The sequence below is a fragment of the Comamonas sp. Z3 genome (assembly GCF_008121565.1).
Lineage (GTDB): Bacteria > Pseudomonadota > Gammaproteobacteria > Burkholderiales > Burkholderiaceae_C > Comamonas > Comamonas brasiliensis.
The window spans coordinates 416,421-472,192 of the sequence record NZ_VOQU01000004.1 but is presented as its reverse complement, the minus strand read 5'-3'; the positions used below and the strand labels follow the sequence as shown (position 1 = coordinate 472,192).

52 protein-coding genes (2 of these 52 cut by a window edge) are annotated in these 55,772 nt (G+C 63.0%); 24 read left to right on the top strand and 28 right to left on the bottom strand.

Going from position 1 to position 55,772, the window contains the following annotated elements; genetic code table 11:
• On the top strand, positions 1 to 576 hold the 3' end of the coding sequence (locus FSY59_RS14295) for a porin (RefSeq protein WP_148729179.1). The gene continues 630 nt to the left of window position 1, outside the view; 576 of the gene's 1,206 nt are visible here — the last part of the coding sequence; its start codon lies off the left edge, out of view; the stop codon is at positions 574 to 576.
• A 183-nt stretch (positions 577 to 759) separates the two neighbouring features.
• The gene (locus FSY59_RS14290) at positions 760 to 1,014 is read left to right on the top strand and encodes an acyl-CoA-binding protein (protein ID WP_003050754.1); all 255 of its coding nucleotides are present in this window, start codon (positions 760 to 762) and stop codon (positions 1,012 to 1,014) included.
• A 196-nt stretch (positions 1,015 to 1,210) separates the two neighbouring features.
• On the opposite strand, the gene FSY59_RS14285 is transcribed toward FSY59_RS14290, so the two are convergent.
• Positions 1,211 to 2,209 carry an isopenicillin N synthase family oxygenase gene (locus FSY59_RS14285; protein ID WP_050874031.1) on the bottom strand — a complete coding sequence of 333 codons (999 nt, stop codon included), beginning with the start codon at positions 2,207 to 2,209 and terminating at the stop codon, positions 1,211 to 1,213.
• 474 nt (positions 2,210 to 2,683) lie between these two features.
• On the opposite strand from FSY59_RS14285, the gene FSY59_RS14280 reads away from it, so the two are divergent.
• From FSY59_RS14280 to FSY59_RS14260, 5 genes are read left to right on the top strand one after another with little or no spacing between them, the layout of a single operon-like run.
• The gene (locus FSY59_RS14280) at positions 2,684 to 3,700 is read left to right on the top strand and encodes an ABC transporter substrate-binding protein (protein ID WP_003050759.1); all 1,017 of its coding nucleotides are present in this window, start codon (positions 2,684 to 2,686) and stop codon (positions 3,698 to 3,700) included.
• Positions 3,701 to 3,713: 13 nt separating this feature from the next.
• Entirely contained in the window at positions 3,714 to 4,214 is a 501-nt protein-coding gene (locus FSY59_RS14275) for a nucleoside deaminase (protein ID WP_148729178.1), read from the top strand.
• 53 nt (positions 4,215 to 4,267) lie between these two features.
• Positions 4,268 to 5,296 (top strand): ABC transporter substrate-binding protein, encoded by a 1,029-nt coding sequence (locus tag FSY59_RS14270; RefSeq protein WP_003050764.1) that lies wholly within the window; start codon positions 4,268 to 4,270, stop codon positions 5,294 to 5,296.
• A gap of 57 nt (positions 5,297 to 5,353) precedes the next feature.
• Entirely contained in the window at positions 5,354 to 6,202 is an 849-nt protein-coding gene (locus tag FSY59_RS14265) for an ABC transporter ATP-binding protein (RefSeq protein ID WP_003050765.1), read from the top strand.
• A gap of 8 nt (positions 6,203 to 6,210) precedes the next feature.
• Positions 6,211 to 6,981, top strand: coding sequence for an ABC transporter permease (locus FSY59_RS14260; RefSeq protein ID WP_003050766.1), 771 nt, complete (start codon positions 6,211 to 6,213; stop codon positions 6,979 to 6,981).
• A gap of 99 nt (positions 6,982 to 7,080) precedes the next feature.
• Here FSY59_RS14260 and FSY59_RS14255 read toward each other — a convergent pair whose 3' ends face one another.
• Together FSY59_RS14255 and FSY59_RS14250 are read right to left on the bottom strand one after the other, a co-directional pair.
• Positions 7,081 to 8,766 (bottom strand): phosphoethanolamine transferase, encoded by a 1,686-nt coding sequence (locus FSY59_RS14255; RefSeq protein WP_187427920.1) that lies wholly within the window; start codon positions 8,764 to 8,766, stop codon positions 7,081 to 7,083.
• A 116-nt stretch (positions 8,767 to 8,882) separates the two neighbouring features.
• On the bottom strand, positions 8,883 to 10,064 hold the full coding sequence (locus tag FSY59_RS14250) for an aminopeptidase (RefSeq protein WP_148729176.1): 1,182 nt from the start codon (positions 10,062 to 10,064) through the stop codon (positions 8,883 to 8,885).
• A 42-nt stretch (positions 10,065 to 10,106) separates the two neighbouring features.
• Here FSY59_RS14250 and FSY59_RS14245 point away from each other — a divergent pair, with 42 nt between their 5' ends.
• The 3 genes from FSY59_RS14245 (at position 10,107) to FSY59_RS14235 (ending at position 12,403) form a co-directional block, all read left to right on the top strand.
• Positions 10,107 to 10,724 carry a hypothetical protein gene (locus FSY59_RS14245; protein WP_148729175.1) on the top strand — a complete coding sequence of 206 codons (618 nt, stop codon included), beginning with the start codon at positions 10,107 to 10,109 and terminating at the stop codon, positions 10,722 to 10,724.
• Positions 10,725 to 10,799: 75 nt separating this feature from the next.
• Positions 10,800 to 12,071, top strand: a complete 1,272-nt coding sequence (locus tag FSY59_RS14240; RefSeq protein ID WP_148729174.1) for a cyclopropane-fatty-acyl-phospholipid synthase family protein — start codon at positions 10,800 to 10,802, stop codon at positions 12,069 to 12,071.
• A gap of 11 nt (positions 12,072 to 12,082) precedes the next feature.
• A complete protein-coding gene (locus FSY59_RS14235) occupies positions 12,083 to 12,403 on the top strand; it encodes a DUF1840 domain-containing protein (RefSeq protein ID WP_034373624.1) in 321 nt (106 codons plus the stop codon).
• A gap of 74 nt (positions 12,404 to 12,477) precedes the next feature.
• Here FSY59_RS14235 and FSY59_RS14230 read toward each other — a convergent pair whose 3' ends face one another.
• The 8 genes from FSY59_RS14230 to FSY59_RS14195 form a co-directional block, all read right to left on the bottom strand.
• Positions 12,478 to 13,467: a tripartite tricarboxylate transporter substrate-binding protein gene (locus FSY59_RS14230; RefSeq protein ID WP_003050777.1), complete on the bottom strand. Its 990-nt coding sequence runs from the start codon at positions 13,465 to 13,467 to the stop codon at positions 12,478 to 12,480.
• 271 nt (positions 13,468 to 13,738) lie between these two features.
• Complete coding sequence (locus tag FSY59_RS14225; protein WP_043375401.1) at positions 13,739 to 14,986, bottom strand: phenylacetate--CoA ligase family protein; 1,248 nt, start codon at positions 14,984 to 14,986, stop codon at positions 13,739 to 13,741.
• A gap of 139 nt (positions 14,987 to 15,125) precedes the next feature.
• Positions 15,126 to 15,965, bottom strand: coding sequence for an ABC transporter ATP-binding protein (locus FSY59_RS14220; protein WP_003050780.1), 840 nt, complete (start codon positions 15,963 to 15,965; stop codon positions 15,126 to 15,128).
• Between the two features lie 197 nt (positions 15,966 to 16,162).
• Positions 16,163 to 17,479 carry an ABC transporter substrate-binding protein gene (locus tag FSY59_RS14215; protein WP_003050782.1) on the bottom strand — a complete coding sequence of 439 codons (1,317 nt, stop codon included), beginning with the start codon at positions 17,477 to 17,479 and terminating at the stop codon, positions 16,163 to 16,165.
• 166 nt (positions 17,480 to 17,645) lie between these two features.
• Entirely contained in the window at positions 17,646 to 18,710 is a 1,065-nt protein-coding gene (locus tag FSY59_RS14210; protein WP_003050783.1) for a branched-chain amino acid ABC transporter permease, read from the bottom strand.
• Between the two features lie 17 nt (positions 18,711 to 18,727).
• The gene (locus FSY59_RS14205) at positions 18,728 to 19,657 is read right to left on the bottom strand and encodes a branched-chain amino acid ABC transporter permease (RefSeq protein WP_003050785.1); all 930 of its coding nucleotides are present in this window, start codon (positions 19,655 to 19,657) and stop codon (positions 18,728 to 18,730) included.
• Positions 19,658 to 19,667: 10 nt separating this feature from the next.
• The gene (locus tag FSY59_RS14200) at positions 19,668 to 20,453 is read right to left on the bottom strand and encodes an ABC transporter ATP-binding protein (RefSeq protein WP_003050788.1); all 786 of its coding nucleotides are present in this window, start codon (positions 20,451 to 20,453) and stop codon (positions 19,668 to 19,670) included.
• A gap of 11 nt (positions 20,454 to 20,464) precedes the next feature.
• Positions 20,465 to 22,402, bottom strand: coding sequence for a long-chain fatty acid--CoA ligase (locus FSY59_RS14195; protein WP_148729173.1), 1,938 nt, complete (start codon positions 22,400 to 22,402; stop codon positions 20,465 to 20,467).
• 226 nt (positions 22,403 to 22,628) lie between these two features.
• On the opposite strand from FSY59_RS14195, the gene FSY59_RS14190 reads away from it, so the two are divergent.
• Positions 22,629 to 23,360, top strand: coding sequence for a Crp/Fnr family transcriptional regulator (locus tag FSY59_RS14190; protein WP_029158367.1), 732 nt, complete (start codon positions 22,629 to 22,631; stop codon positions 23,358 to 23,360).
• 84 nt (positions 23,361 to 23,444) lie between these two features.
• The gene (locus FSY59_RS27685) at positions 23,445 to 25,412 is read left to right on the top strand and encodes a pseudouridine synthase (protein ID WP_255439448.1); all 1,968 of its coding nucleotides are present in this window, start codon (positions 23,445 to 23,447) and stop codon (positions 25,410 to 25,412) included.
• A 145-nt stretch (positions 25,413 to 25,557) separates the two neighbouring features.
• Here the strand turns inward: FSY59_RS27685 and FSY59_RS27680 are convergent, their stop codons facing one another.
• Entirely contained in the window at positions 25,558 to 25,689 is a 132-nt protein-coding gene (locus tag FSY59_RS27680) for a hypothetical protein (RefSeq protein ID WP_255265001.1), read from the bottom strand.
• 9 nt (positions 25,690 to 25,698) lie between these two features.
• Here FSY59_RS27680 and htpG point away from each other — a divergent pair, with 9 nt between their 5' ends.
• A complete protein-coding gene (gene htpG, locus FSY59_RS14175; protein ID WP_003050796.1) occupies positions 25,699 to 27,648 on the top strand; it encodes a molecular chaperone HtpG in 1,950 nt (649 codons plus the stop codon).
• A 115-nt stretch (positions 27,649 to 27,763) separates the two neighbouring features.
• Here the strand turns inward: htpG and FSY59_RS14170 are convergent, their stop codons facing one another.
• Both FSY59_RS14170 and FSY59_RS14165 read right to left on the bottom strand, forming a co-directional pair.
• Positions 27,764 to 28,972 carry an MFS transporter gene (locus tag FSY59_RS14170; RefSeq protein WP_148729171.1) on the bottom strand — a complete coding sequence of 403 codons (1,209 nt, stop codon included), beginning with the start codon at positions 28,970 to 28,972 and terminating at the stop codon, positions 27,764 to 27,766.
• Between the two features lie 19 nt (positions 28,973 to 28,991).
• On the bottom strand, positions 28,992 to 29,486 hold the full coding sequence (locus tag FSY59_RS14165) for a RidA family protein (protein WP_003050800.1): 495 nt from the start codon (positions 29,484 to 29,486) through the stop codon (positions 28,992 to 28,994).
• Between the two features lie 201 nt (positions 29,487 to 29,687).
• On the opposite strand from FSY59_RS14165, the gene soxR reads away from it, so the two are divergent.
• Positions 29,688 to 30,155 carry a redox-sensitive transcriptional activator SoxR gene (gene soxR, locus FSY59_RS14160; protein ID WP_034399339.1) on the top strand — a complete coding sequence of 156 codons (468 nt, stop codon included), beginning with the start codon at positions 29,688 to 29,690 and terminating at the stop codon, positions 30,153 to 30,155.
• A 6-nt stretch (positions 30,156 to 30,161) separates the two neighbouring features.
• Here the strand turns inward: soxR and FSY59_RS14155 are convergent, their stop codons facing one another.
• Positions 30,162 to 31,370 (bottom strand): MFS transporter, encoded by a 1,209-nt coding sequence (locus tag FSY59_RS14155; RefSeq protein ID WP_080731605.1) that lies wholly within the window; start codon positions 31,368 to 31,370, stop codon positions 30,162 to 30,164.
• A gap of 93 nt (positions 31,371 to 31,463) precedes the next feature.
• On the opposite strand from FSY59_RS14155, the gene FSY59_RS14150 reads away from it, so the two are divergent.
• Positions 31,464 to 32,198: a TetR/AcrR family transcriptional regulator gene (locus FSY59_RS14150; protein WP_232536062.1), complete on the top strand. Its 735-nt coding sequence runs from the start codon at positions 31,464 to 31,466 to the stop codon at positions 32,196 to 32,198.
• A 1-nt stretch (position 32,199) separates the two neighbouring features.
• Entirely contained in the window at positions 32,200 to 32,661 is a 462-nt protein-coding gene (locus tag FSY59_RS14145) for a hypothetical protein (protein ID WP_187427919.1), read from the top strand.
• A 22-nt stretch (positions 32,662 to 32,683) separates the two neighbouring features.
• Here FSY59_RS14145 and FSY59_RS14140 read toward each other — a convergent pair whose 3' ends face one another.
• Positions 32,684 to 33,718 (bottom strand): serine/threonine protein kinase, encoded by a 1,035-nt coding sequence (locus FSY59_RS14140; protein ID WP_003050810.1) that lies wholly within the window; start codon positions 33,716 to 33,718, stop codon positions 32,684 to 32,686.
• A 178-nt stretch (positions 33,719 to 33,896) separates the two neighbouring features.
• Between FSY59_RS14140 and FSY59_RS14135 the strand changes: the two genes are divergently transcribed.
• Positions 33,897 to 34,562, top strand: a complete 666-nt coding sequence (locus FSY59_RS14135) for a 2'-5' RNA ligase family protein (RefSeq protein WP_003050811.1) — start codon at positions 33,897 to 33,899, stop codon at positions 34,560 to 34,562.
• Here FSY59_RS14135 and FSY59_RS14130 read toward each other — a convergent pair.
• The 5 genes from FSY59_RS14130 to FSY59_RS14110 form a co-directional block, all read right to left on the bottom strand.
• Positions 34,559 to 34,975, bottom strand: coding sequence for an organic hydroperoxide resistance protein (locus tag FSY59_RS14130; protein ID WP_003050813.1), 417 nt, complete (start codon positions 34,973 to 34,975; stop codon positions 34,559 to 34,561). The two genes, FSY59_RS14135 and FSY59_RS14130, sit on opposite strands and share 4 nt — an antisense overlap.
• A 52-nt stretch (positions 34,976 to 35,027) precedes the next feature.
• Positions 35,028 to 35,501: a MarR family winged helix-turn-helix transcriptional regulator gene (locus tag FSY59_RS14125; protein ID WP_003050815.1), complete on the bottom strand. Its 474-nt coding sequence runs from the start codon at positions 35,499 to 35,501 to the stop codon at positions 35,028 to 35,030.
• Positions 35,502 to 35,640: 139 nt separating this feature from the next.
• Positions 35,641 to 36,966, bottom strand: coding sequence for a serine hydrolase (locus FSY59_RS14120; RefSeq protein ID WP_187427918.1), 1,326 nt, complete (start codon positions 36,964 to 36,966; stop codon positions 35,641 to 35,643).
• A 21-nt stretch (positions 36,967 to 36,987) separates the two neighbouring features.
• Positions 36,988 to 37,803, bottom strand: a complete 816-nt coding sequence (locus FSY59_RS14115; RefSeq protein ID WP_003050819.1) for a crotonase/enoyl-CoA hydratase family protein — start codon at positions 37,801 to 37,803, stop codon at positions 36,988 to 36,990.
• A 75-nt stretch (positions 37,804 to 37,878) separates the two neighbouring features.
• Positions 37,879 to 38,727 carry a 3-hydroxybutyryl-CoA dehydrogenase gene (locus FSY59_RS14110; RefSeq protein ID WP_003050821.1) on the bottom strand — a complete coding sequence of 283 codons (849 nt, stop codon included), beginning with the start codon at positions 38,725 to 38,727 and terminating at the stop codon, positions 37,879 to 37,881.
• A gap of 197 nt (positions 38,728 to 38,924) precedes the next feature.
• On the opposite strand from FSY59_RS14110, the gene FSY59_RS14105 reads away from it, so the two are divergent.
• Positions 38,925 to 40,517, top strand: coding sequence for a GMC family oxidoreductase (locus tag FSY59_RS14105; RefSeq protein ID WP_148729168.1), 1,593 nt, complete (start codon positions 38,925 to 38,927; stop codon positions 40,515 to 40,517).
• Between the two features lies 1 nt (position 40,518).
• On the opposite strand, the gene FSY59_RS14100 is transcribed toward FSY59_RS14105, so the two are convergent.
• The 3 genes from FSY59_RS14100 to FSY59_RS14090 are packed head-to-tail and all read right to left on the bottom strand — an operon-like array spanning position 40,519 to position 45,318.
• A complete protein-coding gene (locus tag FSY59_RS14100; protein ID WP_050874021.1) occupies positions 40,519 to 41,733 on the bottom strand; it encodes a diguanylate cyclase in 1,215 nt (404 codons plus the stop codon).
• A gap of 9 nt (positions 41,734 to 41,742) precedes the next feature.
• Positions 41,743 to 43,194, bottom strand: a complete 1,452-nt coding sequence (locus tag FSY59_RS14095) for an AMP nucleosidase (protein WP_034399332.1) — start codon at positions 43,192 to 43,194, stop codon at positions 41,743 to 41,745.
• 45 nt (positions 43,195 to 43,239) lie between these two features.
• Positions 43,240 to 45,318, bottom strand: a complete 2,079-nt coding sequence (locus tag FSY59_RS14090) for a bifunctional diguanylate cyclase/phosphodiesterase (RefSeq protein WP_050874019.1) — start codon at positions 45,316 to 45,318, stop codon at positions 43,240 to 43,242.
• A 160-nt stretch (positions 45,319 to 45,478) separates the two neighbouring features.
• Between FSY59_RS14090 and FSY59_RS14085 the strand changes: the two genes are divergently transcribed.
• The 3 genes from FSY59_RS14085 to FSY59_RS14075 are packed head-to-tail and all read left to right on the top strand — an operon-like array spanning position 45,479 to position 48,735.
• Positions 45,479 to 46,453: a cation diffusion facilitator family transporter gene (locus FSY59_RS14085; RefSeq protein WP_003050831.1), complete on the top strand. Its 975-nt coding sequence runs from the start codon at positions 45,479 to 45,481 to the stop codon at positions 46,451 to 46,453.
• Positions 46,450 to 46,899, top strand: coding sequence for a D-aminoacyl-tRNA deacylase (gene dtd, locus FSY59_RS14080; protein WP_003050833.1), 450 nt, complete (start codon positions 46,450 to 46,452; stop codon positions 46,897 to 46,899). Before FSY59_RS14085 ends, dtd begins: the two co-directional genes overlap by 4 nt.
• Before the next feature lie 54 nt (positions 46,900 to 46,953).
• Entirely contained in the window at positions 46,954 to 48,735 is a 1,782-nt protein-coding gene (locus FSY59_RS14075; RefSeq protein ID WP_148729167.1) for a dipeptidase, read from the top strand.
• 31 nt (positions 48,736 to 48,766) lie between these two features.
• Here the strand turns inward: FSY59_RS14075 and FSY59_RS14070 are convergent, their stop codons facing one another.
• The gene (locus FSY59_RS14070; RefSeq protein WP_148729166.1) at positions 48,767 to 50,092 is read right to left on the bottom strand and encodes an amidohydrolase; all 1,326 of its coding nucleotides are present in this window, start codon (positions 50,090 to 50,092) and stop codon (positions 48,767 to 48,769) included.
• Between the two features lie 163 nt (positions 50,093 to 50,255).
• Here FSY59_RS14070 and dbpA point away from each other — a divergent pair, with 163 nt between their 5' ends.
• Entirely contained in the window at positions 50,256 to 51,665 is a 1,410-nt protein-coding gene (gene dbpA / locus FSY59_RS14065) for an ATP-dependent RNA helicase DbpA (protein ID WP_148729165.1), read from the top strand.
• A gap of 101 nt (positions 51,666 to 51,766) precedes the next feature.
• Here the strand turns inward: dbpA and FSY59_RS14060 are convergent, their stop codons facing one another.
• A complete protein-coding gene (locus FSY59_RS14060) occupies positions 51,767 to 52,531 on the bottom strand; it encodes a sulfite exporter TauE/SafE family protein (RefSeq protein ID WP_148729164.1) in 765 nt (254 codons plus the stop codon).
• Positions 52,532 to 52,721: 190 nt separating this feature from the next.
• Between FSY59_RS14060 and FSY59_RS14055 the strand changes: the two genes are divergently transcribed.
• Positions 52,722 to 53,705 carry a tripartite tricarboxylate transporter substrate binding protein gene (locus tag FSY59_RS14055; RefSeq protein WP_043375357.1) on the top strand — a complete coding sequence of 328 codons (984 nt, stop codon included), beginning with the start codon at positions 52,722 to 52,724 and terminating at the stop codon, positions 53,703 to 53,705.
• 144 nt (positions 53,706 to 53,849) lie between these two features.
• On the opposite strand, the gene ybeY is transcribed toward FSY59_RS14055, so the two are convergent.
• Complete coding sequence (gene ybeY / locus FSY59_RS14050; protein ID WP_050874006.1) at positions 53,850 to 54,308, bottom strand: rRNA maturation RNase YbeY; 459 nt, start codon at positions 54,306 to 54,308, stop codon at positions 53,850 to 53,852.
• 49 nt (positions 54,309 to 54,357) lie between these two features.
• The gene (locus tag FSY59_RS14045; protein WP_050874004.1) at positions 54,358 to 55,368 is read right to left on the bottom strand and encodes a PhoH family protein; all 1,011 of its coding nucleotides are present in this window, start codon (positions 55,366 to 55,368) and stop codon (positions 54,358 to 54,360) included.
• A gap of 137 nt (positions 55,369 to 55,505) precedes the next feature.
• On the opposite strand from FSY59_RS14045, the gene ruvA reads away from it, so the two are divergent.
• Positions 55,506 to 55,772, top strand: the 5' end (the start) of a protein-coding gene (gene ruvA, locus FSY59_RS14040) for a Holliday junction branch migration protein RuvA (protein ID WP_003050853.1). It continues 309 nt past the right edge of the window; 267 of the gene's 576 nt are visible here — the first part of the coding sequence; the start codon lies at positions 55,506 to 55,508; its stop codon lies beyond the right edge, outside the window.

Sequence of the window (55,772 nt, the reverse complement as noted above, 5' to 3'; positions counted from 1 at the left end):
CCGGAAAATGATGCCAGGCGCGGCCGCTATGCCGGTGGACGCATTGGCTGGGCCAGTGGCCCCACCGATATTGCGCTGGGCTATGGCGAAAGCATGCTGGGCACTTTGAACGGCCGCAAGGAAACCATCAAGTCCCTGAACCTGGGAGGTTCGTACAACTTCGGTCCGGTCCGCGTGTTGGGCGAGTGGTCGCAGGTGCGCAATGCGCGCAGCGATGTGCGGGCCACAGACCGCTATGACGGGCTTCTGGCTGGTGTGCAAATCCCTGTCGGACTGCATCAGCTCAGGGCGTCTGTGGCCAGGGTGCAATTCAAAGATGGGGAGGGAGCCGGCGACGCATCGGTGAACAAGCTGGCCTTGGGTTATGTGCATAACCTCTCCAAACGCACGGCGCTCTACACCACGGTGTCACGTATCAGCGTGAGCAATGGACACAACAATCCTGCGGTGATAGGTGTGACACCGCTGGCCGTCAGCAGCCCGGTCATCATGCCGCAACCGGCTTACAGCAACAGCCCCGGCATGCAGCCGCGCAGCGCATTGGGCTTTGATGCGGGCCTGCGCATGATGTTCTGAAGGCAGTGCGTTGCTGCTACCGCGAGGAGAATCACGAAGAGGCGGATCTGAGGGAGCGCGTGCCGCAAAGGGCTGCTTGCTTGCCGGCGTTGCGATACTTTGTGAAATAAAAAGAACGGTCGTTCTAATTTGGCTGATTTTTGGCTACACTGGCCTCGATTATCAAAGCCCAGGAGACCTTTCATGTCCGATCTGAACGCCCGGTTTGAAGAGACCGTCAAGAATTCCACCTCGCTTGGCGAGCGTCCCGATAACGCCACCTTGCTCAAGATCTATGCCTTGTACAAGCAGGCGACCGAGGGTGACAACGAAGCCAAGAAGCCCAGCTTCACCGACATGGTGGCCCGCGCCAAGTGGGATGCCTGGGCCAAGCTGGAAGGCACGACACCCGATGAGGCCAAGCAACAGTACATCGATCTCATCGAGTCGCTGCGCTGATCCGCTCCGGCGCTGATTGCCGACAAGGCCCCGGGTTCCGGGGCCTTGTCGTTTCAATTCAGGCCACATCACACTGTGCCAAAGACGGAGGCCGGAAACCGGCGCACCAGCCAAGCTGGGGGCACCAAGGAAGGGCCGCCTCATCCCGAAGGTGCCGTCCTCCTTGGGGGGACGCGGCAGGGCTGCTCAGGGAGGGTCAGTACTTGTTCGAGAAATTGGCGCTGATGCGCTGACGCAAATATTCCGCCCCTGTGATGGGCGGATATTTTTTGGCCGGCCCTTCGATCACCGCATCTTCATTGGCCTGGCAGAAGAAGGCCAGGCTGTAGCGGGCTCCCTGGTACTCATGGGGCTGCGGGTTGCGCACGCGGTGGAAGTTGCTGGGCAACTGGTCGTCGCTCCAGCGCATCAGCATGTCGCCGATATTGCAGGTGATGACGCCATCCACGGGCTTCACGGGCGTCCATTGCTGGGCATCGGCCTCTTTGCCGGGCAGCACCTGCAGCCCACCCTGGCCGGCGCGCTGGAACAACAGCGTCAGGCAGTCGAAGTCCGTATGTGCGCCTGCACGCCACAGGCCGATTTCGTCCTTGAGTGCAGGGTCCACGGCAAAGTAATGCAGCATGCGCAGCGTGCTCTGGTAGCTGGGCACGGCGGGGTCATGCGCGCGGGTAAAGAACTCCTCGTCAAAGCCCAGCTTGTAGGCAAAGCAGGACAGCAGCTGCATACCCACCTGCCAGCATTGGTGCTCAAAGGCCAGCGTGGCCTGTTGGAAGCCGGGCAGTTCTTGCTCACTGGGCCACAGGCCCTGCATGCGTGGGCGTGTGACCTGATAGGACTCTTTCTGGTCGGGGGTGCGCGTGGAGGGGCGGATCTGCGCCTTGTGCTCCCAGCCTGCGTTGCGCGATAGCGGCCATTGCGCCTTGGTTTCGGGCGGCAGTGCAAATAGCTGTTCGGCCCTGCCGAATGCGGCGTCGATATCGGGCTGGGCTATGCCGTGGCCGGAAACCTGGAAGAAGCCGATTTCTACCGAAGCGCTCCAGATCTGCTCGGCAATCTCCTGCTTGCGCTGCTCGAAGTCGCTGATGTCTATGACGCGCACTTCGCGCGCCGAGGTTTCTGCGCCTTGCCCGCCCATGCGGGCTTCCTTGTCCAGTTCGCCAAGGCTGTAAGAGTGGTTGGTCATGCTCTGCATACGAATTTCTCTTGCGATGACTTCAGGCACAGGCGATGCCAGTGAGGCTTGCGGTTGCGGGCACCTGAAGTGTGGATACCAGGTGCGGCTGTGTGCCGCACCCACTTCAAGAGCAATGACCCGCGAAGCTGCTGACCGGCGATGGTCAGAAGCACCGTGCTGAACGCTTCTACTCTTGATTTGAGTGCAGCAAACAGCGTGCCAGCCATTCACCGGGGCACAGGCGCTCTTGGTTTTGGTGCATGGCTTCAAACTGGTGCACTGCCGTGCATGAATCCATGCATGCGCTGCTCGGGCGTGCACCTTGTTGATACCCGGCAAGCGGAAATCAAAAGCAGGCACGCCAATTGCTAGAAGGTTGAACGAGTAGAAGCGTTCAGCCTGCATCCGTGTGCAGTGCCAGGAAATTGCTCAAGTCCTGCCAGTGGCTGCCGCCGCCGGCATTCCTGTCGCCAGAGACCTGAGAGTTCCCCCATGCAACGTCGCCATTTTCTTGCTGCCCTGCCTCTTTGCGGTGCGCCCTGGGTTCATGCCCAGGGCAAGTCGCTGACGCCTCTGAAATTCACGCTGGATTTCCGTGTCAACGGCCAGACGGCTCCTTTCTTTCTGGCGCAGCAAAACGGCTATTACCGCGATGAGGGCCTGGATGTGAGCCTGGATGTGGGCTCGGGCTCGGTGGCCTCCATCACTCGCATTGCCAGCGGCGCCTACCAGCTGGGACTGGGTGACATCAGCTCGCTGATCGAGTTCAATGCGCAGAACGCCGGCACGCCTCGTGTGCAGGCTGTCTATCAGTACTACAACCGCGCCCCCTTTGTGATCATCGGACGCAAGGATAGGGGCATCACTTCGGACTTCGGAAGTCTCAAGGGCAAGAAGGTGGCCGCAGCGGCGGTGGAGTCCACGCGCCGTGCCTGGCCCATGGTGGCGCGGCGCAAGAACCTGCCCGCGGATCTGTTTGCCTGGTCGACAACGGAGTTCTCGGCACGAGACAACGTCATGGTGCGTGGCGATGTGGATGCCGCCACCTATTTCCATGACTCGGCGGTATCGCTGTTTGCGCGCCTCAAGCCCGAGGAGCTTTCCATACTGCGCTATAGCGATGCCGGCGTTCATCTGTATGGCAATGCGATCCTGGCGTCCAGCCAGCTGATCGCCGAGAAGCCGCAGGTCGTGGCCGCTTTCCTGCGCGCCACCAACCGTGCGATTGTGGAATGCCTTGCCAACCCCGCAGCAGGCATTGCCGCCGTGCGCCAGCGCGAGCCGATTCTCGATGAGAAGCTGGAGCTGGAGCGCTGGTCCATCACCGCACAGTATGTGGCAGCGGCAGACACGAAAAGCCATGGACTGGGCGACTTCAGCAAGCGCCTGATGGAGCAGCAGCTGGACAGCGTGGTGCAGACCTTTGCGCTCAAGACCACGCCATCTGCCGACGCACTGTTCAACAGCAGCATGCTGCCAGCCAGGTCGGCGCGCATGCTCAAGGCCTGAGGAGGATCCAACCATGTCATTGCCTCAAGCCCAGGCCCTGAATGACGCCGATGGCCGTTATTTGCGCGAAGCCATTGCGCTCGCGGATACGGCACGCGAGCGCGGCAACCGGCCGTTTGGCGCGCTGATCGTGGCCGCCGACGGGCGCGTGCTGGCCCAGGCCAGCAATGCCAACGGTGAGAGCGGCGATTGCACGGCCCATGCCGAGCTGTCCGCCATCCGCCTGGCCGGCCCCTTGCATTCACGAAATGAGCTGGCCGTCGCCACGCTGTACTCGTCCGCCGAGCCCTGTGTGATGTGCGCCGGCGCGATCTTCTGGTCCGCCATCGGCCGGGTGGTCTATGGCATTGATGCCGAGCGGCTGCGCGTGTTCCGTGGCGAGCGGCTCGATCAGAAGGATGCAGAGCTGTCCTGCCGCGATGTGTTTCAGGCCGCTTCGCACGCCATCGAATGCATCGGGCCGGCCTTGATCGAAGAGGCCAGCAGTTCGCACCAGGGCGCCTGGAAGGTCTGAGCCCCGGCACGCATTCAAACGCAATTCATTGACATAGAGAGAGGGAAGCCACCATGCAAACCAAGCGCCTGTTCCTGCAATCCGTTCTGGCCCTGGGCAGCTTTGCCAGCGCCACGGCGGCCTTTGCCGCCACGCCCATCAAATTCCAGCTGGACTGGCGTTTCGAAGGACCTGCCGCGCTGTTTCTGCAGCCCGCCGCCAAGGGCTATTTTCAGGCAGCGGGCCTGAATGTGACGGTGGACGCCGGCAGCGGCTCCGGTGGCGCGATTCAGCGCGTGGCATCGGGCTCTTACGACATGGGTTTTGCCGATCTGGCCGCACTCATGGAGTTTCATGCCAACAACCCCGATGTCAAAGACAAGCCAGTGGCCGTGATGATGGTCTACAACAACACGCCGGCTTCGGTCATGGCCCTCAGGAAGAGCGCCATTGCCAAGCCTGCAGACTTGACCGGAAAAAAGCTCGGCGCACCGGTGTTTGATGCGGGTCGGCGCGGTTTCCCGCTGTTTGCCAAGGCCAACAAGGTCGGCGATGTGCAATGGACCACCATGGATCCGCCGCTGCGCGAGACCATGCTGGTGCGCGGCGATATCGATGCCATCACGGGCTTTACCTTTACTTCGCTGCTGAACCTGGAGGCGCGTGGCGTGAAGGCGGCCGATGTGGTGGTCATGCCGTTTGCGGACAACGGCGTCAAGCTCTATGGCAACGCCATCATCGCCAGCGCCAAGCTGGTGCGCGAGAACCCCGAAGCCGTGCGTGCCTTCCTCAAGGCCTTCAGCAAGGGCGCAAAGGAAGTCATGGCCAACCCCGGTGCCGCCATTGCCTATGTGAAGGAGCGCGACGGCATCGTCAACACGGCGCTCGAAACCCGCCGTCTGCAACTCGCGATCGACACCGTGATCAACACCGCCGATGCGCGCGGCGAGGGCTTTGGCCAGGTCAGCCCCACACGCATGGCGCTGATGGCTTCCCAGATCTCGGACGTCTATGCGACCAAGACACGCGTGAACCCCGAGACGCTCTGGAACGGCCGCTTTCTGCCGCCCGTAGCGGAACTCGACGTTTTTCCCAAGAAGTAATTGCTCATTGATTGATAGCTGGATGCGCTTGTGTGACAGGCGCTACAGCCTGCTTTTATGAAGTCATCAGATACAGAAGCTGCCCGGCCATTTGTCGAATTCAAAGACGTCTGGCTGGCCTATAACGAAGAGCTGCTGCAGGCCAACCACTTTGCGGTGGAAGCCATCGACCTCACGGTGCAGCGCGGCGAGTTCATCGCCATCGTCGGTCCTTCGGGCTGTGGCAAGTCCACTTTCATGAAGCTCACCACTGGCCTGAAGATGCCGTCCATGGGGCGCATCACGGTCGATGGCCAGCGTGTCACAGGGCCGCTCAAGATCTCGGGCATGGCTTTCCAGTCCTCTTCGCTGCTGCCCTGGCGCACCACGCTGGACAATGTGCTGCTGCCGCTGGAGATCGTGGAGCCGCACCGCTCGCAGTTCAAGCAAAAGCGCAAGGAATACGAGGCGCGTGCCATAGAGCTGCTGGGCAAGGTCGGACTCGCGGGCTATGAACGCAAATACCCCTGGCAGCTGTCCGGCGGCATGCAGCAGCGCGCCAGCATCTGCCGCGCCCTGATTCACGAGCCGCAGATGCTGCTGCTCGACGAGCCCTTTGGTGCGCTCGACGCCTTCACGCGCGAGGAGCTGTGGTGCATTTTGCGTGACCTGCAGGCCGAGCAGAAGTTCAATGTGATCCTGGTCACGCATGATCTGCGCGAGAGCGTGTTCCTGGCCGATACCGTCTATGTGATGAGCAAAAGCCCGGGCCGCTTCGTGGTGCGCCGCGACATCGACCTGCCGCGCCCGCGCGATCTGGAGGTCACTTACACCCCCGAGTTCTCGGACATCGTCTACGAGCTGCGCGGCCATATTGGCGCCCTGCGCAAAAGCGGCACCGACACCGCTGCAGCCATTCCTCAATAAGGCGCATCATGAAACATAGAAAAACCGCCGAGCGCTGGGCTCCCTGGCTGCTGTTGCTGCTGATCGTCCTGCTCTGGCAGATCATCTGTTCGGGCTTCGGCGTCTCGGAATTCATCTTCCCCAGCCCCTGGGCCATAGGCCATCAGCTCTATGAGTTTGCGGGCACGATTGCCATGCATGCCTGGCGCACCTATTGGGTGACGATGGCGGGCTTTGCACTGGCGATCGTGGTGGGCGTGCTGCTGGGGTTTCTGATCGGCTCCTCGCGCCTGGCCTATGCGGCGTTCTATCCGCTGATGACGGCATTCAATGCTCTGCCCAAGGCCGCATTCGTGCCGATTCTGGTGGTCTGGTTCGGCATCGGCGCAGGCCCGGCCATTCTCACGGCCTTTCTGATCAGCTTCTTCCCCATCATGGTCAATATCGCCACGGGTCTGGCCACGCTGGAGCCCGAACTGGAAGATGTGCTGCGCGTGCTGGGAGCCAAGCGCTGGGACGTGCTGATCAAGGTCGGCCTGCCGCGCTCCCTGCCGTATTTCTACGGCTCGCTCAAGGTCGCGATCACGCTGGCCTTTGTGGGCACGACAGTCAGCGAGATGACGGCTGCCAACGAGGGTATCGGCTATCTGCTGGTCTCCGCCGGCTCTTCCATGCAGATGGGTCTGGCCTTTGCAGGGTTGATCGTGGTGGGAGCCATGGCCATGGTGATGTACGAGCTGTTCAATCTGCTGGAAAAGCACACCACGGGCTGGGCGCGCCGCGGTTCTCAGGGCGAGTGATGCGCTGCTGCTGATCGCTGCCAGCGCAGCACCTGGAAACGAAGAAGGCCTGCCGGATCGTCCATCCGGCAGGCCTTTTTTGTGCTGCGCAGTCAATGTCTAGCTGGCCTTGCGGCAACTGGCAAATGCATCCAGCGGCTGTTTGTAGGTCGGCGAGGTGACGTCCATCAGGCCCATGACCGTATGAAACAGGTTGTCATGCGAGAGCGGCTGATCCAGTGTCTTGCTCAGGCAGCTCTGATTCAGGCCGGTACGAGCACCCAGCGTTCCCAGCCAGGCAATCATGGGCACATGTTTCTGATCATCGGGTGCCATGGCATAGGGCATGCCATGCAGATAGACACCGAGTTCGCCCAGCGACTCGCCGTGGTCGGACATGTAGAACATGCCGGTTTCAAACTGGCTTTGCTGAGTCTTGAGCCAGTCTATGGTCTGGGCCAGGAAATGGTCGGTATAGCGAATGGAGTTGTCGTAGACATTGACCACGCTTTGCTGTGGGCAGCTGGACAGGGCATTGGTGGCGCATTCGGGCTTGAAGGCCTTGAGGTCCGGGGTAGAGCGCTTGAAGTACTCGGGGCCATGACTGCCCATCTGGTGCATGACCAGAACCAGACCCTTGGCGCGGCGCGCGGGGTCCAGTCTGGCGATGCGCTCATCCAGGCCGGCGAGCAGCAGCGCATCCAGGCACTCGCCATCCTGGGCGCACAAGGCCTTGCCGGCAGGCGTGTTCACACTGTCGGCGGTGTCGGCCATGGGAATGCGCTTGCACACGCCTTTGCAGCCGGCCTGATTGTCCACCCAAAGCACGGCCAGTCCGGCGGCCTGCAGCACGTCGAGAAGGTTGTCATGCTCGACCTTGGATGCGTAAAAGCCTTCTCGGCCCAGGTTGGAGAACATGCAGGGCACCGATTCGCGGGTGCTGGTGCCGCAGGAGCGGGCGTTGCGCCAGCTCAGCACATCGCGCCTGGCCAGCTCGGGGTTGGTATCGCGCTCATAGCCGTTGAGGCTGAAGTTCTTGGCGCGCGCCGTCTCGCCCACCACCAGCACCAGCAGCGGCGGTTTCTGGGCCGCAGCATAGCTGGCACCCAGGGCAGCGCCGCCCGTGATGCTGACAAAAGGCCTGGGCTTGTTGATCAGGGGATCCAGTGCCACCGAGGCTGCGGACAGCACGGGGTTGATCGGGTTGATCATGTAGCGCAGCCAAAGATTGTTGCGTACCACCGGGGCCAGATCGCGGTAGGACACGGCCAGGGAGGCGGCTATCAGGGCGATGCCGCCCAGCAGCAGCAAGGCGGTGCGCAGCATGTTGCGCCAGGCGCTGCTGGCGCGTTTGAGCGGGGTTTTCCACAGCCAGATGGCAGGCAGGACGGCGATGATCAGCACCTCTGCCAGCAGCTTGATGTTGAAAAGGTCTGAGCTTTCGCGGGCATCGGTCTGCAGGATGTTGTGGATCATGCCCTTGTCCATCACGGTGCCGTAGCTGACCATGAAGTACTGGGAACTGGCAGCCACCAGCAGCAGTGCAACCCAGAACGGCTTGGTAAAGCGTGGCCAGGCGAACAAGGAGGTCAGCAACAGGCTGGCGCCCAGCACCAGCGGCGCAACCCGCATGGCCAGCATGAGCGGGCTGCCTTGATAGCCATCCAGAGAGGGCAGCCGCAGCCACAGGGCCCAGTTGGCGGTCAGCGTCAGCCATATGGCCAATGCCAGAGCGATGAACTGAGGTGTGCGAGGTTGAATAAGCCTCTTGAAAAAGGGTGCAGAAACAGAGTCTTGGGTAGCCACGGCAGACAGCCAAAAAAAAGGTATCGGATAAGTCTGGCGGGACTTTCTTAAAAAGCGCTGAAGCCTCCTACATGGTTAACCCTTGTAAATAATTGTTTCATGTCAGTCTGAAGTGTTTATTGGCACTGAGTCGCTGTTTTCGCCGCTTCTCCCCATTGGACGCATAGCCGCAGCTTGCGTTCTTCAGCAGGCAGGGCCGACAGATCGCGCATCTGCGCATAGAAGCTGCGCCAGGTTTCTCGCGTGGCCGGGCCATCGCCGCGCAGCTGCAGCCACCAGCTGGTCATGGCGGGGACCCAGTCATCGTAGGCAGCCAGGGCGCCGAAGCTGGCGTTATTGGCCTGCGCCACCCATTCATCGGTCTGGGCCAGGCGCCGCTCATACTGCTCGCGCAGGGCTGGGCTGGTCAGCAGGGGCCCGTCAGTGGCGATCCATTGCGCTCTGAGCTGAGCATAAGTGCCGCGAAATTCTTCAAAGACCTTGCTTTTGATGGCGGGCAGCGATTGTGCATCAATCGGCTGGGTACCCTCAGTCTCGTAGACCTGTTGCAGGCGCTGGCGGGCCTCACGTGTCAGCTGCTGCCAGTGCTCGCGTCGCTGCAGACCTTGCTGCCAGCGTTGTTGTGTGGCGGCGCTGGCATGGCCCTGCAGCCATAAAGGCGTGGCCATGCGTTCCACCGTGGTGGCAAAGGACTCGTTGAAGGCCGTGTCGTTCTTCACATACAGCAGCTGGTGGGCCAGCTCGTGGAACAGCAGACCGGCGAAGTCGCCTTCCTGCCAGGATGTGAAGGTGCTGAGCAGGGGGTCGCCGCCCAGCCAGTTCAGATAGCCAAGCGTGGAGTAGGCCGGCACGCCATAGACGCTGGTCTCCAGCCCCCGGGCCTGAAGCCTGAGCGCTTCTGCCTGCGCGCCTTCCTTGCTGAAATAGCCTCGGTAGGCAATGCAGCCGGTGATGGGAAAGCACCACTGGTGCATCTCCAGGCTGTAGGCCGGGGCTGCCACCACGTTCCAGACTGCAAACGGACGTTGCAGCTGGGCATAGCGGGTGTAGCTGGCGTTGTCGGGCAGGGCCAGCTCCTGGCTGGCAAAGCGGCGCATCTGCTGTGCGGTCTGCAGGCGCTGACGCAGTGCCGCAGAAGTACTGTCCTCGCTCAACCAGTCTTCGACGGGGCGCGCGGCCTGAAGAATCTGCATCTGGCCCTTGAAGCCCTGCCAGTAATAGCCGGCGCTGCTGCAACCCGTCAGGCCTGCAATTGCGACGCTAATTCCCAGCAAAGCCCTCAGGCTGACTACACTCATCCTTTTTCTCATTGCGCTTGTCCGCCTGTCTGGTTTCGCTTCATGGATTTTCTAACGCTCGCCATCATTGTCACCACCGTGCTCTACGTGCTCAAGAAGCAGGAGCAGCGCCAGCACACCCAGCTTCTGGCCCAGCATCTGGCACGTTTTCAGATCGAGAAGCTCATGGCCAATCTGATGGAAGGGTATCTGCGTGTCATCGGCGAGAAGGATGCCCAGCGACGTGAACAGATCTGGCCCGTGCTGGCCAATACCGAGAGCAGCCTGGTGAGCCAGTTTCAGCGCTTTGCGGAAGAATTCGCCACCTTGCCGGCCGAGCAGACACGTGCCAGCACCCTGCCGCTGGCGCTGCCCTATATGACCCGCGTTCTGCCCTCGGCCACCATGGATGTGCGCGAGGCCATGAAGCTGCATGCCAAGGCGCTGGCGGCTGCACGTGTGGGTGATGCGGCCGACGAGGAAGAGCGCAAGCGCCGTGCCTTCACCATGACGGCCGAGCTGATGCTGATGCAACACACTTGCCACTGGTTCTGCCGCAGCCGCACCGTTGCCTCCATGCGCTTGCTGGCGCGGCACAAGACGGCCTATGAGCAGGTGCTGCAGTGCGTGGCCCCCGGTACTCTCAAAGCCTACGAAAAGCTGATGCAGGCCAGCAACTGAGGTCTTGTCAGACCCAGGGCCGTTCGGGGTTTGGAGAAGTTTCCCGTCTTGACCCTGCCATAGTCGATGTGAACAATGGTTTTCATGAAAAACCTGTTGAGCACATTGGAGCCGCTGCTAGCAAGACTTCCTGTGACGGCATCGGTAGAACTTCCATCGGGCGAGCGCATCGGGTCTGAACACAGTGCGGTGCAGCTCATTTTCCGCTCCCCCAAGGCCCTGGCGGCGCTGCTGGACGGCCAGATCGGCTCGATCGGCTCGGCCATCGTCGAGGGGTGGGTGGAGGTCAAGGGCAGCTCCCGCGACATCATGGCTGCTGCGGCCGGGCTGCTGCGCGGCGATCCGGTCAGCCATGCGCCTTCATGGCTGGGACAGACGGTTTCCAAGGCCAGGTCACTGGCCATGCACACGCTGACGCGCGATGCCGAGCAGATTCAGTTTCACTACGATCTCTCTGACGACTTCTACGCGCTGTGGCTGGATCCGCGCCGCGTCTATTCCTGTGCCTATTACAGGGAGCGGGGCATGAGTCTGGCCCAGGCGCAGGAAGCCAAGCTCGATCACATCTGCAAAAAGCTCAAGCTTCAGCCTGGCGAGCGCTTCTGGGACATCGGCTCCGGATGGGGCGGACTGATCTTCTGGGCGGCAGAGCATTACGATGTTCAGGCCCATGGCATCACGCTGTCGCGCAACCAGTTCGATCATGTGCAACGCCTGATCGCCGAGAAGGGTCTGCAGGGCAAGGTTCAGGTCGAGCTGCGCGACTACCGGCAGATGGGTGATGTGGAGCCGTTCGACAAGATCGGCTCGGTCGGCATGTTCGAACATGTGGGCAGCGCCAATCTGCAGGAATACTTCGACACCATTTACTCCATGCTCAGGCCCGGCGGACTGGCCCTGGTCCATGGCATCACGGCGGGCGGGGTCAGCAATGTGGAGCTGGGCGCCGGCATGGGCGAGTTCATCAACCGCTACATCTTTCCCGGTGGCGAGCTCATGCATGTCAGTCGCGTGCTGCATGACCTGGCTGCCAGCGGGCTGGAGATGGTGGACACCGAGAACCTGCGCCCGCACTATGCGCGCACGCTCTGGGCCTGGTCGGATGCGCTGGAGGCCCGGCTGGGCGAGGCACAGGCACTTTTGCAGGCCCAGTATGATGAGGACAAAGCCGTCAAGGCGCTGCGTGCCTACCGCCTCTATCTGGCGGGGTCGGCCATGGGGTTTGAGCATGGCTGGATTGCGCTGCATCAGATGCTGTGCTGCAAACCCGATGGCGATCTGCGCAGCGGCGCGATGACCGGTGCGCAGAGCGGCTATCCTTTTAACCGCGAATACATCTACCGTTGAAGGAACCGCTCATGCCCTACAAATTCAAATCGCGTGCCACGGCAGACCTCATCATGCTGGACGCCAACGGCCGCAAGCTGCTGGAAATCATCGGCAAGTCGCCCGACGAGGTGCACGGCATCATCACCGTGGAGCAGATTCCGGCCGCCATTGCCGCGCTGGAGGCTGCTGCCGCCGAAGAGGCCGCCAGGCGCAAGCAGCCGGAAGACGATGCGCAGGACGAGGATGCGGCGCCTGCGAGCCAGGACAGCGTGGCCCTGGGCCAGCGCATCGTGCCTTTCGTCGACATGCTCAGGCGCAGCGCGGCCGATGGCAAGGAAGTGACCTGGTAAGTCCCGCCACCTTCTGGCCACCCCAACAAAAAAAGCCTGCAGATGCAGGCTTTTTTTGACGAGCTTGCGCCCTATCAGTCGGCGTAGATGCCGGCGGCCTTGATGACCTTGCCCCACTTGGCGATTTCGGATTCCACAAACTTCTTGTGGCCGGCAGGGCTGGTGCGGTCATCCGTGGCAATCACGGCACCCAGGGCTTCCTGGCGCTTGATGAACTCGGGGTCCTTGAGCGAAGCCTTCATGGCTTCGTTGATCTTCTGCACCACATCGGCAGGCGTGCCCTTGGGAGCGTACAGACCGTGCCAGATGGTCACGTTGAAGTCCTTCAGGCCCAGGGACTGCAGTGTAGGCAGGTCCTTGAGTGCAGGCGTGGTCAGCGGCTTGGCCGTGGTCACGGCATAGGCCTGAACCTTCTTGGCGGCAATCTGCGAAGTGGTGTTGGTGGTCTGGTCGCACAGCAGGTCCACCTGGTTGCCCATCAGGTCGGCAATCGCAGGAGCCGCACCCTTGTAGGGCACAGGCGTCATATCCTGCTGCAGCGAGGCCTGGAACATCAGGCCGCACAGGTGCGAGGCGGAGCCCACGCCGGCGTTGGCCAGATTCACCTTGCCCTGGTTCTTGCTGACCCAGTCCTTGACTTCGGCGAAGTTCTTGGCAGGCAGGGTGGGGCGGCCGATCAGTGTCATGGGCACATCGTTGATGATGCCGGCGTACTCGAAGTCGTTGAGCACGTTGAAGGACAGCTTGCGGTACAGCGTCGGGATGGTGGACATGCCGATATGCGTCAGCAGCAGCGTGTAGCCGTCGTTGCGTGCCCGTGCGGCCTTGGCCGTGCCAATCGTGCTGCCGGCACCGTCGGCGTTGTCGATGACGATGGTGGCGTTGTTCAGCTGCTTGCGCATGGATTCAGCGAGGTCGCGTGCCACCTTGTCGGTGGGGCCGCCTGCCGTGAAAGGCACGATGATCGTGATCGTCTTGCCAGCTGCTGGGTAGCTGTCGGCATGGCTGCTGATGGCGGCGGTGGCGGCCAGAGCGATGGTGGCGATCTTGAAAATAGTTTTCACAGTGTCTCCCTAAAAATAATGTGCAAGCAGACCAGGACGGTTGGCTTGTTGTGACGTAAAGCCGGATTCTAGGGAGCGCTAATCTGTGGGGTTTTTGTTATTTTCTAAGTGTTATCCCTTGATGGGGCCGGGGATCACATTGCATTTGCGCTAAAGCAAGCCGGTGAGGTGTCGCGAATTGGCGACAGCTGTGGCGGAGTTCGCATCAAGCCGTAGCCGTCGCACCAAAGCCTGACGGCCGCAGAGCCGGCTGTCAGCAGCCTGCGGAGCTTCATTGATAGGAGCGCGCGTCCTCGATCACCTTGCCGTCGTTGGGCAGGCTGCCGGGGGCCACCATCTGTACCTCGCCGCGCAGCTTGGTGACCTCGCGCAAGGCATCGATCACCTGCAAGGCAAAACCCGGCGAGGTCTCCGTGGTTTCCACGAGCAGCTGCATCTGGTCGTTGGCCATCTCGCCCGTCACCACCAGTCTGGCCCTGGCGATCTGCGGGAAGCGCTTGACGACCTCGGCCACCTGCTTGGCATGCACGAACATGCCGCGTACCTTGGTGGTCTGATCGGCGCGGCCCATCCAGCCCCTGATGCGGGCATTGGTGCGGCCCGTAGGGCAGGTTCCCGGCAGATAGGCCGAGAGGTCGCCCGTGCCGAAGCGGATCAGCGGGTAGTCGGGGTTGAGCGTGGTGATGACCAGCTCCCCCACCTCGCCTTCGGCCACGGGGTCGCCGGTGCCTGGACGCACGATCTCCACGATCACGCCTTCGTCCAGCACCAGGCCTTCGCGGGCGCTGGTTTCATAGGCAATCAGGCCCAGATCGGCCGTGCCATAGCTCTGGTAGGCATCGATGCCATGTTCGCGCATCCATTGGCTGAGCGAGGGCGGGAAGGCTTCGCCGCTGACCATGGCCTTGGTCAGGCTGGGCAGCGCCACGCCCATCTCCTGGGCTTTTTCCACAATGATTTTCAGAAAGCTGGGCGTGCCGACATAGGCGGCTGGTCGCAGATCGGCCATGGCCTGGACCTGCTGCTCGGTCTGGCCCGTGCCGCCCGCAAACACCGTGCAGCCCAGGGCCTGGGCTCCGGTTTCCATCATCGAGCCTGCGGGCACAAAGTGATAGCTGAAGCAGTTGTGCACCAGCTCGCCCGATCGAAAGCCTGCAGCGTACATGGAACGGGCCATGCGCCAGTAATCGGCGCGACGGCTTTCGGGTTCGTAGATGGGGCCGGGGCTGGCAAACAGTCTGGGCATGTCGTGGCCCAGGCCAATGGCATTGAAGCCTCCGAAGATCTGGCGCGGGCGCAGTGCAGCCTGGCGTTCCAGCAGTTCGCCCTTGCGGGTGACGGGCAGCTGGGCCAGTGTGCTGCGGTTGGTGATGCTTGTCGCATCCACGCCCTTGAGGATCTCGGCAAACGCAGCCGAGCGCTGCTGGGCATGGGCAATCTGCGCGGGCAATGCAGCCATCAATGTCGCTTCGCGCTCATCAGGGCTGCGAATTTCCAGGGAGTCGTAGAAGTCACTCATGGCAAATCCTGTAGGGAAAATTCAAGCGGTAGGGGTGTAGCCTTTGAAACTGGCGAAATCCATGGAAGAGGCAAGGAGCAAGAGCCTGGGCGGCCCTGTCGCCTTGCAGCGAGCTTGCCGTCCCCTCGGGCGGGGTTTTTCAGGCCAGCCAGCGCTTGCGGCGCTTGTAGCTTTTCACGTCCTTGAAGCTCTTGCGCTCACCGCCGCCCACACCCAGGTAGAACTCCTTGACGTCCTCGTTGCTGGCGAGATCCTTGGCGGAGCCGTCCATGACGATGCGTCCGCTCTCCATGATGTAGCCGTAGTCGGCGTACTTGAGCGCCATGTTGGTGTTCTGTTCGGCCAGCAGGAAGGTGACTTTTTCCTTGCTGTTGAGGTCTTTGACGATGTGGAACACCTCATCCACGATCTGCGGAGCCAGGCCCATGGAGGGCTCGTCGAGCAGCACCATGCGCGGGTTGCTCATCAGCGCGCGGCCGATGGCGCACATCTGCTGCTCGCCGCCCGAGGTGTAGGCCGCCTGGCTTGTGCGCCGGGTCTTGAGGCGCGGGAAGTAGTTGTAGACCTTCTCCAGATTGGCGGCAATCTCGCCCTTGTCGGTGCGCGTGTAGCTGCCCGTGAGCAGGTTCTCCTCGATCGTCAGGTGGGCAAAGCAGTGGCGCCCTTCCATGACCTGTACCACGCCACGCTTGACGAGTTCGGCCGGCGAGAGGTTGGCGATCTGCTCGCCCTCCAGTGTGATGCCGCCCTTGGTGACTTCACCGCGTTCACCCTTGAGCAGATTGGAGATGGCACGCAGCGTGGTGGTCTTGCCCGCGCCATTGCCGCCCAGCAGGGCCACGATGCTCTGGTGCGGCACTTGCAGAGAGACGCCCTTGAGCACCAGGATCACATGGTTGTAGATGACCTCGATGCCATTGACTTCCACCAGGGGCGTGGCCTGAGGGGAAGTGGAAACTGTGTGCGCGTTGTCGGTCATGCGGTCACCTGGTAACTCAAAATAGATAGCTGTAAACGCTTTTTAGGTAAGCGATTGAGGCTGATTTTTGTCAATCCGGTTGCGGCGAGACGAGCCTTGGTCAGAGACATCAAGCAGGGGCCGATGCCGGCCGCTTGCCTCGCAGCGGGGATGTCTCCCCCTCAGGCGCTAGGCGCCAGTGGGGGGCGCGAAGCACCTCAGGGAGTGCAGGTCCTTACCTTGACGTTCTTTTCCTTGGCGTACTTGTCCGCGAATTCCTTGTAGAGCGGATCGACCATGGACTTGTCGGCCTGGTACCAGTCGGAAGTCACCTTGAACTTGGCGCCGTCCCAGGTGGCAATACGCGCCCAGTCGGCGCCCAGGTGGTTTTCGCAGCTGGTCTTGAAGGGGCGGATGATCTTGCCGAAGCCCAGCTCGTTCAGGCGCTCCTGCGTCATGTTCAGGTTCTCCAGGCCCCAGCGCACCTGCTCGGGTGTCATGACCTTGCCCTTGCCGAACTTCTCCTGTGCGGTGCGGATGGCTTCGACCTGCAGCATGGAGATCACCATGCCGCGGGTATGTGCCAGCTGACCCAGCTCCTTGGCGTCCTTGGCAGTGCCCTGGCCCTTGTCGTAGAGCATGGACTTGATGTCGCCATGCACCTTGTCGCTTTCGGCCGTGTTGTGGATGGTCACCGTGTTGTAGCCCTTGGCGCCGGCGCCGATGTCCTTGACGTCATGGTCGGAGCCACCCCACCACACGGCATACATCTTCTCGCGCGGGTAGCCCGTGGCCTGTGCCTCACGCACGGCTGTGGGCGTCATTACGCCGGCCGACCATAGCAGCACATAGTCGGGACGGTTCTGGCGAATCTGCAGCCAGGTGGATTTCTGCTCCACACCGGGCGCGGTCACGGGCAGCTTGATCAGCTCAAAGCCGTCCTTGGCAGCGCGCTTTTCCAGCAGCGGAATGGGTTCCTTGCCGTAAGGCGAGTCGTGATAGACGAGGGCAATCTTCTTGCCCTTGAGGCTGCCTTTTTCCTTCTTCAGGATGTCCTGCACGATGGAGTCGGCGGCGGTCCAGTAGTTGCCCAGCAGCGGGAAGTTCCACTCGAAGACCTTGCCGTCCACGGACTGGGACAGGCCATAGCCCGGAGTGACCACCGGCACCTTGTCCCCAGGGGCCTTGTCGGTCACGGCAAAGGTGATGCCGGTGGACTGGGTGTCAAAGCCGGAGGCACCGCCGTCCTTGTTCTTCAGGCGCTCGTAGCATTCCACGCCCTTGGCCGTGTCGTAGGCGGTTTCGCATTCCTCGAACTTGATCTTCACGCCATTGATGCCGCCCTTGGCGTTGACCAGCTTGAGGTAATCCTGCTTGCCGTCCGCCCATGGAATGCCCAGGGGCGCGAACTGCCCTGTGCGATACACCAGCAGGGGCACAAACTGCTCCTGAGCCTGAGCGGCCGGCGAAGCCATCAAGGCTCCCATGCCTGCAGCAACAGCAGCGGCAGCAATCGCAACTTTCTTGAACATCATCGACTGTCTCCTTGGGTTTATGGGACGCTGTCCCGGTTGCAGGCACTCTGCGGTGTCTTGAAGAAAAGAATACTGAGGTAGCTCAACGGTCCATGAACCTGCATGACTCGCTGCGCGGCATCGAACAAGGGTGCCGGCTCGCAGCGTTTCAGCAGATGTTTCATGCTCAATGCGGGAACGGCCAGACACGCAGCTTCTGACGGGCCGTGGCCCAGAGCTTGGCCAATCCGTGGGGTTCCACAATCAGGAAGAACACGATGAGCGCACCAAAAATCATGTGCTCGAGATAGGTTGCCGTGGCCGTGGACAGCGGCAGACCCAGCCAGTGGGGCACCTGGTTGAGCAGCAGGGGCAGCAGCACGAAGAAGGCGGCGCCGAAGATGCTGCCCACCACAGAGCCCAGGCCACCGATGATGATCATGAACAGCAGCTGCAGCGAACGATCCAGGCTGAAGGCTGCGGGTTCCCAGGCACCTAGGTGGACAAAGCCCCAGAGCGCACCGGCCACACCGACGATGAAGCTGCTCACAGCAAAGGCCGAGAGCTTGGCGTAGGTGGGGCGGATGCCGATCACGGCAGCCGCCACATCCATGTCGCGCATGGCCATCCATTCACGCCCTACCGAGCTGCGCACCAGATTCTTGGCGGCCAGGCCGAGCAGGCACAGGATTGCCAGGCAGAGCAGGTACTTCTCCATGGGCGTGTCGATGGCCCAGCCCAGAATGGCCAGCGGCTTGGCGCTGACGGAGCCGGACGAGGAGTTGTTCGTCACCCAGGCCGCACGGGTCGCCAGCCAGTCCACAAAGAACTGGGCGGCCAGCGTGGCCACGGCCAGATACAGGCCGCGAATGCGCAGGCTGGGCAGGCCGAACACCACGCCGAACACCATGGCCACCAGGCCGCCGCCTATCAGCGCCACTAGCAAGGGCATGCCTTCGATGCGGGCCTGGAGGTTGTAGGCCGCATAGGCTCCCACTGCCATGAAGGCGGCCGTGCCCAGTGAAATCTGGCCGCAGTAGCCGACGAGGATGTTGAGACCCAGCGCCGCCAGCGACATGATGACAAAGGGAATCAGAATCGCCTGGAAGGTGTAGTCGCTCGCAATGAAGGGGATGGCCAGGAAGGCAAAGGCCAGGATCAGCAAGATGACCCAGCGGTCCTGGGCGACGCCGAAGATCTGCTGGTCTGCCGCATAGCTGGTCTTGAACTGGCCGTTTTCACGATAAAACATCTGTCAGTCCTCCGGCCTTAAACGCGGTCAATGATTTTGTCGCCGAACAGACCCTGGGGCCGTACCAGCAGGAAGCAAAGGGCCAGACCATAGGCAAACCAGGTCTCGATGCCGCCGCCCACCATGGGGCCGATATAGACCTCGGAGAGCTTCTCGCCCACACCAATGATCAGGCCGCCGATGATGGCGCCGGGCAGCGAGGTCAGGCCGCCCAGAATCACCACGGGCAAAGCCTTCAGGGCCACCAGTGACAGCGAATACTGAACGCCCAGCTTGCTGCCCCAGATGATGCCGACGACCAGAGCCACGCCGCCGGCCACCGACCAGACGATGACCCAGATGCGCGACAGCGGAATGCCGATGGACTGCGCGGCCTGGTGATCGTCGGCCACGGCACGCAGGGCGCGCCCGGTCTTGGTTTTCTGAAAGAAGATGCTCAGGCAGATCACCAGGATGGCGGCGATGCAGGCCGCATACAGGTCTTCCAGGCTGATCATCACACCGCCCTGAAACAGGCTGTCCATGATGAAGACGGGGTCCTTGGGCATGCCGACGTCAATCTTGTAGACCTCGCTGCCAAAGACCATGGGGCCCAGGCCGTCGAGCAGATAGGCAATGCCCAGCGTGGCCATCAGCAAGGTGATGGGCTCCTGATTGACCAGATGGCGCAGGGCCAGCCGCTCGATCACCCAGGCTACGCCCACCATCAGTGTCAGAGTGACGACGATGGCCAGCAGGTTGCCAACGACGCCGGGCTCCATGCCCAGCCAGCCGGGAATCCACTGCGAAAAGCGCGCCATGGCCAGGGCCGAAAACAGCACCATGGCTCCTTGCGCAAAGTTGAAGACGCCCGAGGCCTTGAAGATCAGCACGAAGCCGATGGCGATCAGTGCGTACAGCGTGCCCACCATGAGGCCACCGAACAATGTCTCTAAGAAAAATCCCATGACTGCTCCTTCAGTGGCCCGCGCCCAGGTAGGCGCGGATCACGTCTTCGTTGTTGCGTACTTCATCGGGAGCGCCGTCGCCGATCTTCTTGCCGTAGTCCAGCACCACGACACGGTCTGAGATGTCCATGACCACGCCCATGTCGTGTTCGATGAGCACGATGGTGGTGCCGAACTCTTCGTTCACATCGAGGATGAAGCGGCACATGTCCTGCTTCTCTTCCACGTTCATGCCGGCCATGGGTTCGTCCAGCAGCAGCACCTGTGGCTCCATGGCCAGGGCCCGCCCCAGGTCCACGCGCTTTTGCAGGCCGTAGGGCAGCTGCCCCACGGGAGTCTTGCGATAGGCCTGGATTTCGAGGAAGTCGATGATGTGTTCGACGAACTCGCGGTGCTGCATTTCCTCGCGTTGTGCAGGGCCGATGCGCAGGGCCTGCATGAGGATGTTGCTCCTGATCTTGAGGTTGCGGCCGGTCATGATGTTGTCGATCACGCTCATGCCCTTGAACAGCGCCAGGTTCTGGAAGGTGCGTGCGACACCCATCTCGGCTACCTGGCGGCTGTTCATGTGGCTGAAGGTCTGGCCGCGAAAGGTGATGGAGCCCTCGGACGGCGTGTAGACGCCGTTGATGCAGTTGAGCATGGAGCTCTTGCCGGCGCCGTTGGGGCCGATGATGGAGCGTATCTCGTGCTCTTTGACATTGAACGAGATGTCGGTCAATGCCTTGACGCCGCCGAAGCGCAGGCTGATGTTCTTGATATCCAGAATCACGTCGCCGCTGGTTCTTGTAGTCATGAAAATTCCTCTCAGGCGGCAGCCTTGGCCGAAGCTGGGTGGCGCTTGGCGTCGACGATGGTCAGCGTGGCGCTGACGCTGCCGGTGCGACCGTCCTCGAACTTCACCAGGGTTTCGATGAACTGCTGCTGCTTGCCGGTGTAGAGCGCCTCCACCAGCACGCCGTACTTGTCGGCAATGAAGTTGCGGCGCACCTTGCGGGTGCGGGTCAGCTCGTCATCATCGGGGTCCAGCTCCTTGTGCAGCACCAGAAAGCGCGCCACCTGGGTGTCGGCCATGCCGGGTTCGCTGGCCAGATCGGCGTTGACCTTGTCGATGCATTCGGCCACCAGCTCCAGCACCTTGGCCTTGCTGGCCAGGTCCACATAGCCGCCATAGGGCAGGCCCTGACGCTCGGCCCAGTTGCCCACGGCTTCGTAGTCGATGTTGATGAAGGCGCAGACCTCGTCCTTGCCATGACCGAAGCACACGGCCTCCTTGATATGCGGGAAGAACTTGAGCTTGTTTTCTATGTAGTTGGGCGCAAACATGGCGCCGCGGCTGGTCTTGCCCACGTCCTTGGCACGGTCGATGATGCGCAGCTGGCCGTTGGCGTCGATCACTCCGGCATCGCCGGTATGGAAGTAGCCGCCGGCGTCGATCACCTCGGCCGTGGCATCGGGGCGTTTGTAGTATTCCTTGAGCACGGACACGCCCTTGACCAGCACCTCGCCGTTGTCGGCAATCTTGAGCTCGATGCCCGGCGCCGCCTGGCCCACGCTGGAGAGTTCCACCTGACGGTCGCGCTGCAGGCAGACATAGGCGCAGGTCTCGGTTTGCCCATAGAGCTGCTTGAGGTTGATGCCGATGGAGCGAAAGAAGCGGAACAGCTCCGGTCCGATGGCGGCACCTGCCGTATAGGCCACGCGGATGCGCGACAGACCCATGGCGTTGCGCAGGGGTCCATAGATGAACAGGCTGCCCAGCTGGTATTTGAGGCGATCCAGGGCTGCGACGTTCTTGCCGTCCAGAATGTCCGAGCCTACGCGGCGCGCTACTTCCATGGCCTTGGCATACATCCACTGCTTGAGCGGCGACGCATCCTCCATGCGGATGGAGACCGAGGTCAGCATGCCTTCGAAAATGCGTGGCGGCGCAAAGTAGTAGCTGGGTCCGATTTCGCGCAGATCGATGGCGATGGTCGAGGCGGATTCGGGGCAGTTGATGGTGAAGCCCGCCACCAGCCATTGCGCAAACGAGAACAGATGGTCTCCCACCCAGGCCGGCGGCAGATAGCAGATCACATTGTCCGAAGCATTCAGGCCATCGGTCTGCACGCCGCCGCGGGCGGATTCGCCAAAGCTGGCATGGGTCTGGCACACCCCCTTGGGCTTGCCCGTGGTGCCCGAGGTGTAGAGGATGACCGAGACGTCGTCCGGCGAGACGGCCTGGACCATGGCCTCATAGGCTCCCGCGTGCTGTGCATCCCACTCCTTGCCCTTGGCCAGCAGCTCCTCGGTGCTGATAAGCCCTGGCTGCTCGTACTTGCGCAGGCCGCGCGGGTCGTCATAGATGATGTGGCGAATGCCTGGCACGCTCTCGCGCACTTCCAGCAGCTTGTCCACCTGCTCCTGGTTCTCGGCGAAGGCAAACGCAATCTCCGCGTCTTCCATCACAAAGCGCATCTCGGCGGCCACGGCATCCTGGTACAGCGGAATGGGCACGGCGCCGCAAGCCTGCACGGCCAGAAAGCCCATGTAGACATGGGGCCGGTTGTCGCTGATGAAGGCCAGGTTCTGGCCGCGTTCAAGCCCCAGTGCGCGCAGGCCGCAGGCCATGTGGCGCACGGTCAGCGCGGCTTCACGCCAGCTCCAGCTCTGCCAGATGCCGTATTCCTTCTCGCGCAGGGCGGGCGCATCGGGGCGTTCTGTCGCGTGCTTGCGCAGCAGTTGCGGGAACGTGGTTGTCATGCCTGATCCTCTTGGTTGGGGGCGGAGCCGCAGCGGCTACCCTTCACGAAAGTCTTGCAGGCATGCTATGGGTGACTTTGACGTCAGGATGTCTGTTTGACGACAATTTGAGGGAAAGTCTGCATAGTGGAAATCCGCTGTAACAAATGCTGCTGAAAATGGCGCATTTGCTGCCTCGTGGAAATCCCGCTGTTGCGCCAGCGCGGCTTTGGCAATGCTGCTGGGCATGAGTCAAGAACTGTCCCTGCACCAAAGGCGGCGCAAGCCTTTGAGCTCAGAACTCGATGGCATTCCCTGGTGGCCTGTCCTGCTACCGCTGGAGCGTGAAAATGTGGCGCGCGTGCTGCTTGTCGGCGATGCCGAGCCCGGTGACTATGTCTGCCGCACCGGTCGCCCGCCCACCTACTGGTTTGGGGTGGTCGACGGCCTGCTCAAGATGAACACCGAAAGCGCCGACGGCGTCAGCATGACGCTTGCCGGTCTGCCGCCCGGTGGCTGGTTCGGCGAAGGCACGGTCATCAAGCGCGAGCCCTATCGCTACAACGTTCAGGCCATCCGCAGGAGCGTGGTGGGCGGTCTGCCCATAGACATGTTCCACTGGCTGCTCGACCACTCCATAGGCTTTAACCGGTTTGTGATGAATCAGCTCAACGAGCGACTGGGGCAGTTCATCGCGGCGCGCGAGATCGACCGCATGAGCAATCCCGATCTGCGCGTGGCGCGCACCCTGGCCGCCTTGTTCAACCCCTTGCTCTACCCCGGTGTGGGGCAGATTCTGCGCATCACCCAGCAGGAGCTGGCCAATCTGGTTGGCCTGTCGCGCCAGCGTGTGAACGAGGCCTTGTCCGTGCTGCAGCGCGAGCGCGTGATCCAGATCGAATATGGCGGCCTGCGCGTGCTGGACCTGGAGGCGCTACGTCATGGCGAGTTCTGCGCGTCGCGCAAGGCGCTTGCCTGAGGCCCGTCCTATAACCTAGCCCCGCGCTGGAATTGTGGATAACTCTCGCCTCGCGCCCGCGCGTCGCGAGACAATTACGCCCAAATGTCAGTCAAACCTCCTAAAGAGTCCGGGGCCCCAGGTTCCGGCAATTCCTCCGCGCCCTCCGATGCATCGTCGGCGCGCCCTGTTTTGCGTGCACCGGCCAAGCCTGCCAAGGCGGAAAAGCCGGCGGCAGCCCGTGGCCCCCGGCCCGCAGGCGGCTCCGATCGCGGCCCGCGCGGCGAAGGCGCTCGCGGTGAGCGTGGCGCACGCCCTCAGCGTGAGCGCGACGAGCGCCCCCGCGCTTCCGGTTTTGGGCGCCCCGATGGCGGCCGTCCTGCTCGTGACGACGGCGAACGCCGTGGCGGTTTCTCCCAGCGTGACGAGCGGCGTCCCCGCGCTGATCGAGATGACCGCTTTGCCGAAGGCGGCGAGCGTCGCTTTGGCGGCGGTGATCGTGGCTTCAGGCCCTACGGCGAGTCGCGTGATGGTGATCGCGGTGACGAGCGCCGTGAGTTCCGTCCCCGTGACGACCGCCGTGATGACCGTACGCAAGATGGCCGTGACTTTGGTGACCGTCCACGTTCGTCCGGTTTTGGCCGCTCCGACCAGGGCCGCTTCGAGCGCTCCGAAGGCGCAGAGCGACGCGAATTCCGTCCGCGTGACGACCGCCGTGATGACCGTCCGCAAGGCGGCCGTGACTTTGGTGATCGTCCACGTTCGACCGGTTTTGGCCGTCCTGACCAGGGCCGTTTTGAGCGCTCCGAAGGTGGCGAGCGCCGTGAATTCCGTCCTCGTGACGGCGACCGTCGTGGCGGTGATCGCTTTGAAGGCCGCCGTGATGAACGTCCTCAAGGCCGTGACTTTGGTGACCGTCCGCAAAACCGTGGTTCCGGTCGCCCAGATCGCGCCGAAGGTGGCGAACGCCGCGAATACCAGCCCCGTGATGGCGAGCGCCGTGGTGGCGATCGCCCGCAAGGCCGCGACTTTGGTGATCGTCCGCAGAACCGTGGCTATGGTGACCGTCCCGAAGGCCGCTCCTTTGATCGTGGTGACCGTCGCGGTGATGACCGCCGCAACGACGAGCGCCGTGGCGAACGCCGCGACGAGCGTGGTGGCGAGCCTGAAAAGCGTCATATCCCCGGCTCGTTTGTGTCGGAGGCGACACGCCGTCCCACGACCGGTATCCGCACCTACCGTCCCGCTGCCGATGGCTCGGACCGAGCAATTCCCGTCAAGCGGGCTCCCGAAGCCGAAGCGCGCCAGGACGACCGTCCCGGAGCTGTGCGCATCAACAAGCGCATTGCCGATATGGGCCTGTGCTCGCGTCGCGAAGCCGATGAGTGGGTGGAGAACGGCTGGGTCACGGTCAACGGCGAAGTCGCAACCATGGGCCAGAACGTGGTGCCCGGCGACAGGATCGAGATCGACCAGAAGGCTCAGGACCGCCAGGACCAGCAGGTCACTATCTTGCTGAACAAACCCATGGGCTATGTCAGCGGCCAGGCCGAGGACGGCCATGAGCCCGCCGTGGTGCTGATCACCAACGAGAACCGCTGGAACGAAGACCGTAGCAAGACGCGCTTCAACTTCAGCCAGCTCAAGGGCCTGGCTCCCTGCGGCCGTCTGGACATCGATTCGGTGGGTCTGCTGGTGCTGACGCAGGACGGCCGCGTGGCACGCCAGATCATTGGCGAGGACTCGGAAGTCGACAAGGAATATCTGGTGCGCGTGACCTTTGGCGACCGCGACGTGGATGTGCAGTCCGTCTTCCCCGAAGAGAAACTGGCTCTGCTGCGCCACGGCCTGTCGCTGGACGAGCAGCCGCTCAAGCCGGCCCAGGTGGACTGGCAGAACCCCGAGCAACTGCGCTTTGTGCTGACCGAAGGCAAGAAGCGCCAGATTCGCCGCATGTGCGAGCAGGTCGGCCTCAAGGTCGTGGGCCTGAAGCGCATCCGCATCGGCGGCGTGACCCTGGGCAATCTGCCCACCGGTCAATGGCGCTATCTGGCTGCACATGAAAGCTTTTGATACCCCCTGAGCGGCTCCGCCGCTTCCCCCAAGGGGGACGGGCAGCTTCGCCGCAAGGCGGCTTTTGCTCGCTGCCCCTCAGGCAAGGGTGACGCCATTTTTCAGTGGAAATGGCATCTATCCCTCTGCTGATAAGCGCAAGTAGCTATTCTTTTTGAATCAGTGCTTGCGCTTTTTTCATGTGCAGACCAAAGCCCTTGAAATCGGCAGGGCTGTCCCAAATTAACAAAGCGCATCGCTTCTGGCGATAAATTTTTGCGGTTTTCCAGAAACTCATAGAACGCTCATGACAAAGCAAACCCATTCCTTCCAGGCCGAAGTGGCCCAACTGCTGCACCTGGTTACGCATTCGCTGTATTCCAACCAGGAAATCTTCCTGCGCGAGCTGATCTCCAATGCTTCGGATGCTTGCGACAAGCTGCGCTTTGAAGCGCTGGGCGACGCCAGCCTCTACGGCGATCAGCCCGAGCTGGAAGTGCGCGTTTCCTTTGACAAGGCTGCTCGCACGCTGACCATCACCGATACCGGCATCGGCATGAGCGAGCAGGAAGCCATTGACAATCTGGGCACGATTGCCAAGAGCGGTACCAAGGCTTTCATGGAAAAGCTCAGCGGCGACCAGAAGGCCGACTCGCAGTTGATCGGCCAGTTCGGCGTGGGCTTCTACTCGGGCTTCATCGTGGCCGACAAGATCACCGTGGAAACCCGCCGTGCCGGTGCGCCGGCATCGGCCGGCGTGCGCTGGATCAGCGGCGGCACCGGCGACTTCGAGATCGAGCAGATCGAACGCGCCCAGCGCGGCACCAGCATCATCCTGCACCTGCGTGACGACGCCGAGGAGTTTCTCAACGGTTACAAGCTCAAGCAGGTCATCTCCAAATACTCCGACCACATCAGCCTGCCCATCCTGATGGAAAAGGAAGAATGGAAGGAAGGCGAGAACGATCAGCCCGGCGAGATGGTCAAGACCGGCGAATGGGAAACCGTGAACAAGGCCAGCGCCCTGTGGACCCGCGCCAAGAAGGACATCACGGAAGAGCAGTACAAGGAGTTCTACAAGGCCATCAGCCATGACTTCGAGGACCCGCTGACCTGGAGCCACAACCGCGTCGAAGGCAATACCGAGTACACGCAGCTGCTCTATATCCCCGCCAAGGCCCCGTTCGACCTGTACCAGCGCGACAAGCACGCCGGCATCAAGCTCTATGTGAAGCGCGTCTTCATCATGGACGATGCCGAGGCGCTGATGCCCCAGTACTTGCGCTTTGTGAAGGGCGTGATCGACTCCGCCGATCTGCCGCTGAACGTGAGCCGCGAGCTGCTGCAGGAAAGCCGCGATGTGCGCCTGATCCGCGACGGCTCGGCCAAGCGCGTGCTTTCGATGCTGGAAGACCTGGCACGGCATGACAGGCATGAAGCCGCAGCTGAGGCTGCCGATGGCGTGCAGGATGTCGTCAGCGAAGAGGACAAGGCCAAGGAAGGCAAGTTCACGCAGTTCTACAACGAGTTCGGCGCCGTGCTCAAGGAAGGCCTGGGCGAGGACTTCGGCAACAAGGAGCGCATTGCCAAGCTGCTGCGCTTCGCCACCACCACGCATGAAGGTCTGAACACCTCGTTTGCCGACTACAAGGCTCGCATGAAGGAGGGTCAGGACGCGATCTACTACATCACGGCCGACACCCTGGCTGCGGCCAAGAACAGCCCGCAGCTCGAAGTGTTCAAGAAGAAGGGCATCGAAGTCCTGCTGATGACCGATCGCGTGGACGAGTGGGCGCTCAACTATCTGCACGACTTTGACGGCACGCCGCTGCAGTCCGTGGCCAAGGGTGCCGTGGATCTGGGCAAGCTGCAGAACGAGGAAGAGAAGAAGGCCGCCGAGGAAGCCGCCGAAGCCTTCAAGCCCGTGCTGGCCAAGCTCAAGGAAGCACTCAAGGACCGTGCTGAAGACGTGCGCGCCACCAGCCGCCTGGTCGACTCGCCCGCCTGTCTGGTGGTCAGCGACGGCGGCATGAGCCTGCAACTGGCCCGCCTGCTCAAGCAGGCCGGCCAGGCCGCGCCCGAGTCCAAGCCGGTGCTGGAAGTGAACCCCGATCACGCCCTGGTCAAGAAGCTGGACGGCTCCGTCCACTTCAACGATCTGGCCCAGATTTTGTTCGACCAGGCCGTGCTGGCTGAAGGCGGGATGCCCGAGGATCCGGCTGCTTACGTCAAGCGTGTGAACGCGCTGCTGGCCTGAGCGGTTCGTTCTCCCCGATAAAAATCCCCGCAGAGTGGTGGCCCTGCGGGGATTTTTTTTTATGATTCCTCGCTGTATCGCTTATGGGTAGGTCGCTACCAGCTATAAAAATTGATTAGTTGCGTGAACGTGCCAGCAGGCTGCGATCCCAGAGCACCATAGCCAGGGTGAGCAGGCCCAGCAGGCCGCCCATGAGACTGGTGCCGGTCCAGCCATGTGCCAGCCAGGCCCACGAGCCCAGTGCCGAGCCGAGGGAGGCTCCGAGAAAGTACGTGGTCATATAGACGGCATTGATGCGCGATCTGGCCTCGGGCGCCAATGCATAGATCACGTTCTGGTTGCTGATGTGCAGGGCCTGCAGGGCGCCGTCGACCACCAGCAGACCGAGCAGAAACCACCAGATGCTGCTGCCGCCCAGCCACAGGCACAGCCAGCCCAGCAGCATCAGAATGGCGCCGGCCAGTGTGGCGGACTGCTCCAGTCCCTTGTCGGCCATGCGTCCGGCCACATTGGCCATCAGTGCGCCGGCAATGCCCACGATGCCGATCAGGCCGATCATCAGGTCCGATAGTTCAAAGCCCGGCCCGGCCAGCAGCAGCGCCATGGTGGAGAACAGCACGCTCACGGTGGCAAAGCCGGTGCCGCCAATCAGCGCACGGCTGCGCAGGCGCGGATGCCGGCGCAGCAAGTCTCCCAGAGACTTCATGACTTCGCCATAGCTGACGGGAGCGGCGGGAGCCGCCTTGGGCAGGGCCCGTGCCAGCAGCACGGCCATGAAGGCGGTGCTGCTGGCCCCCACCCAGTAGACGGTGCTCCAGCCGCCCAGATCGGACAGAATCCCCGCCACGCTGCGCGAGGCCAGAATGCCGATCAGCAGGCCGCTCATGACCAGGCCGACGGCACGCCCGCTGGCGCCAGGGGCGGCAAAGGTGGCGGCCATGGGCACCAGCACCTGGGCAGCCACCGAGAACACGCCGGCCATCAGGGTGCCGGCGGCGAGCAGCGCGAAGCTGCCCGCCAGACCGCTGATGCCCGACAGCAGCATGCCGCAGGCGGCCAGCAGCATCAGGATCAGAACCAGGCGGCGGCGCTCCAGCATATCGCCCAGCGGCACCAGAAACAGCAGTCCCAGGCCATAGGAGACCTGGGCCATGGTCACGGTGCTGGAGGCCTGGGCATCGCTGATTTGCAGATGCTGGACCATGGAGTTGAGCAAGGGCTGATTGAAATAATTGGCTCCGGCGCACAGGCCGCAGGCCGTAGCCATGAGCAGCAGGGTGGTTCTGGAGAGGACTGGGGTGGCCGCTGGTGTTGTGGTTTTCATGAGGCGCTCAGGTGCAGGGTCAGGCGGCAATGGCGGCTTTGGCGTCCATCGCCATGGACAGGGCCGCCGTGGCCTCCACCTCGATCAGCATGCCGGGCAGGGCCAGCTTGGGCACGGGAATCAGCGTGCAGGCCGGAAAGCGCGGCCGCCTGTCGCCGGGCTCGCCGCTGCCCCAATGCTCTCTCACGGCGCTTTGCCAGTGCTCGAAGCGCTCCAGCGAATGATCGACGATAAGCACGGTGAGCTTGAGCACATGGCCCATGTCCGCGCCACCGGCGGCCAGGGCGGTCCTGATGTTGGCAAGAGCCTGCGCAGCCTGCAGGGCAAAGCTGTCTGGCAGCTCGGCCAGGGCGTTTTCTCCGCCCTGGCCCGAGACGAAGAGCCAGCGCAGCGGCTCCTGAACGGAGACCACATGGGTGTAGCCATTGGGCAGGCTGTCGTAGAGACCGGCGGGCTGCAGATAGCGCGGTTGCGGTGAAGGGGCTTGGGCAATGAAACTGGGCTTGGCGTCCATGAAAGTCTTTCAGGCAAGGCTTGTCCGGCAGGGCCCGCCAGCAGCAGGCCTTTGTTCCGGAAGCCGCTGGAATTGTTCAACCTCAACTAAGCTTGAGGTCAAGAGGTTTGTATGACCACACAGGATTGCGGTCATGGCGGCCAGACAGGGACAACGGGAAAGCAGCGGGAGATGACGGTGAAGTGTGAAGAGACCGGCGATATGAATGGATGCGGAAACGGCCTGGTGGCCGAGGTTGAGGGAATGCCGGATCTCAGTGTGGGAGAGGTCGCCAGCCGCAGCGGGGTGGCGGTATCGGCCCTGCATTTCTATGAGAAGCAGGGCTTGATCGAGAGTGCGCGCACTGCGGGCAACCAGCGCCGCTATGCGCGAGCGGTGCTGAGACGGGTGGCCGTGATCAAGGTGGCTCAGCGCATGGGCGTGCCCCTGGCCGAGATCGCGCAGGCACTGGCCCATCTGCCGGCCAACCGCGTACCCGGCAAGGCCGACTGGAGTCGCCTGTCCTTGCACTGGCAGGCACAGCTCGATGCACGCATTGCCATGCTGACCCTGCTCAGGGATCAGCTCGACTCCTGCATAGGCTGCGGCTGCCTGTCTCTGCAGGCCTGCCCGCTGCGCAACGACCATGATTGTCTGGCGGCGCAAGGGGCCGGCCCGCATTTTAGATAGCCGCGTTCACTGGCGCGGAACGGGCAGCACGCGTGCCCGTGCGCTGATGACGCCCAGCAGTGCCGACAGCAGGCCCAGGCAGGCACAAAAGGCTATCAGTGCGCCCGTCAGACCGATATGGTCGGACAGCCAGCCCATGCCCAGGATGGGGACGATGGTGCCTACATAGCCCACGACCAGATAGGTGGACAGCAGGCCCGTGCGGTTGACGGGCTTGGAGACCTTGTTGACCACGGCCATGCCCGACAGATTGCACAGTGCATGACCGCAGGACATGCTCAGCACACTCAGTGCGAACAGCCATGGCGAGCCGGCAAACAGATTGAGAACCAGCAGGGCATTGGTCGCCGCCAGGGCGAAGAAGCCGATGATGATCAGCCGCTTGGTGGGGTAGGGCCGGGCGATGAGCTGGATGCCGGCCGACAGAAACAGGATGACGCCGATGGACAGGCCCGAGACCGCAGGTCCATGCCAGGGCAGCATCTGGGCCATGAAGCTGGGGGCCATGGCGGCAAACAGGCTGAACATGCCGAAGGCGGAAAACGCCGCCATGCAGCCCAGCGCATAGTGGTAGATAAAGGGCTTGCGCGGCTGGGAGATGCTGGGAAGAACATCTTTCAGCGTCAGGCCGGGCGCGCTGTGGACGGGCGCAGTGGTCGCCGGTAGCTGGATCCTGAACAGCGCATGAATGCCCAGAAAGCTCAGTGCGATGGGCGGCAGATAGCTGCTGACCAGGGGGAATGGCACCCATTGCGCCATCAGGCCGCCCACCACGGGCCCCAGGCCGAAGCCGAAGGCAATCGTCAGGCTGGTGGTTGCAGCCGCACGCTGCAGGTCCCCCTTGTTATTGAGCTGTGTCATGCCTATGGAGGCCGAGGTGGTGATCAACCCCGAGGCCAGGCCGATGATGAAGCGGGAAGCACCCAGGCTCCAGGTATTCCAGGACAGGGCAGAGCCGATGACGCCCACGGTCATCACCATCAGTCCCAGGCGCAGCACTTTGAGAAAACCGAAGAGGTTGGTCAGACGGCCCAGAAACAGCAGGCTGATCAAGGCGCCCAGCATATAGGTCACGAAAATCTGCGTGATATGGCTGGGCTGCAGATCCCAGGCCTGCTGGTAGAGCGGGTAGAGCGGGCTGGCAAGCGCTGTTCCCATGACGCCGACGCACATGGAAAAGCACACCCAGGCATAGGGACTCAGACGGGATTGCATTGGGAAAGCATGGGTGGAGCAGTCATCCGCATGTCCGGTGTGGGCAAGTCGGCTTGACCTAGAATTATTAAAAATGACTAATTGGTCAATTTTATGAATTCTAGAAAAGGATTTCAGCGCATGGCGGATGGCGCAGCGGCTGCCCCTTGCGCAGACCCGGATATCGGCCCGCAGGCAAAGCGTCAGCGGCGCACGCGTGGCCCGAGTCTGGACAAGACGGCGCAGACGCGTCAGCAGATTGCCGAGGCCGCACTGGCCGAGTTCGTGGAGTGCGGCGTGGCCCGCAGCACCATGGAGCGCATTGCCTGTCGCGCGCAGGTGGCCAAGGGCACGCTGTATCTCTACTACCCGTCCAAGGACGAGCTGCTGCGAGGCGTGGTGGAGCACGCGCTGCGGCATTCGGCCGTCTATCAGCCGCTCCGGCGCCGCAAGGGCGAAACGGTGCGCGCCTTTCTGCGCCGCAGTCTGCTGCCGACGCTGGAGGCCGTGGACAGCAGCGAGCGCGGCATGCTGGCGCGTCTGGTTCTCAGCGAGGCACGGCATGCGCCCGAGCTTGCCAGACTGTACAAAGAGCTGGCTTTTGATGCCTGGCAGAACTATGTGCAGGATCTGCTGGCACTGGCCGTGAAAGAGGGGGAGCTCAGGACCCGCTCGGTCAGCCGCAGTGCCCAGTTGCTGGCCAGCCCGTTCTGGATGGCGCTGGTGCACAACAACCTGCTGGCCTCTGAGGGCTCGCAGAAGCTGGCCCTCAAGCCGCTGGTCGAGCTACTGATTGATAACCTTTTTGCGGGCACGGCCGGTGACAATGTGGCTGTTCAACGTCAGTGAGATGAATTCCATGCCAGTCACCATCAAGCCCGGTCATCACAGAATCCTGAGCACGGTCTGCGCCGCCGCTCTGGTGCTGGCCTTGCCCGCCTGCGGATCCGTCGGGGCCGGAGTGGGCGTCGGGATTCCGGTGGGCCCGTTTTCCGTGGGCGTGGGTCTGGGCAGCGGCGGTCTCAGCGCAGGCGTCGGCACGGGTGTCGGGCCTGTCGGTGTGGGCGTAGGCGTCAACCAGCGCGGGCAGGTGCTGGGCAGTGCTGGCGTCGGCGCGTCCACCGACGTGGGTGGTGCCAGCGTGGGTGTCGGGGTGGGATCCTCCACCGTGCTGCATGACCCCAATCGCCCGCAGGCGCCAGAGGTGCAGCCCGTGCCGCCCGCTGCCCCCGCGCAGAGCAGCGATGCCGTGCAATGGCGCGATGCACGCGGACAGCTCGTGCCGGAATGCCGTTTGCAGGGGCGCTGCTAGCTCTTTGCAGGCATGGACCGCCCTAGGCGTAGAGCGGCTCCAGCTGCATGGCTTCGATCTGTTCGTTCAGCATGTCCACCTGGCCCTGCCAGTAGTCGGTGCTGCCGAACCAGGGGAAGTTGATGGCAAAGATCGGGTCCTGCCAGCGGCGCGCCAGCCAGGCGCTGTAATGCAGCAGGCGCAGGGTGCGCAGAGGCTCGATCAACGCCAGCTCGCGCCGGTCGAAGCTGCGGAACTGCTCATAACCCTCGAGCAGGGCCGACAGCTGCTGGGTCTGCTGGCCTCGGTCGCCCGAGAGCAGCATCCACAGATCCTGCACGGCGGGGCCGCTGCGTGCATCGTCCAGATCGACAAAATGCGGGCCGCCATGGCCTTCGTCATCCAGCGGCGTCCAGAGAATGTTTCCCGGGTGGCAGTCGCCATGCAGGCGAATCTGCGTCGCAGAATGCAAGCAAAAATGGCCTGCAGCGCTTAATCCATCAGCGGATGGCGCTATCAATGAAAGAGCTTTGTCGCAAGCCTGCTGCCAGCGGCTGCGTACTTCGAGCGCGACGACCTCATGTTCGAGAAGATAGTGCATGGATTCGTAGCCAAAGCTTTTCAGGTTCAGCGCCGGGCGATGGGTGAAGGGCTGGGCGGCCCCCACGGTGTGGATGCGGGCCAGAAAACGGCCTATCCATTCCAGCACCTCCCAGTCGTCGAGCTCGGGGCGGCGCCCGCCGCGCCAGGGGCTGATGCTGAACAGAAAGCCCGCATGCTCATGCACGGTCTGCCCTTGCAGCGCCAGCGGTGCCACCACGGGAACTTCGCCAGCCGCCAGCTCCTGGGAGAAGGCATGTTCTTCCTCGATCTGGGCGCGGCTCCATCGGCCTGGACGGTAGAACTTGGCGACGACCTTGTCGCCCTCGTCCTGGTGGGCCAGATAGACGCGGTTTTCATAGGAGCTCAGCGCCGTCAGCCGTCCGTCCGGCACAAGGCCCGTGCTGCACAGCGCATCGATCACGCAATCGGGCGTGAGGTCCGCATAGGGGTGAGAGGGGTCTTGGGTATCGCTCATCCTCGCATTGTCAGGCTCAAACAGGCTCTTGCGAACTGGATGGCATGGCACATGCGTGGGCAAAGTTGCTTTTGATTTGATAGCTGCTGCCGCTTCTCTGGCGGATGTTGGTGGCCGAAAATCCCGGGAAAACTGACCGGAATGCCTTGCATGTCGTCCGAGCTGGCACACTGCCCGCATGCAAGAGAGCGAAGCACTTTCACAGCCCTGCGAGGACCGGGATTTTGCCGAGTGGCATCAAGGTTGCCCCTGGTGTGCGGTCTGGGTGGTGATGCTGCAAGGCCATGGTCTGGGGTCCGTGCTGCAGCAGGCCAGATCCAGGCTTGGTGATGCCTTGCTGCCGCGCCATGCGCGCCAGCCGCATATCACGCTGGCCTATAGAGGGCTGTGCCGGGGAGGGGACGAGCATGCGGCGCGGGAATATGACCGGCTGGCGCTGCGCGCCGATGTCGCCATGCTGCAGAGCCTGCGGCTGCGCCCTTTTGCCGTTCAAGTGGCGGGGGCCGGCAGCTTTACCACCGTGCCCTATCTGGGCATAGGCCAGGGGCAGGAATGCCTGCAGCAGCTGCATGCAGCACTGGTGCCTGCAGAGCCCGCGCCGGGCTGGCGCTATGTGCCCCATGTGACCCTGGGCCACTATGCGAGGCGGCTGCCGCTGCGAGAGGCTGTGGACAAGTTGCTGGCACTGATCCGGGACTTGCCGGTCTTCGAGGTAAGGCAGCTGGCACTGGTCCGCTATGCGGCGGCCGATATTGCGGGGCCGCTGACGCTGGAAGGTGTCTTCGAACTGGACACCGGGCGCTATGTGGCTGCGCCCGGTGCCCTATGGTCTGAGCCGCTTTAAGCGATGGTCAGCGTCACGCCGATATTGCCGCGTGTGGCGTTGGAGTAGGGGCAGACCTGGTGAGCGGTGTCCACCAGTTGCTGGGCCGCAGCCTTGTCCATGCCGGGCAGGCTGATCTTCATGCGCACGGCGATGCCGAACACTTCGCCCACGGGGCCCAGATCGACTTCGGCATCCACCGACAGGTCGGCGGGCAGGGTGATCTTCTGGCGAGCGGCCACGGCCTTCATGGCGCCGATAAAGCAGGCGGAGTAGCCGGCGGCAAACAGCTGCTCGGGATTGGTGCCCTTGCCGGCGCCGCCGGGCGAGCTCAGCTGGATGTCCAGGCGGCCATCATCGGTGCGCGAATTGCCTTCGCGTCCGCCGGTGGTGTGGGCGTGGGCGGTGTACAGAACCTTGTCGAGTTGGGCCATGGTGTCTTCCTTTGCGAGATTGCCCGGCAATGCGGGCGGGTGGAGGAAATCGTCAGGAGTGGCTGCGGCGCGGCGCCAGCCGTGCGCGCAGTGTGCCGAGCTGGCCCGTGAGGGCCTGCAGTTCGGGCAGGGTGCACTGCGTGCTCTGAAGCACGCAGGCAGGTATTTTTTCGGCCTCGGCGCGCAGTGCCCGGCCGGTATCCGTGAGGGCGATGCGCACGCGGCGCTCGTCCTGTGCATCGCGCTGGCGTGCCAGCAGGCCTGCACTCTCCAGTCGCTTGAGCAAGGGCGTCAGCGTGCCTGAATCCAGGTAAAGACGTTCGCCCAGTTCCGAGACCGTGAGTTGGTCGCCTTCCCAGAGCACCAGCATGACCAGGTACTGAGGGTAAGTCAGGCCTATGGCATCCAGCAAGGGTTTGTAGAGCTTGGTCATGGCCAGCGATGCCGAGTACAGCGCAAAGCAGACCTGATTGTCCAGGCGCAGCAGCTCGGAGCTGTCGGGGAGAAGGTTGTCATCGGATCGCATGGGTTGAATTATTGCAGACAATTAAATTGCGCGCAATTTAATTTGCAGATCGCCGGGCCCAAGGAGGCAGTGCAGAGGTCCGGAGCAATGCAAACAGGCTCCGTGCACGGAGCCTGTCGCGGCTGAAGCTGTCCCGTGCCTAACGGGCGGTCAGCGCATCGGCCAGGGCCTGGTACATGGGCAGGCTGGTCGGGTCTATGCCTGCATTGCCCGCAATCGGGTGGGAGGCATAGCGCACCACCACCATCTGGGCCTTGGGGTCGATGTAGATGGCCTGACCGTGAATGCCGCGCGCCATATAGGCTCCGTTGGGGTTGTGCGAGACCCACCACATATTGCGATACGACCAGCCGGGCAGCGTGGCATAGCCGGCCTTCACAAACTTGGCCGGGTCGGCGCCGCGGCGGATGTCCTGGACCACGGCCCTGGGCAGCACCTGCTGGCCGCTGGCGGCGTGGCCTTCGTTGCGCATCAGCTCGCCGAAGCGGGCCAGGTCGCGCAACGTGGTGTTGAGGCCGCCGCCGCCCGATTCCGTACCGATGCGATCCACCATGAAGTAGGCGTCCTGCTCGGCTCCGATGCGGCTCCAGATGCGTTCGGACAGCAGCTGGGCCAGAGGCTTGCCGCTGGCGCGGCGCACGATCCAGGCCAGAACCTCGGCGTTGGCCGTCTTGTAGGCAAAGCCCTGGTCATGCTCGCCCTCTTTCTGCAGGGTCTGCAGAAATTCGTAGAAGCTCCTGGGGCCGGCATAGTCCTTGCCCTGCGCCATCATGCCGCCGGAACGGGCGTAGTCCCAGACTTCGGCCTTGGGGTCGGCGTAGTTCTCGGAGTACTTCACGCCGATCGTCATGTCCATCACCTGGCGCACCGTGGCGTCGCCATAGGCGGTGTTCTTCATCTCGGGCAGATAGTCGGTCACCGGTGCCTCGGGCTTGATGAGCCCCTCGTGGGCCAGCAGGGCGGCCAGGGTGCCGACAAAGGACTTGGTGACCGACATGGCCAGGTGCGGGCGCTGCGGCTCCAGCGCACCCAGATACTTCTCATAGATCACGCGGCCCTTGTGCATGACCAGAATGCCGTCGGTGTAGTTGCGATCCAGTGCCTGGGCAAAGGTCAGCTCTTCGCCCGTGCCCATGACCTTGAAGCGCACTTGCTCGATGTCGACCGGAGCCGAGCGCAGGGCGCTGGGAGCACCCGGGCCGCGCCAGACATTGGCCGTGGGCGTGATTTCTCGGATATGCGAGAAGGTCCAGCGTATGCGGGGAAAGGTGTTGCCTACGGGGTTGTCGAAGGTGATTAGCTTGTCGGCAGCGGGCGGAAAGCCCTGCATCCAGCCCATGGCCTGCACGCTGGTGCTGATCGGGTCGGGCAACGCGGGTGCGGCAGCCTGTGCATGGACTGCAGAAACCATAGCTGTCAGCGCAAGTGGCACAAGCGTTCTGCGCGTAAAAGACTTCAAGCTCATCATTACCTCTTGGACTTGGGATTAATGACCGGTAAAACGGGCTGGGCGTTTCTCGATGAAGGAGCGCACGCCTTCGGCGGCGTCCTCACTGTTGGCCAGGCGCTGCTGCACGGGAATGAAGTCGGCCACGGCGGCGGCCTGGCCCAGCTCTATGGCCTTGAGGACATTCAGGCGGGTGGCCACCACGGCCTGCGGTGCCTGGGCGGCAATGCGCTCGGCAATGCGAAAAGCCTCGTCCAGTTCCTGGCCTGCGGGTACGACTTTTTGTACAAAGTGGCAGCGCAGGGCCTCGGCTGCGTCGAAGGCGTCCCCGGTCAGCAAATGCAGCATGGCATTGCCCACGCCGGCGCGCTCGGGCATGCGCAGTGTGGCGCCGCCCGTGGGCATGATGCAGCGCTGCACCTCCATCTGTGCAAAGCGGCTGCTGTCGGCAGCGACGACGATATCGGCGCCCAGCATCAGTTCTATGCCGACGGTAAAGCAGATGCCTTTGACGGCGGCAACCATGGGCTTGGTTCGGCGGCGGTAGCCGGGCAGGCCATAGTCGTGCGGCTCCACGAGGCCGGCAGGGATGGCTTTCTGGCCAGTCCTCATGAATTCGGCAATGACGGGCAGATCCAGCCCCGCCGTGAAATGATCGCCGAAAGCATGGAGCAGGCCCACGCGCAACCCAGGCTCGTCGTCGAGCCGGGTATAGGCCTCTGCCAGTTGCTGGAACATGGCCGGCGTCCAGCCATTGCGCTTGGCCGGGCGGTTGATGCCGATCAGCAGCACATGGCCGCGGACTTCACAAGAAATGCAGCCCTCGGGCGGAGGGCTGGGATGGTCGATTTGCATGGCAGGTCTCCTGCTGCAACCTTAGACGGCTGCCGCAGCCGCCGCAGTCGCGCACAAGACCTGAAGGCCGGCGATTTAGTAGGTGTAAACACCCTGGCCGGTCTTGCGGCCCAGACGGCCGGCAGCCACCATTTCGCGCAGCAGGAAGCAGGGGCGGTACTTGCTGTCGCCGAATTCCTTGAGGTAGACCTCCATCACGGCCAGGCAGACGTCCAGACCGATCATGTCGGCCAGGGCCAGCGGGCCAATCGGCTGATTGCAGCCCAGCTTCATGCCTGCGTCGATGTCCTCGGCCGAGGCCGTGCCTTCGCTGAGCACCTGGAAGGCCTCGTTGATCATGGGCACCAGAATGCGGTTGACCACAAAGCCGGGAGCGTTCTTGACGGTGATGGGCGACTTGCCCAGTTTTTCCGACAGGGCCTTGACCGCATCGTGGGTGGCGTCGCTGGTCTGCAGGCCGCGGATGATCTCCACCAGGGCCATCATGGGCACGGGGTTGAAGAAATGCATGCCGATGAACTTGTCGGCACGCTGGGTGGCGGCCGCCAGCTGGGTGATGGAAATGGACGAGGTGTTGGTGGCAACGATCACATCCTGTGCCAGCAGGGTATCGAGCTGCTTGAGGATCTTGACCTTGAGCTCGTAATTCTCTGTGGCGGCTTCGATCACCAGCTGTGCCGACTTCAGATCGTCGTAGCTGGTCGAGGTCTTGATGCGTGCCAGCGCTGCGCTCTTGTCGGCTTCGCTGATCTTTTCCTTCTTGATCAGGCGGTCCAGGCTGCCGGCCACGGTGGCCAGGCCTTTTTGCACGGCGGCCTCGGAGATGTCCACCATCACCACGTCGATGCCCGATACGGCGCAAGCCTGCGCGATGCCGTTGCCCATGGTGCCGGCGCCGATGATGCCTACGGTTTGGATTGCCATCTTTTTTGTCTCCATTCAGATAAGTGCGTTTGAACGGGAAAATGTTATCCCGGTTCTGACCGGGTTTGACCCTAGTCGGGCATGGTTGGCGTGTTAGGAGTCATCACGATGACAGTGTTTTTTCTGCACGACCGTGTTTTTCCGCGTTTCGCCGCTGCAGACCTCTGGTCAGAATTTGCAGCAAAAGGAGTGTGGACATGCGTGACTATCTGGTGGTGGGAGGCGGCTCCGCTGGTGCGGTTCTGGCAGCCAGGCTCAGCGAGAACCCACAGGTCAGCGTGACCTTGCTGGAGGCGGGGGGCGAGGACACCAGCGTGCTCATCCACTGCCCCGCAGGGCTGGCGCTGATGGCCAAGCAGAAAAACTACAACTGGGCCATGAGCACGGTGCCGCAGCCCGGGCTCGGTGGTCGGCGGGGCTACCAGCCGCGCGGCAAGGTGATGGGTGGCTCCAGTTCCATCAATGCCATGATCTATCTGCGTGGCCAACCTGGGGACTATGAATATTGGAGCGCTCAGGGCAATCCAGGCTGGGGCTGGAGCGATGTTCTTCCCTATTTTCTGAAGGCCGAATGCAATACGCGCGGCGCGGACGCACTGCATGGTGCCAGCGGTCCCTTGCATGTCTCCGATCTCTGCGACCCGAATCCGCTGGCCCAGGCCTTTGTGCGCGCAGGCGTGCAGGCCGGTCATGCGCACAACCTCGACTTCAACGGCACTGCTCAGGACGGTGTGGGTCTGTATCAGGTCACGCACCAGAAGGGCGAGCGCTGCAGTGCGGCCAAGGCTTATCTGACGCCGGTGCGCGGCAGCCGGTCCAATCTGGAAATCATCACCGCTGCCCAGGTGCGGCGGGTTCTGATGGACGCACGCAAGGCCGTCGGCGTGGAATATGTGCAGGCAGGGCATGTCAGGCAACTGCTCTGCCGACGCGAGGTTCTGCTCTGTGCCGGCGCACTGCAGTCGCCGCAACTGCTGATGCTCTCGGGCATAGGGCCGGGTGAGCATCTGCAGCAGCTGGGCATCGATGTCGTCCACCACCTGCCAGGCGTGGGCGAGCATCTGCACGACCATCCCGATGTGGTCCAGGTGGTGGATGGCCCGCAGCTCAAGGACAGCTTCGGCATCTCGCTTGCCGGTCTCAGGAATGTCTGGCAGGGCATGGGCCGCTGGCGCCATGAGCGCCGGGGCATGCTGACCAGCAATTTCGCCAAAGCCGGCGGCTTTATCCGTAGCCGGCCCCAGGAGCCGGTGCCCGATCTGCAGCTGCATTTTGTGGTGGGCAAGCTGGTCGACCATGGCCGCAAGACCTTGCTGGGCCATGGCTACTCCTGCCATGTCTGCCTGCTGCAGCCCAAGAGCCGGGGGCGCGTCAGGCTGGCCTCTGCCGACGCGGGCACCATGCCGCTCATAGACCCGGCCTTTTTTGCCGAGGCCGACGATATGCAGCGCATGGTGCGCGGCGTGCACCGCATGCGCGACATTCTCGATCAGCCCGCGCTGGCCCGTTTCGAGGGGCGGGAGCTGAAGCATTCGGCGCAGGCGCGCAGCGATGAGGAGATTGAGCAGTTCATCCGCCGTTACGCCGACACCATCTATCACCCCGTGGGCAGCTGCCGCATGGGCCCGGGCGCTCTGGACGTGGTCGATGCCCGCTTGCTGGTGCATGGGGTGCAAGGGCTGCGCGTGGTCGATGCCTCGGTCATGCCGCGCATCGTGAGCGGCAACACGAATGCGCCGACCATCATGATTGCCGAGAAGGCGGCCGATCTGATCAAGGCTGCCTGCTGACTCAGGCCAGCGGAGCCAGGTCGGATTCGACAGGGTTCTCGTCGGGTGGAGGAGTCAGGGTGGTGTACTCCACCCGTCCCCGGCCCTGCTTCTTGGCTTGCTGCAAGGCAGCATTGGCGTGGCTGGACAGCTCGTTGAGGCTCAGGCCCTTCCAGGCCGCAGGGACCAGTGCGCAACCCGCGCTGAAGTCCAGCTCCACCTGCAGCTCGTATTGCGCGCCAATCTGCAGTGTGGATTTGATGCGCGTCAGCAGCGATCTGACGCCCTGCTGGTCTGCGTGAATCAGCAGGCAAAAGGACTCTCCCTGCCAGCGGGCCACGACCTCGTCGCCGCGCATCTGCTTTCTCAGGGTGCGTGACATCAGCTGCAAGGCCTCGTCTCCGGTCTGATAGCCATGGCGGCGATTGATGTGCGAGAAATGATCCATGTCGATCAGGATCAAGGCCAGCGGCAGGTCTTCGCGTTGTGCCCGGTTGAGCATGTGGCGGGCCTGGTTGCGGATGGCCTGGCGCAGCGGCAGGCCGGTCAGGCTGTCTTCGGGCTTGTCCGCCTGCTGCCGGCGGTGTTCCTCGTCACGCCAGGCCATCAGGATCGCCACAAACAGGATGGCGGTGAACAGGGGCACCAGCCAGGGCGGCGACAGGCCGGGATCAAGCTCTTGTTCAAAGCTGTAGACCCAATGCGCATGCAGAGCCAGAGAGCTGCGAGCGAGCAGGGCCAAGGCCGTGCACAGACCGATGCCGAAGAACAGATAGCGCCAGGTCCTGGCTGCCGGGGTACGCGGAAACAAGGCCAGGCTGGCCAGCGAGGCAATCGCCAGGCCATAGCAGATGTTGAACCAGAAAAGCCGGTAAGGCTGGCTTTGAATCAGTATCAGCTCGCCGGCCAGGGCAAGCAGGCAGAGCACGGCGAGCGCGCGCACCAGCGACTGTCTTCTGGGGCCCAGCCAGCCCTTGAGCGCCTTTTGCAGCTGCCACAGAGCGCTTGTCGAGGCGGCGGTCGCCGCCACCGACAGCAGCGTGTTCCAGGTCAGCGAGGTGGAGCGCGTGGCGCTGAGCACCAGCAGCCAGGCCAGGCCTTGCAGCAACAGGAATTGCTGCGCATTGCGGGCGGCCCGGCTCAGCTGGGGGCCCATGAACCATGGCAGGGAGAAGGCGACCAGCATCAAATTGACGGCGACCATCAATGTCATGGAGAACTGGTCGACCTCGAGCATGGCAGGGCCTTACTGGAAGGCCACCTCGTCAAAGCTGCGCAGCTTGCGACTGTGCAGGCGGTCGGAGCCGCCTTCACGCAGTATGTCCACGGCACGCATGCCGATGCGCAGATGCTGGTCCACGCGCTCGCGATAGAAATGGTTGGCCATGCCGGGCAGCTTGATCTCGCCGTGCAGCGGCTTGTCGCTGACGCACAGCAAGGTGCCATAGGGCACGCGGAAGCGGAAGCCGTTGGCGGCAATGGTGGCAGATTCCATGTCCAGCGCCACGGCGCGGCTCTGGCTGAAGCGGCGCTGGGGAAGGTTGTCGGGCAGCAGCTCCCAGTTGCGGTTGTCGGTGCTGGCCACGGTGCCGGTGCGCATGATGCGCTTGAGGTCGGCACGCTCCATCTGCGTCACGTCGGCCACGGCCTGCTGAAGCGCGACCTGGATTTCGGCCAGCGCCGGAATCGGCACCCACAGCGGCAGCTCTTCGTCCAGCACATGGTCCTCGCGCACATAGGCATGGGCGAGCACATAGTCGCCCAGTTGCTGGCTGTTGCGCAGACCCGCGCAATGGCCCAGCATCATCCAGGCATGGGGGCGCAGCACGGCGATATGGTCGGTGATGGTCTTGGCATTGGCCGGGCCGACACCGATATTGACCATGGTGATGCCGCTGTTGTCCGCGCGCACCAGGTGGTAGCCCGGCATCTGCGGCAGGCGCGGCGGCGCATTCCCGAGCTCGTCGACGGCTTCGGCGGGCAGGCCGGCGCGGCGGGTCACCACATTGCCGGGCTCGACAAAGGCGATGTATTCGCTGTCCTCCTTGGCCATTTCGGCATGGCCCAGACGGATGAATTCGTCGATATAGAACTGGTAGTTGGTGAACAGCACGAAGTTCTGGAACCAATCCGGGGCCGTGCCTGTGTAGTGGCGCAGGCGGTGCAGCGAGTAATCCACGCGCGGCGCGGTAAACAGCGACAGAGGCAGGGCCTCGCCGGCCGCCGCGCGCCAGGTGCCGTTGGCGATGCCGTCGTCCATGGATTCAAGATCCGGCAGATCGAACACATCGCGCATCAGCATGCGGCGCTCCGGCGAGAGCGAGCCTTCGATATGGTCGTTGTCGGCGAACGAGAAATGGATAGGGATGGGCTTGTCGCTGAGGCCCACTTCGATGGGCACCTGATGGTGCAGGATCAGCAGGCGCAACTGCTCGCCGAAATAGCTGGCAAACAGGTCGGGCCGGGTCAGCGTGGCCTCATAGGTGCCGGGACCCTCCACAAAGCCGTAGGTCAGCTTGGTATCGGCCTGCGCCACCGTGGTGGTCTTGATACGCACAAACGGGTAGTAGGCGTGAATCGGCGCTGCCGGGGTTTCTCCCGCCACGAAGCGCTGCATGGCAGCTCGCAGATGATCGATCTGCTCGCGGTACAACTGCTGCACATGGGCTAGCGCCTGGAGGGCGTCCGTATGGAACATGCTGCTGTTCTTATGAGAGGGTGTCGGTGTATTCGAGGCCATGCACTATTGTCTTTGTAGCAGTTGACAGTGTTGCGACATCCATGCCGAAGCCTGCTCGGCAGGTAATGGCGCTGACACGAGAAACCCTTGCATCATGGCACAGCCCATCTCTCTGAGCATGTCCAGCTGTTCAGTGCTTTCCACACCCTCGGCCAGAATCTCCAGATGCAGACTCTGGCCCATCTGCACGATGGCATTGACGATGGCGGCGGCATCCGGGTTGTGTGGCAGATCGGTCACGAATGAGCGGTCGATCTTGAGCCTGTCTATGGGGTGCTTGCGCAGATAGGCGAGAGACGAGTAGCCGGTGCCGAAGTCGTCGATGGCCAGGCCCACCCCCAGCGCCTTGAGGGCATGCAGGGTCTGCTGCATCTGGTTGCCCGAAAGCATCAGCGTGGTTTCTGTCACTTCGATATGCAGATAGCAGGCTTCCAGCCCCGTGTCGGCCAGAGCCTGGGCCACTTCCTTGACGACATCGCGCTGGCGGAACTCCTGTGCCGACAGGTTGACGGCCACGGGGATGGCGGGAAAACCCTGTTGCTGCCAGGCATGGGCCTGACGGCAGGCCTGATTGAGCACCCAGCGATCCACGGCCGCGATCAGCCCCCGGTTCTCGGCAAAGCCGATGAATTCGTCGGGCGAGACCAGGCCACGGTGCGGGTGCCTCCAGCGCACCAGGGCTTCGAAGCCTGCAAGCTCGCCTGTCTGCATCAGGGTCTGCGGCTGGTAATGCAGCTCGAACTCGCCGCGTTCCACGGCGTTGCGCAGCATCTGCTCCTGCATCAGCATGCGTGTTGCGCGGCTCTCAAGCGCTGGCGTGTAGAACTGGGAGAAACTGCGGCCGCGGCTCTTGGCCATCTGCATGGCGGCCTCGGCATTGCTCAGCAGGGATGCTGGGCATTTCCCGTCCTTGGGATACATGGCGACGCCGACACTGACGGAAATCACCAGCTGGGTGCCCTCTATCAGATAGGGCGCCTCTGCCGTGGCGCGCAGTCGCGCGAGCAGGGCCTCGGTCTCCAGCAGGCTTGGGTTGTCGGGGAGCACGATGACAAAGTCGTCACTGCCGGTGCGGGCCACGATATCCTGAGTGCCGACGGTGCTTCTGAGCCGCTGCGCCAGCTCGCACAGCAGCAGATCTCCAGCCTGATGGCTGAGCGAATCGTTCACCGACTTGAACTGGTCCAGGTCCAGCGACAGCACCGCCAGGCGCGACTGCTCGCCGGCTGCCCTGGCGATGGCGTCGGCCAGCAAATGGTTGAGGCGGGCCCGGTTGGGCAAATGCGTCAGCAGGTCATGCTGGGTCAGATAGTCCATGCGCTGCCGGGTCTGGAGGTTTGCGGTCAGGTCGCGCAGCAGGACGATGCGGTGCCGGTCTTTTTCCCCGGGCATGGTGCTGGCTTCTATCTCCACCGGGACGAGCTGGCCGTTCTTGTGCACGACCACGGACTCAAGACGATCTTCACGCTCGCTGCGCATGTTCTGCAGCGCCCGCAGACGCGCCTCGGGCGCCACGTAATCGAGCACCGGCGTTCCGCGCAGCTCGTCGAGCGAATAGCCAACCAGCCGGGAAAGCGCATCATTGCCGTCCATGATGACGCCATCGCGGTGCAGCACGATGGCTTCGGTGGTGATGGCAGCGAACTTGCGCATGCGCTCTTCGCTGTCGCGTATCTGCTGTGTCGCCAGATGATGGTGGCTGACGTCGGTCATCAGCGCCACGACCCCCTTGAGCACGCCTTTTTCCTCATGCGGGCGCAGCACCGCCTCGATGTGCTGCAGTCGGCCGATCTCGTTTTCGACCTGGCGCGTATAGCGCAGGGTCTGGGTGCTGTCCACCGCCACGGAGTTCAGATAAGGTTCGATCTGTGTCCAGACCGGCTCGCCCACGACGTCGCGCACATCCATGCCCACGATGCTTTGCATGGTGTGACCGAAGTGCTCTGCATAGCGCGCGTTGGCAAAGCGGCAGGCACGGGTTTCGGCATCAAAATAAGCCAGCATTGCGGGTGCTGTATCGGCCACCAGTCGAAGAATGGCGTCCTCATCCCTCGCTTGCTGTGCTGTCGACGTATCAGGCATGCGCCTCCCTTTTTTCTGGGAGTATTTATATAGGAATCAGGCCAGCCTCGACCATGACATGTCCATCACGATAAGGGATTGTGAATTGCTTTTCAGACAACTTGCAAAGACTATTGATGTATCAGAACACTTGGTGATATAGAGGCCCAGGAACCCGAATATGCTCAATTCCGACCTCTCAAGCTCTTCAAAATGGCTGCAGCCGCACAATTTGCTGCGCCTGTCCGTGGTGGTGGCGCTGCTCACCATCGTTCTCAAGACCCTGGCCTGGTGGCTGACCGGCTCGGTGGGCCTGCTGTCCGATGCGCTGGAATCTTTCGTGAATCTGGCCGGTGCCATGTTTGCACTGACCATGGTGACCGTGGCCAAGCGACCGGCGGATACCGAACACCCCTATGGACATTACAAGGCGGAGTACTTCTCGGCCGGTTTCGAAGGCGTGCTGGTCATAGGCGCCAGCCTGGCGATTGCCTGGGCAGCGCTGTCGCGGCTGTGGAACCCGCAGCCCCTGGAGCAACTGAGCTGGGGCCTGATGCTGTCGCTGCTCAGCACGGTCTTCAACGGGCTGCTGGCATGGGTCATGCTGCGCTCCTCGCGCAAATACCGTTCGATGGCGCTGGAGGGCGATGCACGGCATCTGCTCACCGATGTCTGGACTTCGGTGGGCGTGGTGGTCGGCCTGCTGGCTGCGGCCCTGACGGGCTGGCTGTGGGTGGATGCCGCGGTGGCTCTGGCCGTGGCCGTGCATATCTGCGTGCAGGGTGTGCAACTGGTCTGGCAGTCCTCGCAAGGCCTGATGGATCAGGCGCTGGATGCGCCGCAGCGCCTCAGGATAGACACTTTGCTGGACAGCTTCGCCAGGCGCAGCGAAGGCGTGAGCTTTGACAATATCTCCAGCCGCCAGGCGGGGGAGCGCAGCTTTGTGGACTTTCACATGCATGTTCCCGGCCAGTGGAGCGTCCAGCGGGCGGCACAATTGCGCTCGGAGATTGAAGCCGCGCTGCTGCAGGCCATTCCAGGCCTGTATGCCCGCATCGAGCTGCTGCCCATGGGCATGAACACGGTCAGTGAAGTGGCCGATGGAGAGCAGGGCGGCGAAGCACAGGGCGCGGCCAGGGAAGGTTTCAGTACATGATGAGTGTGATTCAGCGCGTCAAGCAGGCGCGCGTGGAGGTCGACGGCCGCATTACCGGTCAGATCGGCCAGGGTCTGCTGGCGCTGGTCTGTGCCGAGCGCGGCGATACCGAGGCCGAGGCCGACAAGCTGCTGGCCAAGATGCTCAAGCTGCGCATCTTCAGCGACGAGGCCGGCAAGATGAACAAAAGCCTGCAGGACGTTGGCGGGGGGCTGCTGGTGGTCAGCCAGTTCACGCTGGCGGCCGACACCAGGGGCGGCAACCGCCCCAGCTTTACGGCCGCCGCCGCGCCCGACGAAGGCCGGCGACTCTACGACTATTTTGTGGACCAGGCCAGGCTGGCCCACGCTCAGGTGCAGACCGGTGAATTTGCCGCCGACATGCAGGTGCATCTGGTCAATGACGGGCCCGTCACCATTCCCATGCGCATGGAGCCGCAGGCCTAGGCAAGGCCAGGCCTGCGCGCCCATCCGTCACCACGATTTCAACAAGAGCTGTCCATGAAGCCATCCTGCAAGCCCTCTTTATCCCTCATCGCCGCCGGCCTGATTCTCGGTCTGGCCGGCGCCAGCCTGCCCATCCAGGCGCAGACCTTGAAGAAACCCGCGCTGGACGCACTGATCGCATCATCCGCTGCGCCCCCCCCAGAATCCTTCAAGGCCTTTGCGCAGCAGGCAGCCAGGGCCGAGCCTGGCGTGGCGGCAGCCGTGCAGCGCTATACGCGCGGCCAGACGCTGTCGGACGGCGAACTCGCGGATATCGCCCGGTTGCTGGGGGTATACAACCGTTTGACCCAGGAGACAGCGGTGCTGGAAAGCCTGCAGCGCATGGTGGCGCTGCCCACGGTGCGTGATTCCAAGGTGCCTGCGCATGAGAGTCCGGCCATCCTGGACTTCGGCAAGCTCGTTGCATCCATGGCTGCTGAATTCGGGCTGCGCTTTCGCAATGTGGACAACCGCATCTTTGAAGTGACGCTGCCTGCCAATGCGGCGAGCCGTGCCAGCGAGGCCACCGAGTTCGGCATCCTGACCCATGCCGATGTGGTGCCGGTGGTGGCTGCCGAGTGGGTACTGGACGGCAAGCAGATCAATCCTTTCCAGGTCACCCGTGTGGGCGACCGGCTTTATGGGCGCGGCACGATTGACGACAAGGGCTCCATCGCCACCGTGCTGTATGCGATGAAGGCGGTCAAGGACAGCGGTCTGCCGCTGTCGCGCAGCATTCGCCTGATGATAGAGACCACCGAGGAAACCGGCGGCGATGCCATGAAGTACTACCAGAGCAAGACCGCGCTGCCGCAGTACAACATCGTGCTGGACAGCAAGTATCCGGCCGTGGTCGCTGAAAAGGGCACGGGCGCGCTCAAGGCCTTGTTTGCGGATGTCGCAGTGGATGCCGCCAGGCCCGCCATCACCGCCATGGCCGGCGCCGCCTCGGCCAACTCCATTGCGCAGACGGCCTCCGCCACCGTCTCCGCCACCGATGCGGCTGCGCTGGATCAGATCGCGCAGCGGCTGTCCAAGGACAAGGACGACTTTGTGCGCCGGCACGAGGCGCAGGGGAAGTTCTCCATCGACGTGCAGCGCGCCGAGGGCCAGGTCACGGTCAAGGTCAGCGGCGCATCCGCTCACGGCTCTCGTCCTGAAGAAGGGGTCAATCCCGTGCCGCGCCTGGCGCTGTTCCTGCAGCAGAGCCTGATGCCGGAGCAGGGCGCGGCGCTGCTGCAGCCCAATCAGTACAGTCAGGCCGTACGCTATATCAATGGCGTGTTCGGCCTGGACTATCTGGGCCGGCAGCTGGGCATTGCCTATGCCGATGATTTCATGGGGCCGCTGACGCTGTCGCCCAACCTCATCAAGTCTGCTGACGGCAAGCTGGAGGTGACGGCCAATGCGCGCATGCCGCGGGGCAAGACGCCCGAGCAGCTGCGCGCCGAGGTGGAACAGGGCATTGCCCGCTGGAGCGATGCGGCCAAGGTTGCGGTGACCGTGCAGTACACACAGGGCAACTGGATGGCCCGCGACCCCAAGGGCGCGTGGCTGGGCACCCTGCTCAATATCTTTGGCGACACCACGGGGCTGGACGCCAGGCCCGTGCCTACCGCAGGCAGCACGACGGCCAAGCTCATGCCCAACGCCATCAACTTCGGTCCGGCCATGCCCGGCAAGAAGTACACGGCCCACAATGCGCTGGAGTACCAGGAACTGCCGGACCTGCGCACGGACATGCAGATGTTCACCGAGATGCTGGTGCGCATCGGCAATCTGCAGCAGATGCAGTGACGGCAGCCCCGATGGCGGGGCTGGCTTGCAGTTACTGCATCACGTTCATGACGGCCAGCGTCATGGTTTCCACGCCGGTCTTGAACGTGGGTTCGGGCTCGGGAGCGAAGAAGGGCGAGTGATTGAAGGGCAGCGGCTTGCCGCCGGGCTGGCTGGCCTGTGCCACTTTCTGGGGATCGGACACACCCAGGATGTAGAACATGGACGGCACGCCCTGGTTGATGAAGTCCGAGAAGTCCTCGCTGGCCGTGGCCGGGGGGATGGGCAGCACGTTCTTGTCGCCCAGCGCAGCCTTGAACAGCCTGACCGTGCGATTGACCAGCGCCGCGTCATTGACCACGGCGTCCGAACCCTTGGTCAGCTTGATCTCGGGGGCCGGCGCACCGGACATGGCGGCCTGCGCCTTGGCGCTGCGCTCTATGCCGTCATGCAGCTTGCTGCGCACCTCGCTCTTGTAGCTGCGTATCGTGCCCAGCAGCCGCGCCTGATCGGGAATGATGTTGCCCGCGCTGCCTGCATTGAAGGCACCCACGGTGACCACGCCGAATTCCATGGGGTCTTTCTCGCGGCTGACCACGCCTTGTACATCGACCACAAAGCGCGAGGCCATGAGCACGGGGTCTATGCCTTTGTCGGGCATGGAGCCATGGCTGCCGCGACCGTGAAACGTGATGTCCAGCGAGTCCGAGTTGGAGGTCGCCGCCCCGGCCACATAGCCCACCGTGCCATAAGGCATGGAGCCGGTGTGCAGCGCAAAGGCGTAGTCGGGCTTGCCGAACTTCTTGAACAGGCCGTCGGCCAGCATGGCCTTGGCTCCGGTCACGGTTTCCTCGGACGGCTGGGCCACGAACATCAGCGTGCCCTTCCATTGTCTCTTCAGGCCCAGCAGCGCCTGCGCCGTGCCCAGCCAGCTGGTCATATGCATGTCGTGGCCGCAGCTATGGGCGACAAAGCTCTCCTTGCCGTTGTACTGGGCCTTGGCCCTGCTCGCATAGGGCAGGCCGGTTTTTTCCTCCATGGGCAGGGCGTCCAGCTCGGTGCGCACCATGACGGTGGGGCCCGCGCCATTGCGATAGATGGCGACCAGGCCGGTCTTGCCGATGCCCTCGGTGACTTCAAAGCCCAGCCTGCGCATCTCGGCCGCCAGCTTGGCGGCGGTGCGCGTTTCCTGGAAGCCCAGCTCGGGGTTGGCATGCAGGTCTTCGTAGATGCCGCGCATCTGCGGATACATCTGGGCGATCAGCTGCTGCAGCTGGGGCTTGAGCGGCTGGGGGTCCAGCTCTGCTGCCTGGGCCGAGCCCAGAGTGACGGCCAGCGCGGCGACGGCGCAGAACTTGCGGGTAAGGCTAGGGTGCATGTGAGGGTCTGTGGTTGGCTTCAAACAGAGGCGGCCATTGAAGACCGCGCTTTCAGACTAGGAGCATGGCCGGTCCGGATTGAAGAGGGGCAACCCGCAAATGGCACCGTGAATAACGATGGCACAAGGCTTTTCCTGCGCAGGCCCGGGATAATCCGCTCCCATGAATACCTCCACCAGCGCCGCCCAGGCCTCTGATTCCACCGCTTTCTCGGCGCTGCCCCTGTCCCCCGAAATGCTGGCCAATCTCCAGCAGCTCGGCTATGCGCAGATGACGCCCATCCAGGCCGCCAGCCTGCCGCTGACCCTGCAGGGCAAGGACCTGATCGCCCAGGCCAGCACCGGCAGCGGCAAGACGGCTGCCTTCGGCCTGCCCATGGTCGATCGCCTGAACCCGCGCTGGTTTGCCGTCCAGGCCCTGGTGCTGTGCCCCACGCGCGAACTGGCCGACCAGGTCGCCACCGAAATCCGCCGCCTGGCGCGCGCGCAGGACAATATCAAGGTCGTCACCGTCTATGGCGGCGTGCCCTCGCGCAACCAGATCGCCTCGCTGGAAAACGGCGCCCACATCGTCGTCGGCACACCCGGGCGCGTGATGGATCTGATGGAGCGCGGCAAGCTCGATATCGGCAACCTCAAGACCCTGGTGCTGGACGAGGCCGATCGCATGCTGGACATGGGCTTTCTCGGCGACATCGAAACCGTGGTGCGCCAATGCCCGGTGGATCGCCAGACCCTGCTGTTCTCGGCCACCTACCCCGAAGGCATTGCCTCGCTGGCCAGCCGCTTCATGCGCGACCCGCAGACCGTCAAGGTCGCGACCCAGCACAGCGCGGGCAAGATAGAGCAGCGCTGGTACGAAGTCGGTGCCCGCGAAAAAGTGGCAACGGTGGCCAGGCTGCTGGCGCACTTCCGTCCCGAATCGAGCATTGCCTTTTGCAATACCAAGCAGCAATGCCGTGACGTGGTGAGCGAGCTGCAGGCCCAGGGCTTCAGCGCTCTGGCCCTGTTCGGCGAGCTGGAGCAGCGCGAGCGCGACGAGGTGCTGGTGCAGTTTGCCAACAAGAGCTGCAGCGTGCTGGTCGCCACCGATGTGGCGGCGCGCGGCCTGGACATCGCCGACCTGTCTGCCGTCATCAATGTGGATGTCACGCCCGACCCCGAGGTCCACATCCACCGTATCGGCCGCACCGGCCGTGGCGATGCCGAAGGGCTAGCGCTGAATCTGGTGTCCATGGACGAGATGGGCTGCGTGGGCAAGATCGAGCAGCTGCAAGGCCGTGCTTCGCAGTTCTTCCCCGTGGACGAGCTCACGCCCGCCGCTGGCGGCGGACTGCTGCCACCCATGATGACCATCCAGATCATCGGCGGGCGCAAGGAAAAGATCCGCGCCGGCGACGTGATGGGTGCCATGTGCGCCGACTTCGGCTACAGCCGCGACCAGATCGGCAAGATCAGCGTCAACGACTTTTCCACCTATGTGGCCGTGGACCGCAGGATCGCCTCGGCGGCCTGCGCCAGGCTCAATGCGGGCAAGGTCAAGGGCAAGACGGTGAAGGCGCGGCTGCTCTAAGCATCAGCCATCAGATTGATCTCCAGCGCTTGTCCACAAGGCGCTGGATGCTCACCAAAAAGCCTTCTCGTGACCGAGAAGGCTTTTTGCTTTGGTGGCGCTCAGCCTCTGGCGAAGAACAGCCCGGCCATCACCAGCCCCGTGGCCACAATGCCCCAGCGCATGACATGAGGTGCAATCCTGCGCGCCGCACGGGCTCCCAGATAGCCGCCCAGGGTGGCGGCCACCATCATGACGAGGGCCAGCTTCCATTCCACAATGCCGCCCACGGCGTAGATCACCACGGCAATTGCCGTCAGCAGGGCCGAGACCAGGTTCTTCATGCCGTTCATGGCGTTGAGCGAGGTCTGGCCCAGCAGGCCGAACAAGGCCAGCAGCAAAATGCCCAGGCCGCCGTTGAAGTAGCCGCCGTAGATGGCCACGATCAGCATGCCTGCAGTGGCCTTGGCCGCAGATGTGGCGGCGTGGTCGGCATTCTTGCCCGAGGCCCAGGCGCGCAGCTGCGGGCCGAAGGCGAACATGGCGGTGGCGGCCAGCAGCAGCCAGGGCACGACCTTGCGGAAGGTGGCGTCGGGCGTGAACAGCAGCAGCGCCGCGCCGGCGGAGCCGCCGATCAGGGACAGAGCCACCACCTGCTTCATGGACAGGCCTGGCGGGGACTGCATATCGTCCTTGAAGCCCCAGGCACCCGCGATATAGCCCGGCAGCAGGGCCACGGTGCCCGTGGCATTGGCAATCACGGGCGGTACGCCCGTGAAGACCAGGGCGGGAAGGGTCAGAAAGCTGCCGCCACCGGCGACGGCGTTGAGCGTACCGGCCGTGAAAGCTGCGGCCAGCAAAAGGGCAAGGTGGCCCAGGTTCTCCATGTTCTTGTCTCCTGATTTTCTCTGTCGGCTTTGCGCCTTGTGATGGGGGCGATCTTAGGCGCAGGCCTGCGTCGCCGCTGTTCTTTTCTTGTGTGGTTAATTATTTTTGGAAATAAAAGAATTTGAAAACAGTATTTTGAGGAATAAGTGATTGTTTTGACAATCAACTCCTTAGTTAAGGAGTTTTGCCGTGAATCTGCCCCGTTTCCTCTCCCGCACCGCATGGGCCATGCTGGCCGCAACCTGGGTGCCGGGCGCAGCCATGGCGCAGCAGCCGGAGTTTCCGGCGCATTCCGTCAAGCTGGTGGTGGCCAACGGCCCCGGCAGCGCTCCGGATCTGCTGGCCCGTCAGGTGGGCAATCTGGTGGGCAGGGACTGGAAGCAGGCCATCGTGGTGGAAAACAAGGGCGCGGCCGGCGGCGTCGCGGCCGTGGATGCTGTGGTCAAGGCCCAGCCCGACGGCTACACCTTGCTGGTGGGCGGCGACAGCGCCATCACCATCATGCCCAATGTGCAGCGCAATCTTCCATATGACGTCAAGAACGATCTGGTGCCGGTGACCAAGCTGGGCCAGTCCGACTTCGTGCTGGTGGCCAATCCCAGGAAGGGCTTCAAGACCTTGCAGGACTTTGTGGCCTACGCCAAATCCCACCCGGGCAAGATCAACTACGCCTCCTCGGGCACGGGCGGTGCCCAGCATCTGGCCATGGAGCAGTTCAAGCAGCGCGCAGGCTTTTTCGCCACGCACATTCCCTATCGCGGCGGCCCTCAGGGCCTGCAGGATGTGTTGGCCGGCCAGGTCGATGTGATGCTGATTGCGATCGCTCCGGCGCTCACCCAGATCCAGAGCGGCAAGCTCACGGCGCTGGCCGTGTCCGGCCTGCAGCGTCATGCGCTGCTGCCCCAGGTGCAGACCCTGGCCGAGAGCTACAAGGGCTTTGAGGCCGGCGCCTGGTTCGGCCTGTTCGCACCCAAGGGCACGCCGGCTGCCGTGGTCCAGGCCATTGCCCAGGATACCGACAAGGCGCTGAAGGATCCCGAGCTGCGCAAGAGCCTGCTGCAGCAGGGCATCACTCCCGTGGGCGAGGGCCAGCAGGTGTTTGCCAGACAGATCAAGACCGAAGATGTGCGCGTGGCCCAGCTGGTGCGCAGCATCGGCCTGAGCGTGGAGTAAGCCCGGCCGGGGTACTCTCATAAAAAGAGCTGCCTGCGCTTGTCATTCTTGAGTTTCAAGGCTAAATTCCTTTGGAACACATGATTGACGTGCGCAGGCAGCTCTGTTTTCAGGAGTCTGCGGCCGTGGGCCGATGCCTGTCCGCTATTTGGCGTAGGGGTCTTCGTAGCCCATTTCCTTCATGATGTCGGTCTCGTAGGCCTCCATCTCTTCGGCGTCCTCCTCGCTGGTCTCGTGGTCCCAGCCCTGGGCATGCAGCGTGCCATGCACCAGCAGATGGGCGTAATGCTCTTCCAGCGTCTTGTTCTGCTCCAGTGCCTCGCGCTCCACCACGGGGGCGCAGAGCACCAGATCGGCCATCACGGTCGGCTCCTGCTGATAGTCGAAGGTCAGCACATTGGTCGCGTAGTCCTTCTGGCGGTACTCGCGGTTGAGCTTGCGGCCTTCCTCGGCATCGACGATGCGTACCGTGATCTCGGCATCCACGGCCAGCGCATGGCGGATCCAGCGCGTGACCCGGCTGCGGCTCAGCAGTTCGCGGTGGGCGGCCGCCTCGGCGCTGGGGCCGAATTGCAGCGATAGTTGCAGTTGATTCAAGGTCATTTTGGCTTTTAGCCCTTATTTGGTAAGTGCTAGTAGCTATGGATTTTGATTAAAGCTCGTCGGCCGTGGGCAGGGAGCGGGCCGTACGCGGGCTGCTGCGGTGCTTGGGCGCCGAAGTGCCTTCGGACACGCGCCCGCGTGCGTCGTACGCGTCCACGATGCGGGCCACCAGCGGGTGGCGCACCACGTCGGCGCTGGTGAAGTGGTTGATGGAGATGCCCTTGACACGCCTGAGCACGCGCTCGGCATCGACCAGGCCGCTGGGCGCGCCCTTGGGCAGGTCGACCTGGCTCACGTCGCCCGTGACCACGGCCTTGGCGCCAAAGCCGATCCGGGTCAGAAACATCTTCATCTGCTCGGGCGTGGTGTTCTGTGCCTCGTCGAGGATCACGAAGGCATTGTTCAGCGTACGACCGCGCATGAAGGCCAGCGGCGCGATCTCCAGCGCATTGCGCTCGAAGGCCTTCTGCACCTTCTCGTAACCCATCAGATCGTAGAGCGCGTCGTACAGAGGGCGCAGATAGGGGTCCACCTTCTGGGTCAGGTCGCCGGGCAGAAAGCCCAGGCGTTCGCCGGCCTCCACGGCGGGCCGGGTCAGCACGATGCGCTGCACGGCGCTGCGCTCCAGAGCGTCCACGGCACAGGCCACGGCCAGATAGGTCTTGCCGGTGCCGGCCGGACCGATGCCGAAGCTGATGTCGTGATGGGCGATGTTTTCCAGATACAGGGCCTGGTTGGGCGTGCGGGCGCGCAGATCGGCACGGCGCGTGGTCAGCTGCGGTGCCGTCAGATCGGCCTCCAGCATCTCGACATCGCCGGCCAGCATCAGCTGCAGCGTCTGTTCGGCGATCACGTAGTCGGCGATTTCATAGAGCGCCTGCAGCAGCTCCAGCGTCTCATTGGCCTTGGCCTTGGGGCCGTCGATCTTGAACTGCTCGTGACGGTGAGCGATCTTGACGCCCAGCGCGACTTCGATGGTGCGCAGATGCGCATCCGCCGGACCACAGAGATGGGTCAGGCGCGTATTGTTGTGGGGAGTGAAGGTATGGCGCAGTATCACGCGGATAATTTCTTTAGGACTTACGCAAATAGGAATGCAACAAGGGCCTGCCTCCTGAGGCAGTCGCCCGGCCTGAACCCGTTTTGCGTAAGTTGTGTTCTTAAAAGAATCGCCGCACGGTGCGGCAAAGGATTTCAATGATAGGCAAATTGACGGGAACGCTGCTGGAAAAAAACCCGCCCGAAGTCCTGGTGGACTGCGCTGGCGTGGGCTACGAGGTGCAGGTGCCCATGAGCACCTTCTACAACCTGCCCGCCAATGGCGCCAAGGTGGCCCTGCTGACCCATTTTGTGGTGCGGGAAGACGCCCAGCTGCTGTTCGGCTTTGCAACGGCCCGCGAGCGCCAGACCTTCCGTGAGCTCATCAAGATCACCGGCATCGGTCCGCGCATGGCATTGGCCGTG

Bases quoted from the DNA above. Each gene is read 5' to 3' on its own strand.
- FSY59_RS14210 (WP_003050783.1), bottom strand. From the start codon at position 18,710: ATGTTTTATCGTGAAAACGGCCAGTTCAAGACCAGCTATGCGGCAGAC.
- FSY59_RS14205 (WP_003050785.1), bottom strand. From the start codon at position 19,657: ATGGGATTTTTCTTAGAGACATTGTTCGGTGGCCTCATGGTGGGCACG.
- dtd (WP_003050833.1), top strand. From the start codon at position 46,450: ATGATGAGTGTGATTCAGCGCGTCAAGCAGGCGCGCGTGGAGGTCGAC.
- FSY59_RS14285 (WP_050874031.1), bottom strand. From the start codon at position 2,209: ATGCAGAGCATGACCAACCACTCTTACAGCCTTGGCGAACTGGACAAG.
- FSY59_RS14095 (WP_034399332.1), bottom strand. From the start codon at position 43,194: ATGTTCCATACGGACGCCCTCCAGGCGCTAGCCCATGTGCAGCAGTTG.
- ybeY (WP_050874006.1), bottom strand. From the start codon at position 54,308: ATGACCTTGAATCAACTGCAACTATCGCTGCAATTCGGCCCCAGCGCC.
- FSY59_RS14105 (WP_148729168.1), top strand. From the start codon at position 38,925: ATGCGTGACTATCTGGTGGTGGGAGGCGGCTCCGCTGGTGCGGTTCTG.
- soxR (WP_034399339.1), top strand. From the start codon at position 29,688: ATGAATGGATGCGGAAACGGCCTGGTGGCCGAGGTTGAGGGAATGCCG.
- FSY59_RS27685 (WP_255439448.1), top strand. From the start codon at position 23,445: ATGTCAGTCAAACCTCCTAAAGAGTCCGGGGCCCCAGGTTCCGGCAAT.
- FSY59_RS14265 (WP_003050765.1), top strand. From the start codon at position 5,354: ATGAAGTCATCAGATACAGAAGCTGCCCGGCCATTTGTCGAATTCAAA.
- FSY59_RS14195 (WP_148729173.1), bottom strand. From the start codon at position 22,402: ATGACAACCACGTTCCCGCAACTGCTGCGCAAGCACGCGACAGAACGC.
- FSY59_RS14075 (WP_148729167.1), top strand. From the start codon at position 46,954: ATGAAGCCATCCTGCAAGCCCTCTTTATCCCTCATCGCCGCCGGCCTG.
- FSY59_RS14280 (WP_003050759.1), top strand. From the start codon at position 2,684: ATGCAACGTCGCCATTTTCTTGCTGCCCTGCCTCTTTGCGGTGCGCCC.
- FSY59_RS14170 (WP_148729171.1), bottom strand. From the start codon at position 28,972: ATGAAAACCACAACACCAGCGGCCACCCCAGTCCTCTCCAGAACCACC.
- FSY59_RS14190 (WP_029158367.1), top strand. From the start codon at position 22,629: ATGAGTCAAGAACTGTCCCTGCACCAAAGGCGGCGCAAGCCTTTGAGC.
- FSY59_RS14250 (WP_148729176.1), bottom strand. From the start codon at position 10,064: ATGAGTGTAGTCAGCCTGAGGGCTTTGCTGGGAATTAGCGTCGCAATT.
- FSY59_RS14220 (WP_003050780.1), bottom strand. From the start codon at position 15,965: ATGACCGACAACGCGCACACAGTTTCCACTTCCCCTCAGGCCACGCCC.
- htpG (WP_003050796.1), top strand. From the start codon at position 25,699: ATGACAAAGCAAACCCATTCCTTCCAGGCCGAAGTGGCCCAACTGCTG.
- FSY59_RS14140 (WP_003050810.1), bottom strand. From the start codon at position 33,718: ATGAGCGATACCCAAGACCCCTCTCACCCCTATGCGGACCTCACGCCC.
- FSY59_RS14155 (WP_080731605.1), bottom strand. From the start codon at position 31,370: ATGCAATCCCGTCTGAGTCCCTATGCCTGGGTGTGCTTTTCCATGTGC.
- FSY59_RS14060 (WP_148729164.1), bottom strand. From the start codon at position 52,531: ATGGAGAACCTGGGCCACCTTGCCCTTTTGCTGGCCGCAGCTTTCACG.
- FSY59_RS14245 (WP_148729175.1), top strand. From the start codon at position 10,107: ATGGATTTTCTAACGCTCGCCATCATTGTCACCACCGTGCTCTACGTG.
- FSY59_RS14225 (WP_043375401.1), bottom strand. From the start codon at position 14,986: ATGAGTGACTTCTACGACTCCCTGGAAATTCGCAGCCCTGATGAGCGC.
- FSY59_RS14120 (WP_187427918.1), bottom strand. From the start codon at position 36,966: ATGAGCTTGAAGTCTTTTACGCGCAGAACGCTTGTGCCACTTGCGCTG.
- FSY59_RS14215 (WP_003050782.1), bottom strand. From the start codon at position 17,479: ATGATGTTCAAGAAAGTTGCGATTGCTGCCGCTGCTGTTGCTGCAGGC.
- FSY59_RS14115 (WP_003050819.1), bottom strand. From the start codon at position 37,803: ATGCAAATCGACCATCCCAGCCCTCCGCCCGAGGGCTGCATTTCTTGT.
- FSY59_RS14235 (WP_034373624.1), top strand. From the start codon at position 12,083: ATGCCCTACAAATTCAAATCGCGTGCCACGGCAGACCTCATCATGCTG.
- FSY59_RS14145 (WP_187427919.1), top strand. From the start codon at position 32,200: ATGAATTCCATGCCAGTCACCATCAAGCCCGGTCATCACAGAATCCTG.
- FSY59_RS14070 (WP_148729166.1), bottom strand. From the start codon at position 50,092: ATGCACCCTAGCCTTACCCGCAAGTTCTGCGCCGTCGCCGCGCTGGCC.
- FSY59_RS14135 (WP_003050811.1), top strand. From the start codon at position 33,897: ATGCAAGAGAGCGAAGCACTTTCACAGCCCTGCGAGGACCGGGATTTT.
- FSY59_RS14110 (WP_003050821.1), bottom strand. From the start codon at position 38,727: ATGGCAATCCAAACCGTAGGCATCATCGGCGCCGGCACCATGGGCAAC.
- dbpA (WP_148729165.1), top strand. From the start codon at position 50,256: ATGAATACCTCCACCAGCGCCGCCCAGGCCTCTGATTCCACCGCTTTC.
- FSY59_RS14240 (WP_148729174.1), top strand. From the start codon at position 10,800: ATGGTTTTCATGAAAAACCTGTTGAGCACATTGGAGCCGCTGCTAGCA.
- FSY59_RS14130 (WP_003050813.1), bottom strand. From the start codon at position 34,975: ATGGCCCAACTCGACAAGGTTCTGTACACCGCCCACGCCCACACCACC.
- FSY59_RS14090 (WP_050874019.1), bottom strand. From the start codon at position 45,318: ATGCCTGATACGTCGACAGCACAGCAAGCGAGGGATGAGGACGCCATT.
- FSY59_RS14260 (WP_003050766.1), top strand. From the start codon at position 6,211: ATGAAACATAGAAAAACCGCCGAGCGCTGGGCTCCCTGGCTGCTGTTG.
- FSY59_RS14165 (WP_003050800.1), bottom strand. From the start codon at position 29,486: ATGGACGCCAAGCCCAGTTTCATTGCCCAAGCCCCTTCACCGCAACCG.
- FSY59_RS14275 (WP_148729178.1), top strand. From the start codon at position 3,714: ATGTCATTGCCTCAAGCCCAGGCCCTGAATGACGCCGATGGCCGTTAT.
- FSY59_RS14100 (WP_050874021.1), bottom strand. From the start codon at position 41,733: ATGCTCGAGGTCGACCAGTTCTCCATGACATTGATGGTCGCCGTCAAT.
- FSY59_RS14125 (WP_003050815.1), bottom strand. From the start codon at position 35,501: ATGCGATCCGATGACAACCTTCTCCCCGACAGCTCCGAGCTGCTGCGC.
- FSY59_RS14270 (WP_003050764.1), top strand. From the start codon at position 4,268: ATGCAAACCAAGCGCCTGTTCCTGCAATCCGTTCTGGCCCTGGGCAGC.
- FSY59_RS14085 (WP_003050831.1), top strand. From the start codon at position 45,479: ATGCTCAATTCCGACCTCTCAAGCTCTTCAAAATGGCTGCAGCCGCAC.
- FSY59_RS14290 (WP_003050754.1), top strand. From the start codon at position 760: ATGTCCGATCTGAACGCCCGGTTTGAAGAGACCGTCAAGAATTCCACC.
- FSY59_RS14150 (WP_232536062.1), top strand. From the start codon at position 31,464: ATGAATTCTAGAAAAGGATTTCAGCGCATGGCGGATGGCGCAGCGGCT.
- FSY59_RS14200 (WP_003050788.1), bottom strand. From the start codon at position 20,453: ATGACTACAAGAACCAGCGGCGACGTGATTCTGGATATCAAGAACATC.
- FSY59_RS27680 (WP_255265001.1), bottom strand. From the start codon at position 25,689: ATGAGTTTCTGGAAAACCGCAAAAATTTATCGCCAGAAGCGATGCGCT.